Genomic DNA, 57,671 nt, shown 5'->3' with positions numbered 1-57,671 from the left:
TAGGTAACGCGAATCTATTTTTACTCAATCCGAAGGGGATTTTATTTGGACAAAATGCTCGTTTAGACTTGGGTGGTTCTTTTTTGGCGACTACGGCTGATAGTTTTGTCTTTGACAATAACTTTGAATTTAGCGCCAGTAACCCTCAAGCACCACCACAACTAACGATAAATATTCCCATTGGATTGCGCTTTCGGGATAATCCAGGAACAATTGGTGTTCAAGGGCCAGGTAATAATCTCCAGTTCAATCCAGAATTTTTAGAATTCAGCAGAAACTCAACTCCTCCAGGTTTAGCAGTGCAACCCGGTAAAACCCTTGCTCTTGTAGGGGGTGATGTCAATTTAGAAGGAGGAAATCTGCTAGCAGATGGCGGCAGAATTGAAGTTGGGAGTGTTGATAGTTCCAGTTTCGTCAGTATCACTCCTGTAGAGAAAGGCTGGCAATTAGGATATACAAATGTACCAGCTTTCCGGGATATTTCTCTGACCAAAAAAGCCTCAATAGATAGTAGTAGTGAGGCGGGTGCTGGCGAGATCCAAGTACAAGGAAGAAATATCAAACTGACCGATGGATCTGGTATTTTTGCTTTTACAGGTTCTCAGCCCGGAGGGAACGTCAGCGTTAATGCTGCTGACACCTTAGAGGTCAGTGGAATCTCAACCAATGATTCAGTTCCCAGTACTATATACACTGCTGTTTCGCCTGGTGGTAGTGGTACTGGTAGCAATTTAACTATTCAAGCCAAGAGGTTAATCTCGCAGGGTGGCTCACAAATAGGTGCTGATACCTATGGTTCAGGAGCAGCTGGTAGTGTATTTATCAAAGCTGCTGAATCTGTAGAAATTAAAGGCAAGCTATCAGTAGCAGGTTTTACTGTACCCACTGCTATTGGTACGATTGTGCAGTTTGGTAGTACAGGTTCAGGTTCAAACTTAACTCTAGAAACGCGCCAGTTAAAAATTACAGATGGGGGACAGCTAGTTACAGGTACAATCGGCGCGGGGAAAGCAGCGACATTAGATATCACAGCTTCCGAATCCACAGAAATTAGCGGAGAAGGTAGCGCGATATCTAGTGTAGTTATTGGTAGCGACACAACAGGTGATGGCGGTACTGTGATCCTGAAAACTCCGAAATTAACTATTCGAGATCAAGCAAAAATCATTGTCGATGGTCAAGGTAGTGGAAATGCAGGTGAAGTCAGAGTGACATCTGATACTATTCGTCTGGAAAACCAAGGAAGTATAACAGCACAAGCCACTTCCGGGAATGGCGGAGATATCTATCTGGATGTCCAAGACTATTTGCAGATGGGTGGTGAAAGTGTGATTTCTACGGAAGCTATTAATGGTAATGGTGGCAATATTTACATTAATACTCTGACCAAAAATCGGGGTTTTATAGTTGCTCAACCCTTCGGTAACAATGACATTATCGCGAATGCTGATCAAGGTCAGGGAGGAAAAATTATCATTAATTCTAATGGTATTTTTGGGCTATTTGTACGCACTCGTGAAGATTGGCAGAGGTTACGTCCTCAAGATTTAGACCCAAGAAAGCAACCGACCAGCGATATCACAGCTATTTCCCGACAAAATGCAAGCTTGAATGGTACTGTGCAGCTTAACACCATAGATGTTGATCCCAGTCAAGCATTAGTCGAATTACCAAATAATTTACCAGACCCCAGAGATCAAATCGCCCAAAATCCTTGCCAAAGAGGTATAGGTAGTGAATTTATCATCACAGGAAGGGGTGGTTTTGCTCCTGGACCGAATGAAGGTTTCAGTAGCGACAATGTCCGCGTTGATTTAGTGAAGCCAACTGACAACAGCAGTAATTCCCGCAGATCAACTGTTAAGCAGCAAACTATCCAAACCAAACAAATTATCCCCGCTCAAGGATGGGTATTTAACAACAAAGGTGAAGTAGTTCTTACAGCTTATGATCCCACAGCCTACAATTATCAACGCAGTTCTCATACTGCTGCGGTTTGTGCTGCTGGTTTTTAAGGCTTTTTAAGAGTAGTAGATTTCCTAGTTCAATCACTGTTTAATAAACAACAGAGAAGATCAAGTACCATAAATCCCAGGATACCTAAATATGCGATCGCTCTTCTTCCTCATCTTATCCCTAGTGACTTGGGGCTATCTTGCACCCATACATAAAGCTATAGCCCAACTCACCCCAGATACCAGCTTGGGTGGCGAAAGTTCTATTGTGAATCCTAATGTTGTTGATGGAATAGATCGCATTGATAGGGGTGCAATTCGCAATTCAAATCTATTTCACAGTTTTCAAGATTTCAACGTTGATGCAGGTAGAGGTGTTTATTTTTCCAATCCTGCTGGTATCACCAATATTCTCACAAGAGTTACAGGTGGTAATCGCTCAAATATTCTTGGTACGCTTGGTGTTTTAGGTAACGCTAATCTATTTTTAATTAACCCAAGAGGAATTTCTTTTGGCCCGAATGCAAGTCTAGACCTGCGTGGTGGTTCATTTTTTGGCACTACAGGCGATAGTGTATTATTTGACAACTTTGAATTCAGTGCCAGCAATCCGCAACCAGTTCCACAGCTAACTATTAATATTCCCATTGGTTTGAGATTTCGGGATAATCCTGGCAATATCACTAATAATGTCAACACTTTGGGTTTTGGAGTGCAATCAGGAAAGACGTTGGCATTAGTAGGTGGTAACGTCAGCTTAGATGGGGGAATTGTGTATGCACCAGGAGCAAAAGTTGAACTAGGAGGATTATCACAAGCAGGAACCGTCGGGTTGAATCCTGATGGTAGCTTGAGTTTTCCTAGCGGAGTAGCAAAAGCCGATGTCTCATTGCAAAACTTGGCTACAGTCTATGTAGTTGGTGGAGGCGGAGGTAGTATTAATGTTAATGCTCGCAATTTAGATATCTCCGGGGGTGGAGATATTGTTGCTGGAATTGAATCAGGTTTGGGAACACCTTCAGCTCAAGCTGGCGATATTGTCGTTAATGCGTCAGGAGGAGTGAAAATTGAGGGAGATAGTAACTTTAGTAGTCGCATCAGAAATATAGTATTTCCTTCAGGACAAGGTAACGCAGGAAATGTAATTATTAATGCCAATAGTTTAGAAGGAACTGGTAGATTTGTGATCGGTTCTTTTAGTTTTGGAGGAGGTAATGCAGGAAAAGTAACTATTACAGCAACAGATAAAGTATCCTTGCAAGGATTAGAGGGGGAAGGTAGCGGAATCGGTAGTAGTGTTGATCCCTTCTCTACAGGTAGTGCTAATGATATTGAAATTAATACGCGATCGCTATCTTTATCCAACTTTGCGGGATTAGCTACCTCCACAGCTGGACAAGGAAATGCAGGAAATATCCGCATCAAAGCTTCTGAGTCTGTTTCCGTTAGTGGTGACTCTATTCTGCAAGCTGCGACCTATGCATCTGGTAATGCAGGAAAAATAATTATTGATGCTCCGAATGCAAATGTTTCCTTTGATAATAGCTCAGTCACGACTTCTGTTTTTGGCAATTCAAACATATTTGGAGTTGATCTAGTTGGTACTGGCCAAGGAGGCGATATTGACATTACTGCGCGATCGCTTTCCCTAGACAATGGCTCGCAATTATTTACTAATACTTCTGGCTCTACAGGAGAAAAGGGCCCCCCAAATGCAGGGAATATTAACTTGAACATTTCTGAATCTCTAAATGTTCGAGGAACTTCTCGACTGCGTTCCCAAACAGAGGGAGAGGGTAAAGCAGGTAATATCCAAGTGAAGACGGGTTCACTGTTGTTGACTCAAGGAAGTCAATTGAATTCCAGTACTTATGGCAAGGGAGATGCTGGTTTTATAAACATTAATGTTATCAAAGATGCAATTTTTGATGGAGTTGCAAGCAACGGACAGCCTAGTGGCGTTGCAAGTGAAGCAGTAGACCCAGGTGAAGGTAATGGGGGTACTATCGAAATCAGTGCCAACAACCTCTTTCTCAAAAACGGCGCTCGAATTAGCACCAGTACCTTCGGACGAGGAAATGCAGGTACTATCAAAATCACGGCTCGCGATACACTCTCAGTTGATGGAGTTGGAAGCAATAATGTTTCTACTCAAATTGCTAGTCGTGTTCAAGGTTCTGAATCAACTGGGAATCGCAAAGGTGGCGATATCTCGATTAATGCAGGATCACTTTCTTTGACAAATGGTGGTCAAATTCTTGCTAACACTTCTAGCAAGGGAGATGCTGGTTTTATAAACATTAATGTTACCAAAGATGCCATTCTCGATGGAGTGGGAAGTAATCAACTACCTAGTGCCATTGCTAGTGAAGTAGATACAAATGGTAATGGTAATGGCGGTAGTATCGACCTGAGTGCAAACAACATTTTTCTCAAAAATGGCGCTCGAATTAGCGCCAGTACTTTTGGACAAGGAAATGCAGGTGCGATCAAAATCAATGCTCGCGATACACTCTCAATTGATGGAGTTGGCAGTAATAATTTTTCTACTGCTATTTCCAGTTTTGTGAGTGGTGTAGTACCTGAATCAGCTGTGAATCGCAAAGGTGGTAACATCTCGATTAATGCAGGATCACTTTCTTTGACAAATGGTGGTCAAATCATTGCTAGTACTTTTAGTAAGGGAGATGCTGGGAACATCACCATTAATATTATTAAAGATGCCATTCTCGATGGAGTTGGAACTAACAGAGATCCCAGTGCTATTGCTAGTGAAGTAGATACAAATGGTAATGGTAATGGCGGTAGTATTGACCTGAGTGCAAACAACCTCTTTCTCAAAAATGGCGCTCGCATTAGCGCCAGTACCTTTGGACAAGGAAATGCAGGTGCAATCAAAATCAATGCTCGCGATACACTCTCAATTGATGGAGTTGGCAGTAATAATTTTTCTACTGCTATTTCCAGTCTGGTTGGAGGTATAGTACCTGAATCAGCTGGCGATCGCAAAGGTGGTAACATTTCGATTAATGCAGGATCACTCTTTGTGACAAATCGCGCTCTGATCAATAACAGCACTTCTGGTAAAGGTGATGCAGGCGATATATCAATACAAGTTGATGGGTCTATCAAACTTACGAACTCCAGCCAGATCAGAAGCAATGTAGAAGCAGGTGGTGAAGGACTTGGAGGTGATATTCAAATTGATGCCAAATCCCTCACCCTCACTAATGGTAGTGAGATCGGTGCTGTTGTTTTTCGCGAAGCCAACGGTTTACAGCCTGGAAAAGGAAAATCAGGAAACATCGTCATCAATGCGACAGATTTTACTGATATTTCTGGCATCGGTTCTACAGGATTTTCCAGTGGCATATTTACCAGCGCTGAAAGAGGAACAACAGCAACTCAGCCTCAAGCAGCAGGTAATATTACTATTACCACAGGTAACTTTAGGATTGCAGATGGCGCAGTAGTAGATGCATCAACATCTAATGATGGTAGTGGGGGTAGCATCACTATTAAAGCCAAGAACTTTACTGCTACTGGTGGTGGACAAGTACTGACAACTGCTCGCGGTAATGGCGATGCTGGAAATATTACGCTCAAGGTTGCTGACAATCTAACTATTAGTGGTAGTGACCCCAACTTTAATCAACGAATTGAACAAGCTAAAAAATTTGCTGCACCGAATGACACAATAGATGACATAGTAAATAACCAAGGCGCACAAAGCGGTATCTTTGCGAACACCGCCCCAGGTTCCACAGGCAAAGGTGGTAGCATTTTCATTGACCCTAAACAAGTCACAGTCAAAGATGGTGGTATCATTTCTGCAACGAGTTCGGGTACGGGAGAGGCAGGTAACATACAGCTCAAAGCTGGTAATCTTACCCTAGATAGGGGAACAATCACGGCTGAAAGCGGTAGCGCTACAGGCGGTAACATCACCCTAGATATTAAAGATGTCTTGTTATTACGCCGTAACAGTTTGATCTCTGCCACTGCTGGTAGAAATCAGGGTGCTGGTAATGGCGGTAATATCAATATTAATACTGGCTTGCTCGTAGCTTTACCGCAGGAAAATAGTGATATCAGAGCGGACGCCTTCAAGGGTAACGGAGGTAACATTAATATCCAAGCTGATGCTGTCTTTGGTATTCAACCGCGTCAGTTCTCTACACCCCTCAGCGATATTACAGCCAGTTCGGAATCCGGTATTTCTGGCAATGTAAATCTCAATACATTAGATATTGACCCGACTCAAGGATTAAGTGAATTACCAGAAAATACTACAGATCCTAGTAGCCAAATAGCTCAAAATCCCTGTCAAAAAGGTTCTGGTAGTGCATTCATTGTTACCGGACGCGGTGGTATACCATCTAGTCCTAGCGACAGCTTCAACAGTGACAATGTGCGCGTTGATTTGCTACAGCCGATTACCAATAACAATAATCCTCAAAATCTAACTAATAATCCACCAAAGATTCAAACCGCAACTAAGGAAATTATCCCGGCTCAAGGATGGATCTTCAACGAAAAGGGCGAAGTGGTGCTTACAGCCTATGACCCCACAACTTCTAGTCCTCAGCGCAGTAGTAAAGCCACTGCGTCTTGTCCTGCACCGTTTTGAATCAGTTATCAGTTATCAGTTATCAGTTATCAACTGCTAGCTGTGAACTTTTAACTAATTCCTACCTATTAAATAGCAACTTACAACTCACAATACACAATACTATTGAGAATATAAGATGAAACCAAACGGAAAGAAATTTAATCGTCATTTAATTAGTCAAATTAAGAGAATTTATCATAAGCGATCGCTATTTCTGGCAATTTTGCTGTTTATCTTTGCATCTACTGCACCACCAGTGATTGCTAAGGTTTCGCAATCAACCCAAATTGTGCAAACTCAAACCAATACACAACAACTAGTTAACCAAGCAACCCAGTTATACCGTTCTGGTCAGTTCCAAGAAGCAGCAGCTGTGTGGGAAAAAGCAGTATCTGCTTTTTCTAGCCAAAAAGATAATTTAAATCAAGTAATGGCTTTGAGCAATCTCTCATTGACTTATCAACAATTCGGACAGTGGGAAAAAGCCATCAAAGCTAGTCGAGACAGTTTAGCAATACTGCAAACCCAGCCTCCAAGTCAGGACAAACAGAAAATTTTGGCGCAAGCTTTAGATATTCAAGGCTATTTGCAAAGAGACATTGGACAATCAACACAAAGCCTTGAAAGTTGGCAAGAAGCAGCAAAGATTTATAGTCAAATCAAGGAACCTGCAAAATTAGCACAAAACAAAATTAACCAAACTCAAGTTATGCAAGATTTGGGTCTTTTTCCCCGTGCTTGCAAAACTTTATTGGAAGTTTTAAATCCAGAGATTGGAGTTAGCAGTTGTCAAGATTTTAATCAATTATCGTCAGAAGAGTTAACAGAAAAAATCCAAAAAGTTACAAATAAATCTTCTTCTGAAACCACAATGATCGCTTTGAGAAGCCTGGGTGAATTACTACGTTTTATTGGTCAGCCAGAACAGTCTCAAATCGTTTTAGCAACTAGTTTAAATTTAGCTGATAAATTAAACTCTCCTCAAGAGCAAGCAGCCACTTATCTCAGTATTGGTAACACAACCAAAACTTTAGCGGAAAATGAAAGAGTACGCCGCATCAGAGAAAATTACTACCAAGAAGCTATAAATGCTTATACCAAAGCAGCAAAGCTGACGACATCACCAGCTACACGGCAAAAAGCACAACTCAATCAACTTAGCCTCTTATTAAAACAGGCAAAATCTAATCCAGAAAAATACAAAGAGGCTGAAGCTTTTTGGTTATCCCTCAATCTTCAAAATGTTCAATTTTCTCCTAGTCGGACAGGAGTTTATGAGCAAATTAACTATGCTCAAAGTTTAGCAGAACTCATCCAACCCGAAAATTTTCAGCAAAAGCAAGATTCACAACTGCCAAGTTTTAACCAAATCGATCAAATTTTAGAGCAAGCAACCACCCAAGCTAAAAAATTAGGAGACAAACCAGCTGAAGCCTATGCGATTGGAAATCGCGGTGCGTTGTATGAACAAAGAGGTAGTCAAGAAGATTTATCTCAAGCAGAAAACTATACCAGACAAGCTTTGAGTATAGTTTCGAGTCTTGAATCACCGCATATATCCTATCAATATTTTTGGCAATTAGGCAGGATACACAGAAAGCAAGGAAATCTCCAAGATGCGATCGCAGCTTCAACTAAAGCTTATAATGCTCTACAATCATTACGTAGTGACTTAGTAGCAGTTAATCCAGAAGTACAGTTTTCTTTTCGAGCTAGTGTAGAACCCGTTTATCGCCAACTCGTCGAACTAGAATTAGAATATGCTCAATCCTTGAAAAAAGCTGGAAAAGAAGAAGAAAGACAGAAACGATTAACTCAAGCCAGAGATGTATTAGAATCTCTACAATTGGCTGAACTGAATAACTTTTTCCGTGAAGCTTGTGTAGAAGCAAATCGTACACAAATCGATGAGATAGATCCTAGCGCCGCAGTTATTTATCCCATTGTTTTGTCAAATCAACAAAAGCCTGATCAGGACAGCTTAGAAGTAATTCTCAGCCTACCAAATCCATCTCAAAGTAATAAAGCTCAAAGCAAAACATCTCAAAGTGAGCGAATTCTACGTCTTTATAGTAGCCAAATTAAAACACAAGAATTAGAAGAAACCATAGAACAAATACAGGCTTTTCTAAAAAATCCTGATACTAAGCTTGAAGAATCTTTGCCTTTGTATCAACAAGTATACGACTGGCTGATTCGACCTCTACAGCAAGACTTGGAAAACAGCAAAGTTCAAACATTAGTGTTTGTTTTGGATGAAAAATTAAGAAATATTCCCATGTCTGTACTGCACGATGGCAAACAATATTTATTAGAAAAATATGCCATTGCCTTAACTCCTGGTTTGCAGCTAATTAATCCAAAACCACTAGCAGAAATTAATATCAAAGCTATCACAGCAGGAATAAGCAAAGAACATCAAGGTTTTAAAGAATTAGCTGAAGTACCATTAGAACTAAAACAAATCGAAAAATTAGGAATTGCAACTAAACCACTCCTGAACGAAAAATTTACGATCAAAGAGATTCAAAACCGAATTCTCAATTCAGATGTTTCGATTGTTCATTTAGCAACTCATGCTCAATTTAGTTCGATCGCTGACGAGACTTTTATCTTATTTTGGGATCAACGCTTGAATGTTAAACAGTTAGGTAATCTACTGCGAAATAACGCCTTAATTTCCCGTAGCCCAATAGAATTATTAGTTCTTAGTGCTTGTGAAACAGCAATCGGTGATCAACGTGCTGCTTTGGGACTAGCAGGAGTAGCAGTACGGTCTGGTGCGCGTAGTACAATGGCAAGCTTATGGTCAGTGGAAGATAAAAGCACAGCTAAACTCATGGGTGAGTTGTATAGTCAGTTAGAAAATGCCAAGACCACTAAAATCAACAAAGCGCAAGCACTTAAAGCAGCACAAATAGCACTTCTCAACGACAAGCAATACAGCAATCCCCACTTCTGGGCGCCATTTGTGGTTGTAGGTAACTGGCAATAAGTTTGTAGTGAGGACTTTAGTCCTCAAAATCACTGCTAGAGCAATCTTATTTTGGACATGTAGAGACGTTGCACTGCAACGTCTCTACAGGATTTAAATTCAAAAATCCCCCAGCTTTACGAAAAACGAAGCTGGGGGATGTTCTAGGATGGTCTATAATATTTAACGAAACTAGCTAAAGTTTATAAGCTGACATCAGAAGGTATGAGTAGTCCATTTATTTGGACAATCACTCCATTTGTAGTAGTTGTGGCAGGGTGGTTAACTTTAGCATTATTTACTTTAATTTCACCATCAGCGTCTTCGGTGATCTTGAGTTCAGTGCCTTCTAGAGTTTTGAGTACTCCGGTTTTGATTTGCTCTGGAGTAATTTCACCGACAATCACGTGATATTTCAAAACTTTCTCACGGTTGTTGCTATATTTGGTGAAGACGTTGCTATCTAAGGCATTGAATGCATTATCAGTCGGAGCAAAAATTGTGAAGTAACCTGGCTGTTTCAGCTGGTCAAAAAGTTTGGCTTCTTTCAATTCATAAACTAGATTGGCATATTTACCATCCTTAGCAAGAGTATCAGCAATGGTACTGTTGGAGTTGCGATAAGGATAGTTCCGATAAGCAGAAGGTTGCAAAAAGGCAAAACCATAGAATCTTCTAGCTAAAACTGGAGAACTAATCATGGTTGTGACACCAATAATCCCCATCACCCAAGCCAATCGGACAAACCATTTTTTGCCACTTAAGGCATGAATTTTTTGAGGAAACATAAGACTTACCTGGTAACTCTAAGTTTTACGCTAATACTACAAGAGTTGAATGCTAGTTTACGGAAAAATTATATAATTTTAGACTAAAAATTGGAATATCGATATCATGATAACAATAAGTATAAAATAAGTAAATTTTCATCATATACTGATATCTATTTTTCGGATTAAAAGCCTGATTTCGCTAGCTCTGTTAATTTTATTGTACTGATGCATGAATCAAACAGTCAGTGAAATAAAATACTTTGTGTCTCAATATTAATTTTGTTCTCAGCGATCGCACCTATTGCCTTGATACTGATCAAATCGCCAACATCAGCGTTTTAGCAGTACCGTGAGAACTCTGAGCAAACGAACATACTTGCAGCGTTATTCCACCCCAATGCGATAATGGAACACGGCGATGTTCATATCGCACCCATCGGGATCTTGCTAAGTGTTGCTTCCCTCTCAGGTCGCGCATACTCGCTCGTTTCCCGTATACTGAGAGGTTTTATGAGAGAAAGCAGCAACAAGCAAATACGTATTTGGGCTATGCTGTGTCATCTCTCAGCTTTATTGTGGATACCATTAATTTTTTTAGTCTTTATTGGCATACCTATATATCTTCCATTACTCAATCTTCTTGGCCCGTTGATAGTTTGGCAATGGAAAAAATCACAAGACCCGTGGATAGACTTTCAAGGCAAAGAATCTTTAAACTTTCAGCTTTCAATCACAGTTTATACATTAATTGTAATTATAATTTCTCTATTTCTAGTGTTTACAACTTGTGGGATTGCACTCACAAATAATGTAGCTTCTAAACAATTAGAAACAACTCTAAATACTTTATTAACTGTTTTAATCATACTCATATCAATACTATTATTAACACAATTATGTTTAGTTATTTTTGCCTCTGTAAAAGCCTACAAAGGTCAACACTATCGCTATCCTTTTACAATTAGATTCTTGAGAAATTGAGTAATATCATGTCCGTTTGAACACTTATTGCTACTCAGACTTCACTACAACCCACTGCGTTACAGGTGTCATCGGCTTCCATCCCAAAAATCCGCCAATGGGAGCAACCCTTTGAACTGCGACGCGCATCAACTCCCCACCAATTTGATTGTGCCATTGCAGCAATTTTTGTTCACTTTCGATGGTGACAGCATTAGCAACCAAGCGTCCACCGGAACGTAAAGCTTGCCAACATACTTCAAACAAGCCTGGTGCTGTTGCACCACCACCGATAAAAATAGCGTCGGGTTGGGGTAAATCTTTTAATGCAGTGGGGACTTTACCGTGGATAATTTGTAAATTCGGTGTACCAAGGGCAGTAGCATTGTCAGCAATATATTGTAATCGAGTGGGATTTTGTTCAATCGCGATCGCTCGACACCGAGCATGAGTCCGCATCCATTCAATACCAATTGAACCACACCCTGCACCCACATCCCACAATAATTGTCCCGGTACAGGAGCCAAAGCCGCGAGGGTAATCGCCCGTACTTCACGCTTGGTGAGTTGTCCATCATGATGGTAGACATCATCTGGTAAGCCTGCTAAACGAGATAACCCTACAACCCCAGGATCAGCAATACACTCGACAGCAATAGTATTTAAATCAGCTACTTCTGTATTTATCCATGAGGCGGCTGTCCCTTCAATGATGCGTTCTTGGGAACCACCCATGCGTTCTAGGACTGTGATTTTACTATCACTAAATCCGCGTTTTGTCAACATATCAGCTACAATTACCGGGGTTTGTTTTCCTTCACTCAAAATCAACAATCGCGCCCCAGGGTAAATTATAGTTTGGAGTAGAGCCGGAGGACGAGCGTTGAGGCTTAATGTCTCTACTTCCGTAAGTGACCATCCTAGTCTGGCACAGGCAAGGCTGAAAGATGAAGGCGCAGGAATAATAGTCATCTCAGTCATCGGTATGCTGCGTCTGAGGGTGACACCAATACCAAAGCACATGGGATCACCACTGGCTAAAACACAGACAGATTGACCGCGACGACGAAGAATTTCTTCTACAGATATGCTGATGGGTGATGACCAAATGATTTTTTCGCGTTGATCATCGGCTGGTAGCATAGCCAAATGACGACTTCCACCAACTATTACCTCTGCATTTTGCAGTATAGAATGAGCGATCGCACTCAATCCTGATAAACCATCTTCACCAATTCCTACCACAGATAGCCATTTTTGCACGTCACTCATTCGATTTGAGATTTTGGATTTTGGATTTTGGAATTGACTCCACAGCCTCTGTAAATGATATTTAGATCGTCCGATATAATATACCAGGTAATGCTATCTGCGATCGCTTGTCTATCCGGCTTATGACTCACGAGGTAATCTGAAAGCAGGATAAATGTTCCCCAATCCCCAATCCCCAATCCCCAATCCCCAATCCCCAATCCCCAATCCCCAAAACGGCATTTTTGATTGCGAAACATTAAGGAATATTGCAATTCCGTGAAATCCTAAGATACACAGAGAAATGAGCCAAAAGTCCGTGATACGATGCTTTCGGTAAATGTGAAGATCGGGAGTAGACCTTTGACACTACGGGTTGCTGTTGTTGGGTCAGGCCCAGCTGGCTCATCTGCCGCAGAAACTTTGGCAAAAGCTGGGATCGAAACCTACCTGTTCGAGCGCAAGCTAGATAATGCCAAGCCCTGTGGCGGTGCAATTCCTCTGTGCATGGTCAGCGAATTTGACCTGCCCCAGGATATTATTGATCGCCAGGTGCGGAAGATGAAAATGATTTCACCCTCCAATCGCGAGGTTGATATCAATTTAGTAAAACAAGATGAATATATAGGAATGTGCCGTCGCGAGGTGCTGGATGGTTATCTGCGAAATCGTGCGGCAAAATTAGGCGCAAATTTAATAAATGCCACCGTTCATAAACTAGATATTCCGACAAACAACACTGACCCCTATACCATCCATTATGTAGACCATACAGAAGGTGGCGCCCAAGGCATAGCCAAAACCCTCAAAGTTGATTTAATTATTGGGGCGGATGGCGCAAACTCCCGTATTGCCAAAGAAATGGACGCAGGGGATTACAATTATGCGATCGCTTTCCAAGAGCGGATTCGCCTCCCCCAAGAGCAAATGGTCTATTACAATGACCTAGCAGAAATGTACGTCGGTGACGACGTTTCTACCGACTTCTACGCTTGGGTTTTCCCCAAATACGACCACGTAGCCGTCGGTACTGGCACAATGCACGTTAACAAAGCCAGCATCAAACAATTGCAAGCTGGTATTCGCGCCCGTGCTGCCCATAAGCTCGTAGGTGGTCAAATCATCAAAGTCGAAGCACACCCCATCCCTGAACATCCCCGTCCCCGTCGCGTTGTTGGTCGGATCGCGTTGGTTGGAGATGCAGCAGGTTATGTGACCAAATCCTCTGGAGAAGGTATTTACTTTGCTGCCAAATCTGGACGCATGTGTGCTGAAACCATTGTCGAAGTGTCCAACGGCGGCGCTCGTATCCCCACCGAAGCTGACCTCAAGGTCTACTTAAAGCGTTGGGATAAAAAATATGGACTCACCTACAAAGTCCTAGACCTGTTGCAAACCGTATTCTACCGTTCCGATGCCACCCGCGAGGCATTTGTAGAAATGTGTGCTGACCTTGATGTACAAAAGCTAACTTTTGATAGCTATCTGTACAAAACCGTCGTACCAGCTAATCCCATTACCCAACTAAAAATTACTGCCAAGACCATTGGTAGCTTAATTCGCGGTAATGCCCTTGCTCCCTAATCGCAGATAATTGAGATATAAGGGTTATTGAAAAGAGAACACACAAGACGCACCTGATTTGGGGTAATTTCTCCGCTTTGGGTGCGTCTAGTTTTTTTTAGCAGCAAAATGCACATGGTATTAAAATTTTCTCCTAATGAAGTAAAATTGACTTCACTAGCTTTAGGGGAAATTTTAGATGATCCGAACAGCAATTTGCAGTATCTTTTTAGGGACTTTTACCCTGAGCAGTGGAGTAATGGCCATTTCTACGCCAAGCCAAACTGATATAGCAAAACGCTGGGTGCATTCTCAACTACCAAATCATAGTATTAAACTCACAGCATCTACTATTGACACTGCTGTTATAGAACAGTCAGTTTTTCAGCAAATTAATGATTATCGTACCTCTCAAGGTCTACCAACTTTGACTCGTAACGTTGCGATCGATGAGCAGGCTAGGACTCATAGTCGAAACATGGCTAACGGTACAGTCCCATTCAGTCATAATGGATTTGAACAGCGAATTCAAAGTACTGGTATTGCCTACAGTGCAGCAGCAGAAAATATTGCTTATAACCAGGGTTACAGTGATCCTGCTACACAAGCCGTAAAATCCTGGCTTGGTAGTCCAGGGCATCTCGCTAATATCAAAGGTAATTACAATCTGACTGGTATTGGTGTGGCGAGCAATAGCCAAGGCAAAATTTACTTTACACAAATTTTCCTCCGCGCACGATAGTACTTGTCAACTTGAAATTCATGGATAACAAAGTTTGTAGTAAGGACTTTAGTCCTTATTTTTTTGAAGATAATGTGTCTTGACCTAATTAATTATTTAAGGTTAATATTATTGTAAGTCATTGATTTCTCAGACTAAAACTATGTTTACCAAGCAGCTTTCTCTACAACTAACTTCTAGCCTTCCACTAGGGCTAGGGCTGCTACTATGCCTTAGAAGCAAATAAATTTCATAAATTTTACAAAAGAAGAGAACAGGGAACAGAGAGTTAAGAGTTATTTGTTTACTGTAAAAAGTTTGTAGGGTGTGATAGGCGCGTATTGTAATATCATTTTTCACGAAAAATATGATAGTAAGCGTGTAACGCACCATATTATCGGCGGTGCGTGGTAGCGAAGCCATAATGCACTCGACTAAAGATTTACTATTAGTTCAAGATAGAGCGAATCGAATTCGTTATCAATTTTTCGGACACAATTTTAACCATTTTGTATCCGCTCAATAAATCGGGGCGGACTACCAGTTCGGGAACGATTTTACGCCATTTGAGGCTTGTCACTGAGCGATTTACCCCGGATTATTGAGCGCTTACATTTTAACCAACAATCAACAACTAAAAATCAACAAATTAGGAGATTCTTATGCAACTAAATCTAGCACTAGAGGCATTACTACGACTATCTGTGGGTTGTCAGGTTTGGACAAAGTGGCAACCTGATAGCCCTATTTTTTCTGCAAAATCTTTCGCCACAACGCCTCATAAAAATGATCAACAACAAAGGAAAAAACGAAAGTGTTAAACAATCCTGCAACAAAATATCGCCCATTTGCCCCGATTAATTTGAGCGAACGCACCTGGCCAAATCAAACAATTACTCATCCGCCAATTTGGTTGAGTACTGATTTAAGAGATGGCAACCAGGCGTTAATTGAACCGATGAATATTCACCGTAAGTTACGCCTGTTTCAGCTTTTAGTCAGCATTGGTTGCAAAGAAATAGAAATCGCTTTTCCTTCCGCTTCCCAAACTGAATTTGATTTTGTACGATACTTGATAGAACAGGAATTAATTCCTGATGACGTAACTATCCAAGTTTTAACACCAGCTAGAGAAGAATTAATTCGTCGTACCTTTGCAGCTTTAAAAGGAGCAAAACGTGCGATCGTACATTTATATAATGCAGTTTCTCCTGTTTTTCGCCGCATCGTTTTTGGTTTAGATCGCCAGGGAACAATCAATTTAGCAGTTAATGCAGCTAAATTGTTTCCAGAATTAGCAGCCGAACAACCAGATATAAACTGGCAATTTCAATATTCACCCGAAATCTTTACAGCCACAGAATTAGATTTTGCTCAAGAAATCTGCAATGCAGTTTTAGATGTCTGGCAACCCACACCACAACACAAAGCTATCATCAATTTACCCGCAAGTGTCGAAGTTGCCACACCCAATATCTTTGCAGATCAAGTAGAGTGGATGCACCGCAACTTAACTCGCAGAGATAGCGTAATTATCAGTGTCCATCCCCATAACGATCGCGGTTGTGCAGTCGCAGCCGCAGAACTTGCCCAAATGGCAGGTGCTGAAAGGGTTGAGGGCTGTTTGTTTGGTAATGGTGAACGCACTGGAAATTTAGATTTAGTCACCTTGGCAATGAATCTCTACACTCAAGGCATCTATCCAGGGTTAGATTTTTCCAGCATTAACGAAGTTGCCAGAATCATCGAAGATTGCACCCAATTACCCATTCATCCCCGTCATCCCTACGTCGGCGATTTGGTATTCACTGCTTTTTCCGGTTCCCATCAAGACGCCATTAAGAAAGGCTTTGCTGTACAGAAATCAGATACTGTATGGGAAGTTCCTTATTTACCCATCGATCCAACAGATGTGGGACGCACCTATGAATCTGTGGTGCGGGTGAACAGTCAATCAGGTAAAGGTGGAATCGCCTTCTTGCTGGAACGGGATTATGATTTAACATTACCTCGCCGCTTGCAGATCGAGTTTAGCCAAATTGTCCAAAAAGCAATGGATGCTTCTGGTAAGGAAATGTCCTCTACTGATATTTGGGAATTATTTGAGCAAGAATATTTGCAAGTTTGTACGCCACTGAAATACATGACTCATCACTTATCTGAAACTGATGATTACAGTGCAGTGCAGAACATTGCAGTTCGATTGCAACAGGATGAGAAAATGATTACAGTTCAAGGTCAAGGGAATGGGCCAATTGACGCTTTTGTCAATGCTTTGGGTTTAAATATACAAATTCACCATTATGAAGAGCGATCGCGCAATGGTGGAAGTAATGCAGATGCGATCGCCTGTGTTGAAATCGCAGGTGATTTCATTCAGGGTTCATTGCACGGTGTAGGTATTCATGCCAATATCGTCACGGCTTCGATCTTGGCAATACTGAGTGCAGTGAATCGCGCCTTGCAACGTGTGAATGTAGTGTAGCTTTGATTGTAATTTGCGATCGCACATCAGTAAAATAATCTTGCAACTCCAAATACATCAAATCCCCGATTTCTGCGAAGTCGGGGATCTTTCTCTTTTAAGGTAACGCTGGCTCAATCTTTATTTTGTGTAATTTTGTTCACTGTTTGAGCGATCGCTTTAGCATCTTTACCATCAAAAGTTTGCTCGTCGCCATTGTTCCAGGTAATAAAACAGACAAATCGCCAAGACATTTGAATATGAATATCGCAAAATCGAATTTGACGAGCGTGAGTTAAATTTAATAAGCCTCTTGTGGGTGTTTGACAAAGAATGGTTTGTGGCATCATATTTAATAAGACCTTACTGATAAAGGTTGGGTAAGAGAGGCGTTGTCTACTTGCAGGTGGAAGCGCCTCTCTTATTTGTATATTAATACGACTGGCTATTATTTTCAATACCTTTTTAAATATTTTTACATATTATTGCAATATTATTTATGTCACTGCATATACTGAATGTGTCGCGTGAGCAGAGACGCAAAATTTCTCGTCTCTACTTGACAAATAAAAACAACAAATCATACTCTAGAATTTTTACCCTCACCCTAAATCCCTCTCCCAAGGTTGGGAGAGGGACTTTGAAATTTGCACCCTTCTCCCAACGATGAAAAAGGGACTTTGAAATTTGCTCCTCTTCTCCCAACATGGGAGAAGGGGTTGGGGGATGAGGGCAATATTATGGTAAGCCTAAGAGGAAGATAATAATTAGTTCTTGACTGGGAATAATCAATATGTAAAAAAGTTATTTGAGAACTTATGGTCAGGCACGATAATGAGGGCAAACTAGACAAATGGCAAGTCCCGATAACTGTGAAACGCAGAATGATAGAAATTGCCCGTCAGTTTCGCAAAGAACCAACACCCAGTGAAGCTATCCTTTGGCAAGCTTTGCGAAACCGGAAATTAGAAGGTCGTAAATTTCGTCGCCAGCAACCTATAGGATGTTTTATCGTCGATTTTTTCTGTGCCGATGAGCGTTTAATAATTGAAGTAGATGGTTTAATTCATCAATCTCAACAAGTTTTAGACCAACAGCGTCAAGAATTGCTGGAATCTTTGGGATTGCGATTTTTACGACTGAGTAGCGAACTGGTGGAAACAAATTTGCCGGTTGCTTTAGATAATATACGCCAAGCATTGATTTTGCCCTCATCCCCCTACCCCTTCTCCCAACATGGGAGAAGGGGAGAAAATATATCTTCTACAGGCGAAGGGAAACTTCCAGACTAGACCTCAAACTTGCCTTCATCCCCTACCCCTTCTCCCAATTTTGGGAGAAGGGGAGCCAATTTTAAAGTCCCTCTCCCAACTTTGAGAGAGGGATTTAGGGTGAGGGTAAAGATTCATGCAAGAGGTTTACTGAGAACTTAGATCATTCTCTGATCTCTACAAGTCTTAAGGTGAGTATCTGCACAATGGGAATAAGGTTTTCCGGAAAATAATTATGAATATTTCTAGAAGTTTTAGGATTGAGTTTTTGATTAGGACTATCTTGCTTCTACAAATTTATGCAAATTTCTACAAAGTTTTGCAATTTGGAAACAATTATCACGAACAAATTGCTAAACTTCTTTGATTAAAAAACAAGTTATAACTATGACTATTGCCGTAAATCCAAAATTCACTGCTGTCCTACGTGGTAATTGTACAGACGCGATTAATCGCGTCTCTAGCTAACTGCTAAAAACGTGGGATTTTTATTGGGAGTAAGTATGAAGAGTGACATGGCGATCGCACAACTGAGCCGTTATAAAGAATATGGGGAATCTGTTCTCCAAAGTCTGGAGTTAGTCTCACAAAACCCGCCTCCCCAGGAAAGCTGGTTTCCTCAAAGTATACATGAAAACATTCAAAGTTTAAAAGAATCAGCCCAAAGAGTTGTAGAAATAGCCTCTTCACCTGTAAAAATCGGCGTTATGGGTGAATTCAGTAGTGGCAAAACTTTACTAATTGGTAGTCTCATTGGCTACGCTGATGCTTTACCTGTCAGTGAAACCCCCACGACAGGGAACGTCACCGCCATTCATTTGCGTCAACAACCAGACTTACAAACTACCCAAATTGGTAAATACACCGTTCAGTATCTCTCCGATGAGGGTGTGAAAGAGTGTCTGCGGTTTATGCTCCAGGAAGTAGAAACACGAGCCAAAGCAGCAGAAATATCCCTAGAATTGCTGACAAGCTTAAAAAACCTGCACCCCACCACCATTGTTGATAGCAACGGAATCTTGAGATGGTGCGAACAAGCTTGGAATCAGACGCAAAGTTTAGAACTGCGATCGCTACTGCGCGAAATAGTAGTATATATGCGTACCTACAATACTTACGGCAAATTTATTGGCGGTAAAAGCTACCAAATAGATCAGAATACCGCCAAAAAAGGGCTGAGGTTATCTGAACCACCGATGAATATCTTAGAACTCAACTTTGATCAACTGCCACCACCACCGCAACCGTGGACAAATTTCGCTCAACCATCAGCCGTAGATTTACAGAGAAGCTTTTCTTTAATTCGCCGCATCGATGTCACCGTTGAAGTATCCAAAGAAATCTGGGATTTATCTGCACTCCAAGGAACCAATGAATTTGTTTTATTAGACTTTCCCGGATTAGGTTCAGCAGACTCCGGGGTACGGGATACCTTTTTGTCACTGCGCGAACTCAGAGACGTGCAAACTCTGCTGCTACTACTCAACGGTAGATATCCAGGTGGTGCGATCGCCTCCAAAATTCGGACAATGTTAGAACGCGACAAAGGACACGATTTAAGAGATAGAATTATAGTTGGTGTCGGACGCTTCAATCAACTTCCCCTGACCCAAACTGACGAACGCGCTCTTGACGAACTCGTAGACGAACCATTACTTTCCGAAGCCAATATATTAGAAAACCTGGGCATTCTCCAACTTACCATTGCCAGTGCCAGCAACTTAACCACAGAGAAAAAAAATATAGTTTTACTCTCCCAACTTCACGGTTTAGCCAAACTTGCAGAACTTTCTTCCCTCATCCAAGTTTCCTCTCCAGAATTTCTGCCAGAATTAGACATCCCCAACAAACTCTCCGAAGTTGAACTACGAGAAAAATGGCAACAACTCAGTAAAATGCTACCACCATCCAGCACCCTGCAAAAACAACTCAGTGACTTTGCAGAAGACGGAGGAATCAGCAGACTACGCGCATTACTCAAAGACCACGTCGCCCAAAACGGTTTAAAACAACTTGTCGAAGATACCCAAAGAACCGTCAAAGCATTGCAAAAAGAGCAAGATAACCTCAAAACCCTCCTCGAACAAGTACCCGCGTATATCCCCGTCGAAGAAAACCCGAAATTTATCGAACTGCGCCAAGGAATCGAAAACCTCGTAACTATTTACAGACAATTTCAAGAAGAACTAGAAAAACAACCAATATTAAAAAACCGCGATGGCGTCGCCGTCAGTGATATCGTCAAAGACGAATTAACAAATAAAATCTTCTTTGAATGGAGCGAATGGACACTACTATTTGATCGAACCAAAAATGGCACAATTTCCCTCACCAAAACCGACAGCTTTTTTGGTGACGAAGAAGTAGAAGACACCATCCCCACCAAAAGCGATGATTTCTACTCTGCATTCGTCCAAACCATTCAAGAAATGCAAACCTTCGCCCATGACCGCACCACAGAAGCAGTCATCGACTTCTTCAAAAAACTATCAATCGAAGTTGCTGACGAACGTAACACAGTTAACTCCGTCCTCTCGCCAGATATTGAACAATACATCCAAAACAACTTTGGGAAAAATCAACTCCGGCTATTTCGTAACTTCTTACGCGCAGTTGATCCAGCAAATAAATGGCAAAGATTAATTATCGATCACAGTGGATTAGCTAATAATAATCATGCCATCAACGCCGATGCTTTATTTCCCCTAGCGCGCCAAGATGACAAACATCCCAACGGACAAATCCTAGACTGGAGTCCCGATAAACAATTTCCCACTCCTCCCAGACCATTTAATCATCAAATAGCCGTTTTGCGACTGCGAGACGAAATCACCGCCAGCGCCGGTCTACATCTAGTTCAATACGTCAGTCAACTAACCAAACAAGTCAAATTTTCCTTTTCCAGAGCCTTAAAAGAAATAGTCGATAGCTTACAAGAACTACTAAAATCCAAACACGAACCATTACTACGATATATCGCCGACGCAGACAAAGATAAATCTAAATCTGTTCCACCTTGGCTAGAAACCCTTTCCCAAGTAGCAATAATTTCTAATTCAAGTGAATTGTAACATTTGGAATTATGGGGAAGAAACGAACCACAAAGGACACAAAGGACACAAAGGAAGAAGAAATACAAGGTATTACTCTTCTTCCTTTCTTCCTTCGCGTACTTTGTGTCCTACCCTGCGGGTAGACACGAAGTGGCTTCTGTTCCCCGAAGGGGTTCCCGTAGGGTAAGTAGCCGCTGACGCGTCTATGTGGTTCGTTAAATAAAATCTCTGTGTGCTTATGATTAATGTTAAGGGAATTTATAAATAATGCCAATTAAAATAGAACTTTTTAATCGTTACCAATTACGTACACATCCCAACGATCCATCTTTATTACTATTACCCGCAATTGAAATTAAACCTGTTCCTAATCCCCATTTTCCTCATATTTTCCGCATTAATATATTTATTGCTGGGGTACCAGAAGACTTGGCGATCGCCATGCAATCGGCTTATAAAAGTGTAAACTTTGGTACGCACAAGCTTTTACAGCTGAATACTCCCCAGCGATTAAGACAAAGCGATTGTCGCTGGAATGAACCTTTACCAACAGGTGTTAATTGTAATTTGCAAGTCATTATCGAGTATTTTGAATCAGGAGCAACGGGTGATCCGCTTTTGTCTATTAGCAAACAAACGACTGCTGAGTGCAATATCTGGACTTATCCCATCAAAGATTACTCAATTAAAAATCCACTCATGTCTTTTACCGATTCAGTCTTAAACTCTTTTAAAAATACAGCACCCCAAACTTTACCGGATGAAGAAGTAAAGTTACCTGCTGAAGTACCAGTGAAGCAAGGGGAAAATCAATCGGAAATTACTTACCCTGGTTGGTTTGCGATTGATTTTGGCACATCTAATTCGACAGTGACGCTGTATGATCCCAAGGTGATTGTGACACCCCATAGTTTACCTAGTGAACAAGAAGCGAGGTTGCGCGATCGCCTATCGACATGGTTAACTCAACGTCCTGTAGATAACATAGCAGGTATTGGTCAGGATGCTTGGGCGCAGGAATGGCAAAGATTTTTAATTGAAGTGAGTAAGAATATCCAGGTTGATAGTAATGTCAATTTACGCAATTTAAATGGCGAGCAATTTTTAGAAGCGATTCGGCAAATTGAAATTGCTTTGAGTAAGCGTTTACCTTGGTTTCGTCGGGTTGCTAGTAAACATTTAAATCAAATTTATCATGAAGTGTTTCGCGTTCCACCTCTGGAATGGCAAAGTTTGATCTCGGTAGAGTTAGATAAAGATCGACGTTTGAGTGAAATTGCTAGCGAGTTGGAAGTTATTGGCTTAGAACCATTTTTACCAACTAATGATCCGCTCAAAGTCAAAGTTAGTTTGGGTGAACAAGCTAAACAACACCGTCTGGATGCGATTAGACAAGGTGAGGGAATTGATAGCAGATTTTTGCATTCACCAAAACGTTATTTTGGACAAGAACGTTCTTTTCAAATTACTCTTAATGATCAAGAAGATTCTATTCCTGTTAATAAGCTTTTGCAAGCAGCTTATGCTCAATTAATCGAGTTAACTGAAAAATATCGCCAGCGTTCAGGCAAATGTTCCCAAGGTAAATTTTACCGCACGGTGGTGACATACCCCACGATTGCTTCGCCCTTTGTCCGCCGGGAAATTGAACAGTTGGTGAAACAGCTAGATATTGAAGATGTGCAAATGGCTTATGATGAAGCTGTTTCTGTGGCGATCTTTTTCCTGTGGCGAGAATTTGGTGGCGATTTAAATTTAGGAATCGAATCTTTCAAAACTCGCTGTCGTCGGGATGGGGACAAATGGTGGCAAAATGTGATGGTGTTGGATATTGGTGGTGGAACTACCGATTTAGCCTTGATTCGTCTTTCTTTGGAAGAAATCAATCCTTTTGAACCGGGAGAAGATCGGGGCGACGGCGGACGCTACTATAAACTTACACCGAAGTTACTTGGTTCCTCTGGACATCTGCAACTGGGTGGTGAATTAATTACTCTGCGACTATTTTTATTATTGAAAGCAGCAGTAGCCGATTGTTTACTAACGGCAATTGTAGACGAAACCTTACCCAGAGATATTTTAAAAGTACAACCAGAAGAACTAAGCGATCGCTTCCTCCAAAATGGTAAATTCCAACCAGGTTCCCTACTCGCTTGCGTCGATAACGAAGTGCGCGAAGGTGAAGCTTACAAAGAAGCTCTAAATGACGCCGAAAAAGTCTTACCTACCCGGTGGAAAAACGCCCCATCCCGCGCCCAAACATTCTACACACTTTGGGAACACGCTGAAGTTGCCAAACTCACCCTCGGACAAAAACGTCAAACCCTCGATACACCAATATTCATCCTTGATGGGCAAAAAATCTCAGAATTGCTAATCCACAACGATATTACCTTACCTAGCAGCGTGAGCGATCGCTTAAGTGTTACCCTCACCGTCGAACAATTTGAACAAGCAGTCGCACCCGTAGTCAAAGAAGCAGTCGGTATCGCCCAAGGATTAATCGAAAACGCCTTTAAAAACAAATCCCTCAATCCCGGTAACTCCCTCGAAACAGTCGATTGGTTAATTCTCTCCGGGAAAACCTGCAACTTAGAAATCGTCGAACGCGAACTTTACCGAGTCTTCAGCAAATCCGACTACTTCCTCTGGAACGAAGAACGCGTCACCTTTGAACCAGAATACACCAAACTTGCCACATCTGCCGGCGCTTGCTTTGCCGAAAAACTCCGCCAACTCAGCTTCTCTCCCCAACAAGCCAAAGACCTACTCAAAAAAGGAGCCAACCAACTATATATAGATGTCAAAAACCTCTTTTACTTTCTTCCTTGTTCCTTCGTCCGCGAAGTCATCGGTGGTAGTCCCGATCCCATCTTTCACGCTGGACAAGAATTATATCAACTTCAAGCCACAGATGCGATCGCCAAATATCGCAGTCGTTGGATGGGAATGCAATTAACCAACAACATCAGACGTCAAGACTTCGAGAACATGAAACTCCAACTTTGGGGTAGCTACAACGGCGACATCCTGATGAAAAAATTGGGATTGAACGAAGAAGACTTCAAAAACAACATTCAAGTCCAATTTGAAATCAACCAAAAACTAGACATCGATTTATTATTATCACGAGGAAAACCCCATTATCTCATCCCCGTAAACATACCATGTCTCGATGCAGCCAAAGCGATCGCCACACAAACAATAATTTCCGATCACGGAGAAATCATTTGTGATATCGCCGTCAACGTCGCCGAATCAGCCAACGCCTTTAAAACAGATGCTCACACAGTACTATTTTCCAGCAATCAAAATCAAGAAATACAAATCTTTCGTTACAACGAAAGCGACACCCAAATCCAAGGAATAGGATTAATTGCAGAATTACCACCCTTTCCCGTCAGTGGGAAACACACATTTTACTTCCAATTCCGCAACCCCGAATCAAACACATGGGAACTCATCGGTGAACTTCCCCAACCAGAAATCAAATCCGAATATCCTTGTAAATATTACGTCACCCTCAACAAACAAGGTATCTTACGCATACACGCCTTTGAAGTACCCTACTGGACATCAACAAATCCCGAATGTTTGAAAATAGAGGGATGCGTTTATCGAGATTCCCTCCAAGCACAATCTAACAACGTCGAAACAGAACGCGATCCATTTTGCGGATTGCATTAAAAAACTCTTCCTTCTTCGTGTCCTTTGTGTCCTTTGTGGTTCGTTAAATAAATTCAGTGGGCGAGAAGCATAAATTCATTGCGACTTGCATTATAACATTTGTGAACGAACCACATAGACGCGTCAGCGGCTACCTACGGTAGGCGCGTTAGCGACTTCTGCAAGTAGCCACTCCGTGTCTACCCGCAGGGTAGGACGCGAAGGACGCAAAGAAAGAAGAGAGGGATTTTGCGTCAGTTTTGCAGAAATAATGGAGAGAACATGCAGCACCTCAGCAAATTATTGGAAATTGAGGATTCACAATTAGCTTGGGTACTGCGGTTAGGTTTACATGGACTGCGGACTCAATTACAAGAAGCACTCAAAGAAGATACAACAGATCCCGGTAACAGCGCTTGTCAGGAAGTTGTGCGCGAATTAGATCAACTTTTGCAACCACAGAAATTAGAGATCATTACTTCCCCCACTCCCCCCACCTGGGAAGATGTGTTGGAACCAATTCAGTTGGAAATTCCCAAAGAACAGAAACTGAAACACATTGGTGATGCTTTGCTGGCTGATCAAGAATTGTTGCAATATATTGGTGCGTACCAGTTTCACAGCAACAATGATCTTGATTTGTGGAACGAAATCCAACGCTTGCTGCTACGAGTCCCGGAAAAACTAGCCCATACTTGGCGGGAATGCATTTTAGCAGAAGTCAGTCAGCTAGGCGCTTTGGAAGAAAAGTTTGCTGTCCAACAGATTGGTTTTAGCCGCAATGAACCTGTTTACTCTGGTTTACAGGGAAGTGTTTATGCAACCGGCTTGTTTTTATCAGATCAGATTGATTTTGATCCACAGTTGCAAGTAGAAAAAAGAGGTGGGGGATTAGATGTATTAGCCGGGATTGTATCTGTTTGTCTCAATTTTATCGAAACAGATACGTGTTTACACCATGCTTTAAAAAGTGTAGACCGCTTTGGCGTTAGACCTTTGAGTTCAGAAGCAGAAAAATCTAAGTATGTGACAGCACTAGTAGATCGATTTGGGCGTGTCTCTAGTACTACCAATGCTGACCCCGCGATCGCACTCCGTGCCAGACTAGATTTAGATGAGGCGATTCATTCTTTAGTATACTTGCCACCGTGCGATCGCTTTTCTTGGTGGGGAAAACTCCAACAAGAAGCCCGTCGGACTCTCGATAGCGTCGTGGAAAAAGCCCGCGAAGCTGGTTATCAGGTACAAATCCGCCCACTGTGGGGAACCTACGCCGATATCTACACTTACTCAAAAGACGATTTACAACTAGACTTTGGTGGTGTCCCAGGAGAAGTGTCCGCCTGTCTGCGGGTGTATGCCAAAATTAACGATGAGGTAATTCCAGGACGCGTTTTGTTCCGTTCTTCATGACATTTGAATCACAATTTAATATTTACCGACTGTATGAAATTGGACTGATAACCTAATTAATATATGCCAGCTTTAAAGGGATGTTTTTAATCCTTTAACAAAAAAACTCATGCCGGTTAAGGTAGAGGTTCTAGTCAAAGTCGGTAATCTCATTGTTAAAGTCCGCGTCTTAGTAAAAAAAGGTGTCGGTGTCAGAGTCAAAGTTATCGTCAAAGACAAATCAAAAATTAATAACCACACCGAATCAAGTAAACTTGGAAAATGAAAATTTCTTTCTTGGTGTCTTAGTGTCTTGGTGGTGAAAAAATAATTATTGAAACACCAAGACACCAAGACACAAAGAAGAAATAGGAGTCCTGTGCCACTATATAAGTAAGATGAAGCACCTAATATCAGTGAGTGGTTAAAGGAGAACGGGTATAACGCTGTGCAAATCACATTTTTAGGGACGAGTTCCGGAGTACCAACGCGATCGCGTAATGTTTCCAGTGTTGCTCTCAGATTACCCCAAAGAGCAGAGTTGTGGCTATTTGACTGTGGCGAAGGTACTCAGCACCAACTTTTACGAAGTGAACTCAAAAGTAGTCAACTCTCCCGAATTTTTATTACTCACATGCACGGCGACCACATCTTTGGTTTAATGGGTCTGCTGGCTAGTTGTGGTTTAGCAGGTAATGTTGAACGCATTGATATATATGGTCCACCCGGATTGAATGAATATTTACAATCAGCTTTACGCTATTCTCATACACATTTTTCTTACCCTGTCAAGGTTCATGCTGTCCGTCCAGGGTTAATTTACGAAGATGACGAGTTTAGTGTCACCTGTAATTCTTTGCATCATCGGATTACGACCTTTGGCTACCGTGTCGCAGAAAAAGACCGAGCAGGACGCTTTGATATTGAAAAAGCCAAAGCTATGGGAATTCCCCCTGGACGCGTTTACGGTCAACTCAAACGTGGTGAAACCGTCACTCTACCCGATGGAAGGGTATTTCATGGCGCAGATTTTTGTGGTCCCACAGAAATTGGACGCAAAGTAGCCTACTGCACAGACACAATTTATTCTGAAAATGCAGTGGAATTAGCACAGGATGCAGATGTGTTAATTCATGAAGCAACTTTTTCTCACCAAGATGCTGAGATGGCTTTTCAACGTTTACATTCTACATCTACTATGGCAGCCCAAACAGCCTTAGCTGCGGGGGTGCATCGCTTAATCATGACTCATTTTAGCCCTCGTTATGCTCCTGGAAATGGCATAGAGTTAAAAGATTTACTTGAAGAAGCCCGTGCTATTTTTCCTAAAACAAGTATGGCTTATGATTTTATGAGTTATGAAGTACCTAGAAGACGAGAAGCAGAATTAACCTCAACCAGTGCATCTAAATCAAGTTAGAGTTACGTAGGATATATTACGCCTATGTAATGATTTGAATGTTTGCGAGACTAAGTACAAAATTGGATAAATTCATGGCGAAATTTTGACACCAAAACTCCGCGCCCCTCTGCGTTTACCTTTGTGTTTTAAATCGCTAACTGACCATCGCAGTGGTAATTAATCGCCACAACCATTAACCACCAAGTATAAATGACTTTACATAATCTTTAATTTTTTCTGATAAAAAATTAAAATTATTTAGGTAATTTAATTGTTGTGTTTGAGACTAAAAATACAAAGTGTAGGGATAAACTATATTGACTTAATTCGTTGCAGACGATTATTTAATAGTATTATTATACAAACTTACTCTATTATCAACTTTTCATTAAAGTAAATATTCAAAATTATATATGTTGTCATTTATCCACTAATAAGCATTGGCAAGCATCCGTGGTGATTGAAAGCCTCAGCTAAAAAAGATTTCAATCGTAAGGATTTCACCTTCCTAACTTCATTTAGATTCAAAATTCAGATTGGCTATCATTAAGTTTGTTAATATACCAGAGTTAACGTAAAAATAGTAACTTTAAAAGTATTTAGTTTACAGTAAAGACACATATTCAGCAAAAAATTTTACCAGAAGTAAAATTATCGAAAAATTTGTATAAAATCCCAAAAAGAATTACTTTATCCCCCGACAATTGCCGAATTATGAAATGGTAAAGATTGACCAAAAGGGTTGACGATTTCGGGATAATCACTTTAGGTTGATATCAACTAAAAATAGCGGTAATTATCAACCAACAATCGAGTCTCTTCTTTTTGCTTATTTATGCCTATTTACATGACTCTGAAATCAGAATTAAATACAATTGTTCATCAAGTGATAAGTTTTAATATCTGAAATGCGAATTTTACGGTTACTGTAATTAACTTGTATTGCTACAAATCAAAGTATAAATTATTGAGTAGGCGGCAATTACAAACAATAGCCTACTATTCAATCTTCTTAAATCAAGAATCAATGACTCTTGACTGGAAAAATAGTGTTGCAAAATAGAGGATTTTGATGGTGAATGACACTAGCTTGAATAGAGGAAAACTGGTTTTATTTTCCCAAAAAGACACGGCGGACATCAAACAAATCTCTACAATTTTGTTTCGTAGGCGCTTTTTAATTTTGGGAATTTCCTGTGTTGTGATATCGGTTGCAGGTATATTGGCTTTGAAAGCCAAACCTACATACCAAAGCTCTATGCAGTTACTTGTTAGTTCTGATATAGCTGAAGCTGAAACAGCAAGTAATATATCAACCAATACAAATAAAAATACAGGAGAATATACTTTTAAAGGTGTAGAATACAATCCTCAATTGGGTTTAATATTTAGCTCAAAGCTAATCCAAAAAGCTGTAAATTCATTGCATTCTGAGTATCCTGACCTCACAGTTGAAGATATCAAAGGTAAGCATAAAAATCCTCAAAAAAGACCTTTAGCAATCACTGTTATCGATGCGGGAGGAGGAACTAATCAAGTTTTTGGACAAGTATTTGAGCTTTCCTTTGAGAGCAATGATCCGATAAAAGCACAGAAAGTTCTACAAGCTCTGCAAAAGGTATACAAAGATTATGAGCTTCAACAACGAAAACAGCGCCTTGATCAAGCACTAAATTTTGTTAATGTTCGCCTCACTAAAATTAAGCAGGAAGTCAAGCAAGCAGAGGGAAATCTCGAAAAGTTTCGCAAAAAGTACAATTTGATTGATCCAGAGGTACAAGGTAAAATTCTCCTAGAAAACCTTGCAGAAATTAAAAAGCAATTACAAACCACTCGCGCTCAATTACAAGATGTCCAAGCGCGTCATAAAAATCTGCAAAAGGAAATAGCTTATTCGCCTCAAAATATACCTCTTCCCTCACCTGTGAGTCAGTCGAACAGCTATCAAAGCTTACTTGATGAAATTCAAAAAACAGAACTGTCTTTGAGTGAGGAACGCCAACGCTTTACAGATGACTCTCCCGTAGTCCAAAACTTGATTCAGCAGCACCAAAGTCAACTAGATTTATTGCAAAAAGAAATTGAGCGATCGCTATCTAATAAAGATTTAACCAAACAAGCAACTGATACTAAGTTGGAAAACTCAAGCAAGTGGGAAGTACTGAAGCGAGCATTAGCAGAAGAAAAACCTTCTCCAGAACAACCCCAATTAATCCCAGGATTGCTAGGAGAAATTGACCAAAAGCTCATGCAACAATTAATCGAGGTGCAAACAACTGCTGAGGGACTACGCGCTAATGAACAGAGTTTGACGGAATCAGAAAAGCAAGTTCGCTCAGAACTCAGCAAGTATCCCAGTCTCATCTCCGAGTACAACCGTTTGTTACCCGAAGTGCAAGCAACTCGCAAAAAGCTTGAGCAAATGACCGCAGCACAACAAGCTTTAGGATTAAGAATTGCTCAAACAGGCTCCGATTTGCAAGTCTTGGAAGAACCCCTACGCGGAACTGATTTAGGTAGCAACAGCTTATTATTTATTTTGGGAGGAATAATCCTTGCACCTTTAGTGAGTGTAGGAACAGCGATCATGCGGGAATTATCTGACGATGTTGTCTATTCTCCGCAAGAATTACAAAAACTGACACATCTGCGGTTACTAGCAACAGTTTCAAAACTCAGCAAACCTCGTCGTGACAAACAGCTTTTAAACTTAGCAAAAATCTGGCGTTCTCACACAGATCAAGACAAAGACACATCTCAGACCAAAACTCTACCTGTCTATGCTGCTTGGCCATCCCACGAAAGCTTAGATATCGCTTATCAAAACCTGCAAATCATCACATCTTCTGTGTCTTCTAAATCTGTGATGTTGACATCCGCACAACCAAAAGAAGGTAAGACAAGCATTGCTTTGGGACTGGCGGTAAGTGCTGCTCGTATGCATAAACGGGTACTATTGATTGATGCCAATCTGCGAGAACCGAGTCTGCACAAAACCTTGGAACTCTCCAACAATTGGGGACTATCTCTACTGTTGCTTGATGAAAGTAATACATCTGATCAAGATTATATTCAACCAGTTCATCCCCTAATTGATGTTTTAACAGCCGGTTCCCCAGTGGAAGATCCAGTCAAATTGCTCAGTTCGGGACGAATGAAAGAACTGCTTGAGTCGTTTGAGCAGACTTACGACTTAGTATTAATCGATGCTCCTGCGATTCTCAAGACAGTTGACGCCAGAATTTTAGCAACCTTGTGCGATCGCATCATCATGGTGTCACGCGTTGGTAAAGTTTCCCAAGCTGATTTAATTCAAGCAACAGACATTTTGAAAAACTTGAATTTAGTTGGTGTCATCGCTAATACTGCTCAGTAAAATAAGTTCGTAGTAAGGACTAAAGTCCTTACTACGAACCTTTTGTTATTTGCGCTGTTTTACTTAACTGATAACTGTTCAAACTTTGAGCGGAAGTTCGATTTGAAAAGTTGAACCTTGAGCAATTATACTCTTGACAGAAATTTGTCCTTGGTGAGCTTGCACAATTTGTTGAGCGATCGCCAATCCCAATCCAAAGCCACCAGTTTGACGAGAGCGAACCATATCTACGCGATAAAAACGATCAAAGATATAAGGTAAATCGCTAGCGGGAATCCCGATACCATTGTCTTTCACCTGAATCACCGCGCAGTGGAACTGGGTAAAAAGACGCAATTGTACTTCACCTTCTGCGGGAGTGTATTTGCAAGCGTTACTCAGGAGATTGATAATCGCTTGTTTGAGCAAATTCGGATCGGCGTGTAAGATCACAGACTGCTCTGGTAATTGGGTGCTGAAATTTAAACTTTGAGCAGCAGCTTGAGTGGTGAACTCCGTAGCAAGCGATCGCAACAGTTGAGTTAAATCAATCGATTTGAATGTAGTTTCCGCTAGTGAGCTATCATGGCGTGACAGAAACAACAGATTATTGATCAGCACACTCATAGACTTGGCTGTTTCTGCTATGTTTTGCAACCGTAGTCGTTGCTCCGAAGGATCTTCGGGTGGGATTAAAGCAACTTGAGCATTACTTAACATTGTTGCTATAGGTGTGCGTAGTTCATGGGAAGCATCCGCCGTAAATCGCTGTAATTGCTGATAAGCTCGGCGGGTTGGTCGCATTGCTAATCCCCCTAAAAACCAACCTGTAATTCCAATCAGAACAAAAGTGAATGGAACACCCAAAGCTAAAAACAAGCGAGCTTGATTTAAGCTATTGCGTAGTGAGTCCAAGCGAGCTGCTGCTTGAAAATAACCGATCAACTCTTTATTTTGCAAAACGGGAATAGTAACCTGGCGAACCCAAGTGATTGTAGTGTAGTCTATGTCTCCTGACAGTTGCAAAGTTTGAAATCCAGGTTCTGCGGTTAACTGTTTTGCACCCAATGAACCAATAGACTGCACGAGTTGTTTGTCAGCATTGTACCACCGGGCGTATAGCAGTCCATTATTTAATGATAGGTCTTTTTCTAGAGGAGTGCGATCGCCTTGATTTTGACCAAGGGTATACTGAGTTTTACTAGCAAAACTTTTACTTTGGGAAAATAATTCCTCATCAAAAAACCGCAACTGCTCCTCTACATTCAGACAGTAACCCACTCCAGCAAACGCAAACAGAATTCCACCCATCGATAGGGCGAACCAGTGAGCAAGATTACGACGACTACGATCAAACATTTTTGCAGCAATTTGGCGAAGGTATTGTTATGAATTCGGCGGATTCAACCGATAGCCTACCCGATGCACCGTTTCGAGCCAATCTCTAGCCCCAATGATTTGCAAACGTTGGCGCAAGCGACGTACCAAAGTTGTGACTGCGTTACTTTCGGGTTCTTCTCCGCAACTCCACAGAGCTTGCTCAATCTGATCATGAGATAAAATTTGGCGGGGATGACGCATCAAATATTCCATCAATTGGAACTCCCGGCTAGAAAGTTGAGTTGTGATTGCATCAAGCTCAATAGTCAAATTAGATACATGCAGATGCAAGCCACTTAAGCTGAGTATATCTCCTTGCCACATTGGCGATCGCCTTCCCAATGCCCGTACCCGCGCCAAAAATTCTAATACATCTACTGGTTTGACTAAGTAATCATCCGCACCCGCATCTAAACCCATCACTTTATCTGTAACCGTGTCTTTCGCAGTCAATATCAGTACTGGAGCGACTTTACCTGCTCGTCGATATGACTGACACAGTTCTACCCCACTCATCTTAGGTAACATCCAATCTAAAATCAATAAATCATAATCTTTTTGAAAAGCAAACCATTGTGCTGTTTCTCCATCTTCAATCGCATCTACAGTATGCCCTACTTTTAATAGTGCTGCTCGCAGTGGTTCCAATTGGGCTGGGTCGTCTTCAACCAGTAAAATCAACATCCCTGTTCAGCTTGCTGTAATTTTAACTTGCTAGTTTTAAGATAAGTAAGTCGGCACAAATAAAGACCCGATGTTCCTCGCGTCTGTACAATATCAAAAAATCGCCGTTGCTGAATCACAGAAATGAATTTATAATTCACGCTTATGTAGAGACGTAGCAATGCTACGTCTCTACAAGGATTTCGCATCGAACGACAAATATGTATACAAACATCATTCATGACGAAATTCAGCAACGCCAAAAAATCCGCCTACCATTGAATCACAGTCTCACACCTAATGCTTAAGCAGACTGCTTGATTTTATGAAGTCGTTTTTAGACGACTTGTGCTATTAGCTAAGGGTTTAAACCCTTAGTTTACCCGTACCTATTCCTTCCATGCGTCAACTTCAACTTTTTTCAGTATTACAAACATTAGGGTTTGTGTTTTGGTCATCATTACCGTTGATTGGACTGGTTTTTTGGGTGGGAAGCGGTTTGGTGGGAGATCGCATCCTCAATCGTACCTACAGTCATAAAAAATATCTGCAAGCAGATACGCAATTGACACGGCAGATTATGAAAAAGGTAGTGGCGATCGAAGTGGAAGTTATTCCAGCGCAAGGAATTTCGCTGGTGAATGTGAAAACAAATCACTCACCTCTCAAAACTATGAAGTTTGAGTTCTCAATCACCAATCCTAATCAGCTTGAAGCTAACATCAGTCGCGAGTTGGGTTTATCACGGGAACGAGTCAGCGAACTAATTCGCTATCAAGGACTGGAGAAATCAGTCGGTCTTCACCAAAAGTAAACAAGCCTAAAATCCTTACTAATGACAAATGACCAATAGACTTCTTGCAAAAATATTTTTACCCCACCCTAACCCTCCCCGTAAACGGGGAGGGAACTAAATCTTCCCCTCGTTCACGGGGGGATTGAGGGGGGTTAATTCGACTTTTGCAAGAGATCTAATGACCAATGACCAATGACCAATGACCAATGACCAAATTTCAAATCTTTTGTAATATTTCTCTATCAAACTACAAACTTTGACATTATTTTGTCACATTTATCCAGCAAACTATAAATAATAAAACTTTCAGCACTTTGATGAAACTTCTTGCAGAAGTTAGGGCAAGGGTTAAAAGAATTGAAAAATCCTTTTACCTTTACCCTTTTCCCAGCTCTAGCACTCATGTATTTTTGCAAGAGGTCTGATATTTTTCCTTCTGTATTCTGGCTTCTTATTCATTAGTCCTAAATCCTCAATAGCTTGCCATCAACCGCTATGGATACTTCTGAAGCTCCAGTTTCAACGCCCCAAACCCAGTCAGACAGTTCTGTAACCTCTGAGTCAGTACCTACCCGTTCTGGCAAACCCTGGTTCCGGACACTGATAATTTTGTTTTTCACCACTGGGGGTCTTATCCTTTGGCGGATGCTGGCTCCTGGTGGCGCACCGCAACCTTCTGTGGCTCAACAGCAGCAAGCACCACCGCCACGCCCCATTGAAACCATCACTCTGGCCACTGGAACTGCTACCAGGAATGTACAGCTTTTGGGACAAGTGGAAGCCACTCAACAATCCACACTGCGCGCTCAAACTGGTGGAATTGTAGAAAAAATTTTAGTGCAACCGGGCGATCGCGTCAAGACAGGAATGGTAATAGCCGTCTTAGATGACTCTGATCAGCAATTGGCGATCGCTCAAGCACGGGCGCAACTAGCACAGCAACGTAGCAATTTAGCACGTTTAGAAGTAGGTACTCGTCCAGAAATTATTGCTCAACGTCAAGCAGCCGTCACATCCGCCAAGGCACGAGAACAAGAAGCGCAGGATAATTTGAGGCGTACTAGTGACTTGGTAAAAGAAGGTGCATTGTCACAAAGATTACTAGTAGAAGCGCAAACAAGTTTAAATGACATCCAGGGAACAGTATTAGAAGCCCAAGCAGAACTAGCAGAAGCCAAAGCAGGGCCAATTCAAGAAGAAATCGCCGCTCAACGAGCCAACGTAGAAGCAGCCCAAGCGAACTTGGCACAAGTACAACTAGCACAACAACGGACTCGGATTGTGGCATCGGAATCAGGTGTAGTGCAGACACGGCATGTAAGTAATGGTGATTTGGTGCAAAGCTCTAATCAAATTGTCACCCTAGTAGCAGGCGATCGCTTTGACATTTTCCTAGAGTTACCAGAAGAATTAACTGGTCGAGTCACCCCTGGTATGGCAATTGAACTCACAGCTCGCGCCCTACCACAATGGAAACAACGAGCCACAATCACCGCCGTCGTTCCCTCTGCCGACAGTGCCTCCCGTCGTCAACGAGTACGTGTCCAAATTAACAAACCACCATCAGGATTATTACCAGGAATGGCGATCGCAGGCAACCTCAATATGCCTGCAAATCGCCCTAGCTTTGTCGTCTCACGAGACGCCTTAACCAGAAGGCAAAACGAATGGTTTGTCTTCACAGTCGCCGATGGCAAAGCCAAACAAATTCAGGTAGAAATGGTTGCTGACATGGGCAAAGACATGGCAATTTACCATTCATCCCTCCAACCCGGACAACGCATCGTCCTACGTGGCGGTGACGGCTTGCAAGATGGTGCGCCAGTGAAAATAGTTGATCGCAGTTAAAGGGAGTGTAGGGAGTAATGTAGAGACGCGATTCATCGCGTCTGGGAAGTGTGGGAAGAATTATTTAACAAGTCTTTTCCCCGATCCCCGATCCCCAATCCCCGATCCCCAATCCCCGATCCCCAATCCCCGATCCCCAATCCCCAATCCCCAATCCCACTATGAACTTCATCGAAACTTCTGTGCGTTGGCGACATGGTACTTTTGTCCTGTTTTGCTTACTATCAATATTGGGAGTATTTTCGCTGCTGAATCTGCCTTTAGAATTGCAACCAGGAGGCGATCGCCCGGAAATTACGATTACTACCACCTACCCAGGTGCAGGGCCGACGGAGGTCGAAGACCTGATTACGCGCCCAATTGAAGAGCAAATGGAAGAGGTGCTGGGTGTTCAAGAAATCACAAGTAATTCTCGATCTGGACGCAGTAGCATCACGCTAGAATTTACTCAGGATGCCGATGTGCAGGAGCGGATGATCGATGTGATCAACCGCTTGCAGCAGGTGGAAAGCTTACCTCCAGAAGCTCAAGAATCGAGTGTAGAATTGGTGGGCGGTAATAGTTCCCCGATGATGTGGATTCCTTTTGATACAAAGGAAGGATTTCAACCGGATGCTAACCGCTATCGAGATTTAGCCGAAGAAGTCGTAATTCCCCGGTTGCGACGGGTGGAGGGAACAGGACAATTTCTCGTAGTCGGTGGACAAGAGCGAGAAGTAGAAGTGAAGATTGACCCGAAAGCATTGTCAGATCGCAACCTCACCATTGGTAACGTGGTGGAGGTACTGCGGGAAAACAACCGCGATATCCGGGGTGGGCCGTTAATTTTAGGACGACGGGAATATCGAGTACGCACAGTCAGCCGTTCCCAAGATTTATCACAAATAGAAGGCTTTGTACTCCGACGTGATCAATCTGGTACAGTTTACTTGCGAGATGTCGCTCAGGTACAGATGGGGCGCAAACCGCAAGATAGTGCGTTGGTATTTAACGGTAAACCAGGGGTAGCAGTCGGTGTGATTCGGCAAATTGGGGCAAATGTTCCAGAGGTTGCTAAAGGTATTCGCGCCGAAATAGCTGCACTGCAAACAGAGTTTGACAAGCAAAATCAGGGAATTCGGTTTGTCTACAACTATGACGAGAGCCAATATATTAATCAATCGGTGTCTTTTGTCCAAGGCAATTTGGTGAGTGGAGCGCTGCTAGCTACCATTGTCCTAATTTTGTTCCTCGGTTCTATGCGTACCGTGGCGGTGGTAGCGATCACAATTCCAACTACACTGATTATGGTGTTTATCGTCATGTCTGCATTAGGACGGACATTGAACATTATCAGTTTGGCAGGATTGGCGTTTGCGGTGGGTATGGTTGTAGATAATGCGATCGTTGTGATTGAGAATGTCTTCACCCATATGCAGCAGGGTAAAAGTGCCATGCGGGCGGCGATTGAAGGTACACAAGAAGTTTGGAGCGCCATGCTTGGTTCTACCCTAACTAACGTTGTGGTGTTTGCACCGTTAATTATGGTGACGGGTGAAGCTGGACAACTTTATGCTGATATGGCGATCGCTCTTTCTGCTTCTTCTCTATTCTCCTTATTCGCCGCATTGACTTTAGTCCCAATGCTTTCGGGATTGTTCCTCAAACAATCGGAAGCAATGCAAATGATGGAGGGTGGCGAATATCGGGGTGGTAATTGGTTGGAGCGTTCGGTTGCTAAATGTTCAGCTGTATTTCGTCATTTTCAAGGCAAACTGGAAAACTTTCTCGCTTCTACAGTTAGTTGGTCACTGGGACGTAAGCGAATTGGTCGGAGATTATTAGTACTGTCGATTCCTGTTGCTTTACTTTTGATCAGTGTTGTGCTATTACCACCTGCGGATTACTTACCAGAAGGTAATCGCAACTTAGTTACCCTGCGGGCGGAACCTTTACCAGGAACCAGTATTCCCGAAGCGATTCGCCAATCTGAACCGATACAAGAATTTTTGCGATCGCAACCAGAAGTTGAGCGGATTATGTATGTTGATCGTCCCGGCGCACTGCGGGGGATAGCCACAATCTTAAAACCAGAATTTGCCACCACAAGCGGATTAGCTGAGATGGTAGATCGGTTGCGCGCCCAAAGCAGTAACTTTGCTGGATACCGCTTTATGGTACCAACTCGGATTTCTATTTTCCGTGATCCTGGTAAGGAGTTTGAAGTCGATATTGTCGGGGCTGATCTCAATCAGATCACCGAACTGGAGAAACAAATTACAGCCAAATTGCGGCAACTTTCGGGAGTGCAGAATGTACGTTCCAACTTTGTCACAGGAGCCGGAGAACTGCAAGTGATTCCCAATCGAGAACGCATTGCAGAAGTGGGACTCTCGGAAGCTGATATTGGTTCAATAGTAGAAGCAGCATTGGGTGGACGCATTGCTTCCGATTACATTGATGGCAAAGAAGAACTTGATGTTTCAGTGGAATTACAAAATACCTCCGTGGAAACACCAGAACAACTGCGACAATTGCCACTCTATGCTCAGGGGCGACAGGTACAACTGGGTGATGTCGCTGAAGTCAATGAAACGATTGGGCCGGATGTTATTAATCACGTCGATTTAGAGCGATCGATCAGCCTCACCGTCTCCCTCGCACCGGATGCACCGCTTGCTACTTTAGTAGAACGCACCGAAAAGGAAATTCTTGCTCCTTTGCGTGCGAATTTACCTACAGGTTATCGGTTAGAATTAGCAGGTTCCGCAGATCAGTTAGCAGCAACTGTGACTCAACTAGCAGCTGCGTTTGCATTTTCGATTTTGATTACATACTTGTTATTAGTAGCACTTTATCGCTCATTCCTTTACCCAGTAGTAATTATGGCTACTGTACCAATGGGGATGAGTGGTGCGCTCTTAAGCCTAGTCATTGCTAACCGTATTCCCGGAATGAATGTGGCGTTAGATATGATTACAGCCTTGGGATTTGTGATCCTCACAGGTGTGGTTGTCAACAACGCCATTCTGTTAGTCGATAGAGCCTTGCAACTTCAGGAAGCAGGCGAAGATTATGATGCATCACTCTATAACGCAACGAGCGATCGCCTACGGGCAATTTTCATGTCTGCGGGAACTAGTGTGTTAGGAATGTTACCCTTAGCAGTCCTACCAGGTCAGGGTTCAGAATTATACCAGGGATTAGGCATCGTCCTGACTGGTGGTTTAGCATTTTCCACTATTTTGACTCCCACAGTTGTACCTGCGCTCATGGGTTTACTACATGATTTCTCTGGACGCAGAACGCAATCATCTGTCACAAAAAATACTATTGAAGTCGGTAAAAGGTAATGGGGAAAGGGGATCGGGGAAAAGGAAGAGTGAGGAGTGTGGGGAGTAATGTAGAGACGCTTCAAACAGCGCGTCTGGGAGTGTGGGGATAATTATTTAACAAGTCTCTTCCCGATCCCCGATCCCCGATCCCTTCTTTCACTTACGGCTCTTTTTTCGCCACTTACTTCTGACTAGACGAATTTCTTCAAAGCTATAGCTATCGCCAAGATATTCTTTAATTGGGGTAAGGGCAATATCTCCTAAAATTTCTAACACTTGCAAGATTTTTTGCTGTTTTTCTGGCGGTACTAAATGATTTAAGTCTATGGGTTGATTTTTTTCGATTAAATCGCAGAGATGACTAAAAATTGTTGTTGAGCGCAGGTTACGTTTTGCGGCAATTTCTGAGATACTTAAACCTTGTTGATATAACAGCAAAGTCTGTAATTCTGTAGCAGAAAGCGAACTAGAAGCAGAGGGAAGGTTTTGTTTTTGTGCTGGATAATTGTTTTCTTGGCAATATGCGCGAATTTCGGCAATAAATTTATCACCATATTGACTCAATTTATGGCTACCTACCCCAGAAAGTTGGCTAAATGCATCTTTAGTTTGGGGTTTGACTTGAACCATTAATTTGAGAGTCGAATCAGGGAAAATCACATAAGGTGGAACAGACTGTTCATCTGCTAGTTGTTTCCGTAGCGATCGCAACCTCTGCAATAACATTTCTGATTCTACACTTTTAGCATTATCTTCAGTCCAAGTGATCTTTTGGGTGACGGTGACAGCAATCGAAACTGTACGCTGTCGTCGCATGACTTCCCAACTTAAGGCGTTAAGTTTTAAAACAGCGTAACCATCAGTACTTTGTTCTACTAAACCTTGATGTAACAAAGAACGTCCCAGCATTCGCCATTCTTCCAAACTTTTATCTTTACCGATACCGTAGGTAGAGAGTTTTTCGTGTTCGTATTGGGCAATTTTTTGGGTTTTCGCTCCCCGCAGCACATCTATAATATGACCCATGCCAAATTTTTCTTTGCAACGGGCGATACACGAGAGGAATTTCATCGCTTCCACTGTCCAATCTTGCATCGGTTTGGGATAGCGACAGTTATCACAATTATCACAATTTCCCGGAAAACGTTCGCCAAAATAACTAAGTTGGATTGTGCGACGACAGTCTGTACCTTCAGCGTAATCTATCATCTGTCGCAATTGTTGTTTAGCTATTAATTGTTCTTGTGGTTCACTTTTTTGATTGATGAGAAATTCGATAATTTTGACATCACCATAGCTGAGAAAAAGTATACAACGTGAAGTTTCCCCATCTCTACCCGCCCTACCTGATTCTTGATAGTAACTTTCTAAATTCCGGGGTATATCAAAGTGAATCACAAACCGCACATCTGGTTTATTGATACCCATACCAAAAGCGATAGTTGCTACCATGACTCGCACATCATCACGAATAAAGCGAGTTTGATTTTTACTTCGTTCTTCGTCTGTCAAACCAGCGTGGTAAGGTAGGGCAGAAATTTTATCATGTTGGAGTTTAAAGGTGATTTCATCAACTTTTTTGCGGGTTAAACAGTAAATAATTCCCGAACCTTGAGAATCGCGGATTAATTCTAGGAGTTCGGCGTAAGCATTCTTTTTTTTGGGACGAACTTCGTAGTAAAGATTTTGGCGGTTGAAGCTGGCGATGTGAATGCTGGGATCTTTTAACCCTAGTTGTTGGGTAATATCATGACGGACGCGATCAGTAGCAGTGGCTGTAAATGCCCAAGTTGGAACATCAGCGTAACGTTTTCGCAGTATAATTAATTGGCGATATTCTGGGCGAAAGTCGTGTCCCCACTCAGAAACGCAGTGTGCTTCATCAATAGCAAAGGCAGAAATACCGACTTCATGATGAATTAAATCTAGAAATGGGAGAAATCGATCGCTAACAAGGCGTTCTGGAGCGACGTAGAGTAATTTAACTTTACCTTGAAGGATGTATTGTTCACGCGATCGCGTCTGGTAAGAGTTCAGACTACTATTGAGAAATGTCGCTGCTACACCGTTTTTTCGCAGTGCTTCTACTTGATCTTGCATCAAAGCGATTAAAGGTGATACTACTACTGTCACACCTTTTTTAATCAGTGCAGGTAGTTGAAAACACAAAGACTTTCCGCCTCCTGTGGGCATAATAATCAGCAAATCCCGATTAGAAAGCGCATTTTCGATAATTTCTTTTTGTCCAGGGCGGAAATTATCATAACCAAAGTGGTATTTCAGCGTTTTTTCTAATTGAGGATAATCAGACATAGCGATCGCTTTTTCAGGACTTTGTCCGTGGTTAATTATTGAAGATATCAGGATTTTAACAATCTCCTGCCTGGAAGTCGCAATAATTCAGAGAAGCGATCGCTCTTCTTCCCCAAAATCCATCTATCACCAGTCAAGCAATTACAGTCCGTAGAAATCCTCATCTAGAATCTGCTCAACCGAAAAAGGACAAACTATTGGATACTCACTTTCCTCTGGTACACGAACTCCAAATATAGCTAGTTTACCTTCTTTGATTGCTAGCTTTCGACTATCTGGATAAGCTTTTTCTATTGCTTCAACCAAAAAACTTTTGAGAGAAGGAGTATCTGATAAATTATTGAGAACTCGTTGACGATGTTCAAGTACCGAACTATACCAGCTTCCTTTCATCATATCGGGTGCATCGTGTTGAACCATTAACTTGAGTAAATGCGCTAACAAAATAGTCAGATTGCTCTTGAGAGCATTTTTTTCCGCCTTACCCAAATCCACTAGCTCCTCAATTAAATGCTCAATGTCAAGCGACTCAAATTCACGATTCCGTAATTGTTGAATTGTTTGCTCTATCCAATATTGCAAATCGCGATCGTATAGGTTGTTAGACATTCTTCAGATTAACTCCGTTTTGTTTTTAGCAGAAAGCAGAAGAAGCGCCACACTGTACCTGTACTCATGCTACTTTCCTTCACAACCTTGGATACACTTGAACACATATTTTTCTGGCGAATTCTCATCTTCTACCATTTGCACTAGCTTGCTTTCACCAGCGCGATCGCCATTTGGCTTAAATTTTATTTCACCAGTCACTCCCTCATCATATGAAAATCCCTTTTTGAGTGTGGAGAGGAAGTCTTTTACTCCTTCGCGACTGGGATTATGTTTTAGTGCTTCAATTACAAGCTTTGTAGCATCATAAGCAGTAGCTGTTCGCCAAATTATTTTATCTTCACTATTTTCTGGCTGACACCAAAGTTTATAAGAGTCAGTAACAAATTTTTGGGATTCTTTAGAATTAATAGTATAGTGCCAAGGAATAGCAATTACTATCTTCCGTAATCTTTCTCCCACATCTTCTGTCAACAATTTTGGATTGTAGGTTGCATCTCCACCTAAATAATAAAATTTTTGAAATCCTGGCTTGTAGATTTTTATGGCTATATCTTGTAAATATTTACTACTTGCTGCAAACATAAATACAGAAACATTATTTGTATTAGAATCACTCAGAATTCTGGAACCCTTCAAACTATTGTCATCTAGATCATATTTTTTATGGATTTGTCCTTGATTATTTCCTACAGCCTTAGCGAACTCATCCCTCAGTGATCTACTGAATACACTACTACTATTAAATAAAATAGATGCTTTTTTCTGTTGAAGATTCCTCAACATATAATTTGATAGCGCCCTAGCTTCAGCCTGATTGTCGTGAGCAATACGAAAAAAATATTGGTTATTATCTGCAATATTAACTTTAGTACTAGTGGGAGAAATTGATACTAATTTATGATTACGATATATAGGAGCTGCTACTTCAGTAGCATCAGAAGATGAATGACCAATAACTCCTAAAATATCTTTGCTTATACCCAAAGTCTGTGCTATTATTTCAGTTGATTTCAGATCATTATCTTTTTCATTAGCAATAATTACTCTAAGTTTTTTCCCGTTTATATTTTCTGATTCATGATTAAATTCTTCTTGAGCCTGAGCAACACCACGCAAGGTTTCTAAAGCGCGATCTGCCGAATTTTCTATCGGGACTACTACAGCAATTGTATATGCTTGATCATTTCCAATCAGAGCATTATTTTTGTAAATCAAGGTTTCTGGATCTGCACATTCATTTGAGCCTGTTGTTTTATACTCATCTCTTAATTTGTTAAAATTATCATAAGCTTCATTATATTGTTTTTCTTTCATTTTTAATGAAGCAAGATTTTGAATTTTTATATAATCTGAAACTTTATTATATTGAGAAAAAATTTTATCTCCAACACTAATTCTGTTTTTGACCTCATCAGATATGGGTTCAGGTGTATTGGTAGTTTGAATAGGAGGAGAAGGAGGAGAATTTTCTGGGGTTCCTTGTAATACATATTTGAGATAAGCACCAGAAAAGACAACTATAACTCCTGCCATAAATGCTAATAGCTTGATAAGTAATGGTGGCTTATTATTATTTTCGGACATAGAAAATTAATTTTTAAATAATGGTTATTTTATTATTTACATTCCAATTTCACTTATTGATTACTGACTGATTATTAAATAGTAAAACTTCACATTGGCTTTAGATTTATTGAATAATTGATATCCTGATGTTATTTCCCTATTTTCTTCAAGCTAGGAACCCTATTCATGGAAATTTTTTCTTTCTTATAAAAAGTCTTTTCATAGATTATTTTGTCAAGTTTAGCGTTAAGAGCGAGGTACTCCCAGATACGGGATAACAAGCATTAATAAAAAACTCAAACCAGTCGAAAAAACTGTCATCGCTAAGATAATTAATTTTTCTGTCAAACCACCAAACAACAGTAGAATTACTACAAATGCTGTTATGACTAGTATGCTCAGAAAATTAAGAGTTTTGCCAGATAAAAAATTAAAACTACCACGACATTCAGCAAACATTAAACCAACAATAAATAATATCCATAAACCAGTAACAATCCACTGTGCAAAAATGAAAGATGCTAAAGGAGATGTTAACAACCCGTATGTAAAACCAATGAAGGTTCCTCCTAATAGTAATTCTTGAGTTTGTGATGGAGTTTTATTTGGAGTCGGATCTAAATATGGATCTTTATTATCTGGTGGAACAATAGGTTGAATTGTTAGATGATTACCTAAATTAGATGGTTGTTTATTCGCTTCATTTCTTTCTTGATTTTCTGAGTCATTGTGTTTGCTACTATTTTTATGATCTGGTGATAAAAGTAGTTCTAACCATTCTTGTACTGTTTGAGAACGATCCTCATAATATCTTTCCATCCCTTTAAGAATAGCTTGATTTACTTGATTACTAATATTTAGATTCCATTTATTTGGAGGCTCCAATTGATCTTTTTTTGTCCCAACTCTTGTTTCTGCATCTATAGGATTTTTCCCTGTTAACATAAAGTACAAAGTTGCCGCAAGTCCGTGTACGTCAGAATGATAACCTTGCTTTCCATCGTCTTTATATTGCTCAATCGGTGTATAGCCTACTGAACGAAATGATGTTAAAGGTCTTTGTTCTTGGGGTATAAAATTACGAGCAATTCCAAAATCAATTAGTACAGCACCTCTTCCATCTGCCCGGATGATTATATTGTGGGGTTTCACATCACGATGCAGCAGATTTTGATTATGAACTATTGTCAGTGCGCCTCCAATTTGCTGAATGTATATAATTGCTTCTTTTTCTCGAAGAATACCCTTTCTACGCACAAATTCATCTAAATTTTCACCATCAATGTATTCCATAACTATGCACGGTAATTCTTGATGATGATCTATTTTGATAATCTTGACAATATGAGGATGATCGCATTTAGCTAGCGCTACAGCTTCATTATAAAAATAGTGTTTACACTTGCGAAAATCTGGATGACTTTGCATCTTTTCATTGAGGGTTTTTATAACGACTTCCTTACCTCCTCTGTCTTCGGCTAGATAAGTAATTCCAAAACCACCATTGCCTAGAGTCTGTTTTAGTATGTATATATACCCATCTGTTACTAACTCAATTGTGCTGCCTTTATCTAACCATTGACCAAACTTCCAGTGACTCATAATACTCCCATTGTTTGGATTATGTTTATCGAATGCTCGAATTGTGTCATCATCTGGAATAGTGGGTGGAACCTCTTTTGAATTATGATTTTGCTTTTGATTCATAATGCGGACTTCAAGTATTGTAAAGATATCCAGCTAGCAGTTTAAGTATTTAATTGCTTGTGCGATCGCAAATAGACTATCTTTTGCTAAGTCATTACTCACATTCTTCTCAAAATAGCGATCGCCCTAAAAACCAGATTCCAAAATCCTGGTTTTTTCATAGTAATTGTCAATATTCTTCAATATAACGCTTCTTGATGACATTCAATCCAGTTGTCAACCGTAAATTTATGTAAGGCAAAATAATCACTTACACCTTATATATTTGTCCTCTATTGAGAATCGTTATACATGAGAGTTGCAATGAAAACCTATATAGTGCGATCGCTCCCAATACGGTTCGGACAAGATAAATAGATTCACATTTAAACCCTGTAGAGACGTTGCACTGCAACGTCTCTACATGCCCAAATTATGACGAAAAATTCTTAACCGAACCGTATGCGATCGCTCTTCGGGTTCTACTTTCAAACCAGTCAAGCAATCAGCTTGACTTGCAAACTATAGCCTCGCCCTTGCTCAGTTTTCAGAAACTTTGGTTCTCCAGAATCTGGCTCAACTTTGCGTCGAATTGCCCAAACAAGGCGAGTAACATCATTACTGGTATGACCAAAAGATTCTCCCCAAATAGCCTGTATTAATTCCTGATATTCACACACCACTGGCTGATGCTCATGATCCTGATTACGCTGCGCCATGTAATGAATGAGATTGCGTTCTTTTCGACTGAGAACAATTTCCTCTGTTTTCCCACCATCCACTAAAAAAAGTTTCTGTTCATTGAGACTGTACTCTAAGTGGGCAGGTGGTTGAAACTGGAAATATCTACCAGTTTGATCACTGTCTCGGAATGTCAACCTCCAAAAGATAGGTTCGTCTCCATCTACAAACTTGCCGAGAATCAAGATTACATCTCCGTTGTTTAGCTGTAATCTACTATGCTGGCGCACATCTATTTTGGTATCAGTATTCCACCGTTGCAAAAAGGTTCCATTTGCACTGGACTCATCCTCTACCCACCAAACATTTGCTTCACGCTGTAGCACACAATGTTGGCGCGAGATAGTCTTTTCGGGATTAGGTAGTACAATATCATTACCATTAGTTCTACCTATGGTAAGTCTTTCCTGCTCTAGCTTGATGGTGTACTGTTTGCCATTTGGCTCTTGAACATCAAGAAAGTGGCATTCTGAAAATAACATCGATCAAATACCTCCTCTTGCCATTGACCTCAATTGTAAAAATTTAGTGAGGTTGCTGTCACAGACTATTATTTTGGTGTGGCGTGTTAGGAGGCAACTGATAAGCTATGTCAAATTACTCTAATGTCAATCCAAGATAGCTTGAATTTTTCTTGAAAATTGATTCCCTGGCTTACCCCTTTTTTTGTACCTCATCCAAAGCTTAGTTTTGTATGAAGTCTATTGTGTAGATTCCAGTCTTGATCAATGATCAATAAGATGTCGTAATGGAAGAGCGATATAGCGTGCAAACATCCGCCAATCCCTGGATTTATTCGGCTCCCTTCTTTCAAGGTTTGCCCTCAACTATTGTCGAGGTAGCTCTAATTCATCTTGTAACCCGTACTCACCCAGCTAATCAGGTGATTTTGCTGGAAAATGACTGGGGAGGTTCTGTTTATTTTATTATTGAGGGATGGGTAAAAATTCGTACTTATAATCTCGAAGGTAAAGAAGTAACGCTGAATATTATCGGCAAGGGAGAGTTATTTGGTGAAATGGCAGCACTCGATGAAGTGCCTCGTTCTACAGATGTAATTACTTTAACTAGTACCGTGATTGGCAGTATGCCTGCCCAAGATTTTGTGAAGTTACTTCAAACAGAACCCTTAGCAGGAGTCAGGTTAGCCCAATTAATGGCACGACGCCTACGACAAGTAAATCGGCGGCTGCGGTTGCGGGAATCTGACAGTCAGTCCCGTGTAGCAGACACATTGTTGTTTTTGGCAGAGGGACAGGGGAAAAAAGGCCAAACAGGAACCGAAATTCCGAATTTACCTCACCGCGAATTAAGTAGTTTGAGCGGACTGGCACGAGAAACTGTAACAAGAGTATTGACCAAGTTAGAAAAAAAAGGCTTGATTAAACGAGAGCAGGAAGTGATTTGTATTCCTGACTTGTCAGCTCTAGAGAAAATGATAGTGTAAAGTTCGTGGTTAATGGCTAATAGTTAATCGCAATGAACAATTAGTAATTAGCAACAATCTATATGACCAATGACCAATGACCAATGACCAATGACCAATGACTAATGACCAAAAAATCCCTAGATCAACAAGATAATTTAAGACAACCGCAATTAAAGCTAGATGCGCCTTTACGAATGATGGAAACGGCGTTTTTAGCCAGTACTGCTAGCTTAATTTGGTTTATTAATTTCTATTTTCCATTAGGCCCATTATTACGGATATTTTTTCCAGTACCGATCGCTCTAGTCTATCTACGTTGGGGCAAAAGAGCCTCATGGATGGGAGCTGTAACTTCTGGGTTACTGCTGTCAGTATTAATGGGACCAGTCCGCAGCATGTTATTTGTTATGCCCTTTGCCTTTATGGGAGTACTTTTAGGGGCTGCTTGGTATCGTCGTGTTCCTTGGATTGTTTCTATCAGCTTAGGTGCTGTATTGGGTACTATTGGGGTGTTTTTCCGGTTGTGGTTGCTGTCTGTGTTGTCAGGGGAAGACCTTTGGATTTATGTCATTAACCAAGTCACAGAAATTGTAGAGTGGATCTTCCTGAAGCTAGCGATTCTATCATCTCCCAGTACATCTTTGATCAATTTGGGAGCGATCGCCTTAATTATCTTAAACAATTTTATTTATCTGTTTCTCGTCCACATCGCAGCTTGGCTATTACTAGATCGTCTGGGGAATCCCATTCCCCGTCCTCCCCATTGGGTACAAGTTTTGATGGATTACGAATAATAGTCATAGCAGGGAACAGGGAAAGGGAGACAAGGAGGACAAAACAAGTCAAAAGTCAAAAGTCAAAAGTCAAAATTAAGAACTTGTTGCCCAATGCCCAATGCCCAATAACCAATGACTAATGACCTTATTCGTATTTATACCGAAATAGAACAGGGTAAGGAATGGATTGAGCGATACCGTGGTTGTTCGCCCTTCTTTGGCTGTGTATTAGGTTTTACCGAAACTGGTTTAATTCCGGGTATTTCTGCGGCTGGTCTGACAAGTGAGGATCGTAAATATACAGCCATTGCTGATGCTGAATTTCTTTACTACGGTGCAGAACACAAACCTCAGTATCCTTTACCACCTTTAACTGCTGGAGCGTCACCTGTGTTCATTTCTAGGGCTGTGGTAGAGGCGTTGCATATTCCAGTTTATTTATTTAATGCTGGTTTACCCTACCCTCCTAATGTCCCAGCTATTGATTTAGGGGGTAGCACTGCTAGATGTTTAAGTAATGGTAATGCTTTGGAATTGGCAACAGTACAACGTTTATTAGAGGTGGGACTGCTTTGGGGCGATCGCCTAGCTGCCAAAGTTCAAAAAGGCTACGTGGTTTTGGGTGAATGTGTAGTGGGTGGAACCACAACAGCTTTAGCTATTTTACTCGGTTTAGGTATAGACGCAGCCGGAAAAGTCAACAGTAGTCACCCTACTTGTAACCACACGCAAAAATTGACAGTGGTGCAGGCGGGACTTGAAAAGATGAAGCACAGAAGGGGAGATGAGGAGAGTGGGGGGAGTAATGTAGAGACGCGCCATGGCGCGTCTGGGAGTGTGGCGAGTGAGGGAAGACAACAGATAAAAATTGCTCCCATGTCCCCCATGTCTCCCATGTCCCCCATGTCCCCCATGTCTCAAGTCGATCCCCTGGAATTAGTTGCAGCAGTGGGCGATCCAATGCAGGTAAGTTTGGCAGGAATGGCGATCGCTCTAAGTCGCAGTTGTGGCGTTTTACTGGCTGGGGGAACACAAATGCTGGCGGTGTACGCGCTGATGAGAGCGATCACTAAAACTTACGCCTTACCCTGGCGATCGCAACAAGTAGTAGTTGGTACAACTCGCTGGGTAGCAGAAGATCCCACAGGAAGCACTGTTGAATTAGCTCAACTGATTAACCTCAGTGGTTGTCCTGTGTCTTTACTTGCGACTCAATTAAATTTTACTCATTCTCACTATACCCAACTCCAAGCCTATGAGCAGGGTTTTGTTAAAGAAGGTATGGGAGCTGGTGGTGCAGCTATTGCGGCTCATTTATACCAAAACTGGCAACAAAATCAGCTTTTAGCAGCAATTGAAACTCAAATTGAGCGAATGCTCTCAATCAATAGTGATTAGTCTTTGTCATTTATCCAAGATTAATGGCCAATGAGCAATGACTAATGACTAAATTAATGAATTCTCTTTAGTAATAATTGCTCTTCCAAAGCAGCAATTCGATTGTATGCTGCTGTTAATTGTGCTGTCAGTCTTTGAATTTGAATTTCTGGTGCAATATGCCGATCTCCTCCCTGAAGATTAGAGTCTGGATAAACCCCGTCTGCTATGACATCCTTATGTTCCATCTCTAGATTAAAGCTTATATGTCCTGTTAAAGGAAAGCGATTAGCGTCGCTATTTTCTAAAACAGACCCTTGATCGTCATTTTTTGCATCTAGGCGACAAACCGATAAAGCTTGAGATACTTTATTATCAAGCTGCTCTATTACTTGGTATAGGGTATCTAGCTTATAACTTAGAGATAGCACCTGCTTCTGTAATGGCTCCATTTAATATGCTCATACGCTTATTTTTCTCTATGGTATTCAATAAGGTAGCAACGTTAAACATACTTATGATTTTTTTAAGCTTCCATATTATTTTTTTCAATAAAATATTTAACTAATCATTTAGCAATAAATCTCAATACATTTAGAAAATTCAACTAAACATGAGTATTGAGAAAGATTAATATTGGGCAGTTTGAACAAGAATATTCACTCTTGAGGTTGATGGTACTAGCTTTTGGCAGCATCACAAAAAAAGTAGGTAAGATGTATGATGATAGATTGACAAACTGTCTACCCAGCTAGCAATGGCTGAGGTTGAAACAATCAATAAAATTCTCAAGTCTCAAATTAATGGATAGAAGGTCGTTTTTACAAGGTGGTACGACATTAGCACTGGCGCAGATGTTGATTGGGTGTAGTGGAAACAAACAAACAACCTTGAATGTTCAGTTGTTGAAAGGTTCGATTCCTGGTCAGGTGGTTGATCAGTTTCGCCGCAATTTACAAAAGGGAGTAAACTTAAATTTTGCCCCCGTAGAGCAGCTACAGAGTTTATTTGAGGAATTACAAAGTTGGTACAATCAATCTCAGGCAACTCCTAAGCAGGGATTGAATTTTAATCTTCCCCTTGGTTCATCACAAAAACCTCAGATTGCTGACTTGGTGACATTAGGAGATTATTGGCTAAAAGCATCAATTGAAAAGAAACTAATTCAACCACTAGAAATCGAACAGCTAAAACAATGGAATTTCTTACCGCAACGCTGGAAAGAATTAGTCACACGCAACGATCAAGGCTTTCAGGACGCTAAAGGAAAAGTATGGGCTGCTCCCTATCGTTGGGGTAGCACAGTCATAGCTTATCGTCGTGATAAATTTCAAAAATTGGGTTGGACTCCAACAGACTGGAGTGATTTATGGCGGAATGAACTACACAATCGCATTTCCTTACTTGATCTAGATCGAGAAGTGATTGGTTTAGTCTTAAAGAAGTTGGGAAAATCTTACAATACAGAAAATTTAGAGGCAATTCCTAGCTTAGAGGCAGAATTAAAGGCTTTAAATCAACAAGTCAAATTTTACGATTCTACAAAATATTTAGAACCGCTCATTCTTGGTGATACTTGGTTAGCAGTAGGTTGGTCTGATGATGTTTTACCAGTAATTACCCGCTATCCACAACTTGCTGTAGTGACTCCTCTATCTGGAACAGCATTATGGACGGATGTATGGGTAAAACCTGTAGGTGTTAAGCAAGAAGACTTAGTTAATCAATGGATTAATTTTTGCTGGGAACCAAACGTTGCTGAACAGATTTTGATTCTTACCAAAACCAATTCACCAATTTCTGTAAAAGTTAAACCCTCTAGTATCCAAGAACAATTACGAAATTTCTTATTAAATCAAGATGATATTCTCGTTAAAAGTGAGTTTTTGCTACCTTTACCTCTCGCAGTAGCTAATCAATATAAATCATTATTTGCGAAAATCAAGAGCTATAGTAATCAGATTTGATTAATTAACTTACTCGTGATGACGGGGAACGGGGAACGGGGAATGCTATATCTAAAAAGAGTTTCCTAACCCAAAGTTGCTTTGAGAATTTATTTCTATCCTACACAAGGATGGATTTATTTTAAAATTACATGTATAGCTTGCTAAACGTTCCTGTTGATAATTAAAAATGCGGATGTTATAACCATAAGTTCTAGCAATATCTCCCAAAGCATTTACAAAATCGTAACGCTCAAGATAATCTAGCAAACTCCATATTTGTTGGTTCACAATCACATCTACTCGTGCAGGTTGATGATTATTGAATGGATAAGCAATCCAGTTATCCAGAAGTTTATTTTCGGAAGTTTCTTTAATCCACCATAAACTCGGAACACTTAACTGTCCTTGATCAATCGTATTTGCTGTAATCCCAGAACCTTGAGGATTAGTCAACAAATCTAATTCTAAAGGTGCATTAGAAGGCTTGGGAATTGATGGAATTTCTGCTAGTAATGGTTGGTTAAATAGGCAAGAAATTGTAGTTAGCCAGGTTCCTAAGAGTAGAGCAAACTTGTGCATAAATCTATTGATTGTTGCTCATCTTAACGTTGGAAATTACAAAAAAAAGGGAACAGGGAACAGGGAAAGAAAAAAAACTTCAGTTGTGGGTTTAAAGCTCACTTGGAAAAAAGATGTATTTCGAGACGCGCAGCGCAAGAAATACGGCGTCCTTGTTTCAATCCCACGGCTTAAGCTGTGGGAACACTGTTAAGAGTTAAGAGTTAAGAGTTAAGAGTTCCCTCTGAAATATTGATACCAAATTTCTCGTATATAGTCAAAAATCACACTATTTAATAATATAAAAGAGATGATTTTGAGGGTTTCAGCCCTCAAAATAGAATTTGAACTTACCATCGCGGACTAGGGACTTTGGAACAAAGCTTGAAAGCGTTCATCAGAACGAATATTGTCAAAATCTGCGTGATTTTTGATGATTTCTAAGTATTCTGGACAGAGGTTAATTGCTTGCTCCAATTTGAAAATTGCGACTGGAATATTATCCTTTTGAGCATAACAACGAGCTTTATTATACCAAATCACAGGGTCTTTTGGTTGCAATTTTGCAGCTTGATCGTAGCTAGCGATCGCATCATCATAATTTTCGAGATTTTCCCAAGCTATACCTTTGTTTAACCAAGCTTTGTAGTAATTAGGTTGAATAGACAAGGCGCGATCAAAGCTCTTGAGAGCTTTTTGATAATTTTTCCATTCATTCAAAGTTACGCCTCTGTTAAACCAAGCCATCACGTTATCAACGTTAAATTCGATGGCGCGATCGTAACTATTGAGAGCCTCTTCATAGCGTTTCAGTTCTCTTTGAGCGTTACCTTTGTTGTTCCAGGCCCAATAGGCGTCTGGTTGTAACTTCAAACATTGGTTAAAGCTGACAATTGCTTGTTGGTACTGCTGTAAGTCGCACAAAGTCAGACCGCGATTGTGCCAAACAGTGGCAGCATTGGGGTTAAACTCAATCGCACGATCAAAGCTGTTGAGTGCTTCTTGGTGTCGTTCTAGCTTTCCTAAAGCAATAGCTCGATTATGCCAAACCCAACAATCATTGGTGCGTAACTTCAGCATCTCGTCAAAACAAGCGATCGCATCTTCGTGACGACCCAATGAACCCAACGCAAAACCCTTTTGAAACCAAGCTTCTGGATAATCTGGCTTACATTTGAGTGCGTTGTCGAGAATGGCGATCGCTACTTCAAATTCTTGAGCCTTATTGCGTCGCAGTCCTTGCTGGAAAAAAAACTCTGCTTCCACATTGAGAGTCGGCTTAAACGAGTTTGGCATCATACCCTAGAATGATCTTTTCTTTGATTTTTTAAAAACAATAACATAACTTAATACCTAAATTTGTTATTGATTGTGAATCCAAAGAAAAAAATCAGTCTTTAGGAAGTTGCTTAAATTATTAAATTAAGGGGTTTATGTCAGTAAATTTTAGAAAGATTCGTTTTTCGCAATACATTCAGTGTTACATGTTTGCCTCAAGCAAGCTGTATAATAAACACCTCAAACTCTCAGAATAAAAATACCCCTACACCCTTTAATGAATAACAGAACCACGGGTTACACCTAGCTGATTTTGCAACTTCAACTCGCGCCAAAGTTGGGAACCTGTGATTTCACCCTTCAGTAATTGTTGATAATGTTGTATTGTTCGAGTCACATACTCAGCAGACTCATTCATAAATTCAATCCGGAAGTTACATAAGCCCAACTCTATTAAACGCTGTACATACTCTGCGCCTGTTTGGGCTGTACCATTAAATACCGTATTACGACAACCAGCATCAGCATGAAGGATGTGTTCTGTACCAATGCGATCCCGCAGTTTCACTTCATGTTTTTCACACGGTCGCCCACAATTACGAAAATCTGTCCCGGTAGATAAAAAGGCACAAAATACACAATGTTCCATGTGAAACATTGGCATATGCTGGTGAATTGTTACTTCAAACCAATCAGGGGGACTACTTTTAACTAAATCTTCCAGTTGATTGATATTTAAGTCGTAGGAAGCAGTCAGGCGTTCTAAATTAAAGTGGTTTTTTAATAAATCTGCCGTGAGAGGATTAGCAACGTTGAAAGAAAAATCTCCGATACAGCGATCGCGAGCAAAAAATTCGAGGTGGTCATAATTCCGCACCAAATAACCATCCGCCTCACAAGAACGTACTTGTTGCAAAATCCAATTTTCTCCAGGCTTGGTAATTCGGGGTGGTGCAACCCAAATACTAGGATTAGCAGAAGGTAAACAAGTAATATCTCCCCCTTGTCCCCCGTGTCCCCTCTCCCTCCCCTGGCGTACTATCTCCACCGCTTCACAATACTTACGGGGATCTTCAAATTCACAGTAGATAGTACTAACATCTGCTGCTAGTGCTGCTTGTAGTTGCTGAAAATTGCGTACTAACACAATTAAGCTAGGAGTTGAGGAAGCACTAAAGCGAGAAAGGCCAGAAGCAGGAAGTAAATCTGAAAGAGAAGCACTTGAATTGATTTGCCAAAGCTTGGGTTTTCTTCGCAGTTTCTCCAATTGGGTGACTATTTCTCGTCGCATCCGATTTAACTCACTCACGGGTAGCATCAATTCACCAGTGAGGTTATTTGTCAAGTCGCCCAAACAAAAAGGAGTATTACCGAGGCGACCGAATTGTTCTTGTAAACGTTGTTTAGTTAGGGGTTTAGTGTGTGCAGCTACTAGTGGTGTTGTGGATTCTACCTGAGCAACGTGACCAAATTCATCATGAGCGATCGCAACTAAATTTTGTCCAACTTCTCCATGCACTTCAATATTAATCGGGCGCTGAAACTGCGGTACATCCCCCGCAAAACTCTGTCGTAATTGCTTATCAAGTTCCGGATCACTAGTTTTCCAAACCTTATCGCCTACATGCACTCGTCGCCAATTCACATCCCGTCGCCCGAAGGTTAAGAGGGTTTCTTTTCCCTTTTGTTCTACTGCATAGATGCGTCCGCCTTCTTCTTTTACCTCTGGATGACCGCAGTCAAAGACAACACCATCCCCTGGTTTCACAGGTGCTTCTAACTTGAGGCTCACTTTTTCATTATTAACGCGGATTACCTCTCCCAAATAAACCCCCCGCTTTTTGCCAAAACGGGCATGAACCAATTCTTGATTGTTAATTCCACGGAACCATCCAGTATAAATTCCCCGCGAAAAAGCCATCTCCAAATTGTAGCGTTCCTCCGAAGACACCGAGTAATTCTCTGTACTCCCATGTCCCATGCCCCATGCCCCATGCCCAATGCCCAATGCCCCATGCCCCCCATGTCCCCTTGTCTCCTCTTCCTCTTGCGACTCCACCATCACCCGATCCAATGCTTGCCGATAAACACGAGTCACATTAGCAACATACTCTGGAGACTTCAATCGTCCTTCAATCTTGAGACATGCTACACCCGAATTTACTAAATCAGGCAAAACCTCTAACCCTGCCAAATCTTGGGGACTAAGGAGATATTTTCGATCTCCTAAATTCATAACTTCCCCATCTGCAATTAATTCATAAGGCATTCGACAAGCTTGGGCGCATTCACCCCGGTTAGCAGAACGTCCCCCTAATGCTTCACTCGTCAAACATTGTCCAGAGTAAGCTACACATAAAGCACCATGAACAAAGACTTCTAGAGGTAGCGAAGTGCCTCTGTATGCTAACTGGCTTTGAATTTTATTGATTTCGTGGAGAGAACATTCACGGGCAAGCACAACTAAATTACACCCTAGTGATTCCGCAAATTCCACACCAGCAGTACTCGTGATGCTCATTTGAGTAGAGGCATGAATAGGAAAATCAGGTGAGAGGTGACGAATGAGACGACAAATACCGATATCTTGGACGATGACTGCATCTACACCCGCCGTAATAATCGAGCGAATATATTGTTGTGCTTCTCTCAGTTCTTGGGGAAAAATCAGTGTATTGAGAGTGACATAACCTTTGACACCACGACTATGCAGGTACTCCATTAATTCTGGTAAGTCAGCCTCAGTAAAGTTTTCCGCCCGCATCCGCGCATTGAACCGATCCAAACCGAAATAAATTGCATCTGCACCATTTTCAACAGCAGCTTCTGCACATTCCCAATTACCAGCAGGGGCGAGAAGTTCGGGAAGTTGGAGTTTGGGTAAGGTAGTTTCGGAAGTTTGTAGGCGATCGGCTTTCATCTTTAACTAAGGCAAGATAGGGGATACCTTAGTGATTTTATCGTTGCCAGGGGGCTTGTACCATCAAGGAATGATTGATCAATCAGAAATTCTCAGCTTTAATGTCACTTCACCAGCAGCTGGTTCTGTCCACAATCTTCTTGTTCCGTTTTGATCGGTTGCTACTATGCTTCCTTCTATCTTGGATTGCTTATTAATCAAGACAGTGGCATAGTACACCGTATTTTGCACCTTTGTATTGTAAGTAATCTGATTAGGTTGGGTTAACCGTGCCGCAGGAGTACAGGCAGCTAATTCCTTACGGTTTTTGCTATCGTATATATTCATCAATAATTTTTGTGGTGAAGTGTTTTTTGTGCGAAAAACTCTCACCGTTTTGCCATTATTGGTATTAAAAAGCAAAGTTGTATCGCTTTTGTCTTGTTTATCGCAACTTGTTGCTTTTGTGTTTGTTTGTGCTAATACTTTTGTGTTAAGTGCTTTTTCTACTTGTCCTTCCAATACAGTAGATTTATAGTTAAATCCAGCTTCTGCTGATGCAGATATAGAGAACACTCCCAGAACAGCTAGAAAAATATATATAGATTTTTTCGCTAACATAAATAATTTTACCTAGTTTCAGGTATTTTATTATTACATTTATCATAAGTATTCACAGGAAATTAGAAAATTAATCTTAAGTTTGTCAGCTATAGCATTCTTGACACTCCCCTGCCTAAAGGCGAGGGGATTCTAGGCTCATCCTAGTTACTTGCTCTACCAAGTTTTCACCAAATAGAGTAGAGGTTACTAGTCCCCTAGCGTTACTTTGGGATTGCCCATCCCTAGCTTGTCTTGCAAGATTTAAAATGTTAATCGCTGCATTTTCATCCCTATGCAAACTACATCCACAACTACAAACATGGGTACGAGGGGAGCATCCCAATTTTGCAAAAAGAGAGTGAAAAGACCAATTTATTCGCGATTATCTCTCGCGAATAAATGGGGGGCTGTACATCAACACAAGAATTCGAGAGAATTATTTGTGTTCAATCCCAAGATCAAGGCCAATGA

38 protein-coding genes and 1 pseudogene (1 of these 39 running past the window's edge) are annotated in these 57,671 nt (G+C 41.1%); 22 read left to right on the top strand and 17 right to left on the bottom strand.

The window, feature by feature from the left end; translation table 11 throughout:
* The 3 genes from ACE1AT_RS07315 to ACE1AT_RS07305 all read left to right on the top strand — a co-directional run.
* Positions 1-2,015: the 3' portion of a filamentous hemagglutinin N-terminal domain-containing protein gene (locus ACE1AT_RS07315; protein ID WP_374866803.1), read on the top strand. The gene continues 280 nt to the left of window position 1, outside the view; only the last 2,015 of its 2,295 coding nucleotides appear in the window; its start codon lies off the left edge, out of view; the stop codon is at positions 2,013-2,015.
* A gap of 91 nt (positions 2,016-2,106) precedes the next feature.
* Positions 2,107-6,585, top strand: coding sequence for a filamentous hemagglutinin N-terminal domain-containing protein (locus ACE1AT_RS07310; RefSeq protein ID WP_374866785.1), 4,479 nt, complete (start codon positions 2,107-2,109; stop codon positions 6,583-6,585).
* Between the two features lie 118 nt (positions 6,586-6,703).
* Complete coding sequence (locus tag ACE1AT_RS07305; RefSeq protein WP_374866783.1) at positions 6,704-9,562, top strand: CHAT domain-containing protein; 2,859 nt, start codon at positions 6,704-6,706, stop codon at positions 9,560-9,562.
* A 182-nt stretch (positions 9,563-9,744) separates the two neighbouring features.
* Here the strand turns inward: ACE1AT_RS07305 and ACE1AT_RS07300 are convergent, their stop codons facing one another.
* Complete coding sequence (locus tag ACE1AT_RS07300) at positions 9,745-10,329, bottom strand: fasciclin domain-containing protein (RefSeq protein WP_374866781.1); 585 nt, start codon at positions 10,327-10,329, stop codon at positions 9,745-9,747.
* A gap of 495 nt (positions 10,330-10,824) precedes the next feature.
* On the opposite strand from ACE1AT_RS07300, the gene ACE1AT_RS07295 reads away from it, so the two are divergent.
* A complete protein-coding gene (locus tag ACE1AT_RS07295; RefSeq protein WP_374866779.1) occupies positions 10,825-11,295 on the top strand; it encodes a DUF4870 domain-containing protein in 471 nt (156 codons plus the stop codon).
* A 30-nt stretch (positions 11,296-11,325) separates the two neighbouring features.
* Here the strand turns inward: ACE1AT_RS07295 and cbiE are convergent, their stop codons facing one another.
* Positions 11,326-12,546: a precorrin-6y C5,15-methyltransferase (decarboxylating) subunit CbiE gene (gene cbiE, locus ACE1AT_RS07290; protein WP_374866777.1), complete on the bottom strand. Its 1,221-nt coding sequence runs from the start codon at positions 12,544-12,546 to the stop codon at positions 11,326-11,328.
* Positions 12,543-12,785 (bottom strand): hypothetical protein, encoded by a 243-nt coding sequence (locus tag ACE1AT_RS07285; protein WP_374866775.1) that lies wholly within the window; start codon positions 12,783-12,785, stop codon positions 12,543-12,545. Before ACE1AT_RS07285 ends, cbiE begins: the two co-directional genes overlap by 4 nt.
* Positions 12,786-12,888: 103 nt before the next feature.
* Between ACE1AT_RS07285 and chlP the strand changes: the two genes are divergently transcribed.
* The 4 genes from chlP (at position 12,889) to leuA (ending at position 17,294) form a co-directional block, all read left to right on the top strand.
* On the top strand, positions 12,889-14,109 hold the full coding sequence (gene chlP, locus ACE1AT_RS07280) for a geranylgeranyl reductase (RefSeq protein ID WP_026720266.1): 1,221 nt from the start codon (positions 12,889-12,891) through the stop codon (positions 14,107-14,109).
* Between the two features lie 178 nt (positions 14,110-14,287).
* A complete protein-coding gene (locus ACE1AT_RS07275; RefSeq protein WP_374866773.1) occupies positions 14,288-14,830 on the top strand; it encodes a CAP domain-containing protein in 543 nt (180 codons plus the stop codon).
* 641 nt (positions 14,831-15,471) lie between these two features.
* Complete coding sequence (locus ACE1AT_RS07270) at positions 15,472-15,630, top strand: hypothetical protein (RefSeq protein WP_374866771.1); 159 nt, start codon at positions 15,472-15,474, stop codon at positions 15,628-15,630.
* Positions 15,624-17,294, top strand: coding sequence for a 2-isopropylmalate synthase (gene leuA, locus ACE1AT_RS07265; RefSeq protein ID WP_374866769.1), 1,671 nt, complete (start codon positions 15,624-15,626; stop codon positions 17,292-17,294). Before ACE1AT_RS07270 ends, leuA begins: the two co-directional genes overlap by 7 nt.
* Before the next feature lie 113 nt (positions 17,295-17,407).
* On the opposite strand, the gene ACE1AT_RS07260 is transcribed toward leuA, so the two are convergent.
* Positions 17,408-17,620, bottom strand: a complete 213-nt coding sequence (locus ACE1AT_RS07260) for a hypothetical protein (RefSeq protein ID WP_374866801.1) — start codon at positions 17,618-17,620, stop codon at positions 17,408-17,410.
* 471 nt (positions 17,621-18,091) lie between these two features.
* Here ACE1AT_RS07260 and ACE1AT_RS07255 point away from each other — a divergent pair, with 471 nt between their 5' ends.
* The 7 genes from ACE1AT_RS07255 (at position 18,092) to ACE1AT_RS07225 (ending at position 31,433) form a co-directional block, all read left to right on the top strand.
* Positions 18,092-18,565, top strand: coding sequence for an endonuclease domain-containing protein (locus ACE1AT_RS07255; protein WP_374866767.1), 474 nt, complete (start codon positions 18,092-18,094; stop codon positions 18,563-18,565).
* Between the two features lie 482 nt (positions 18,566-19,047).
* Positions 19,048-21,615, top strand: coding sequence for a dynamin family protein (locus tag ACE1AT_RS07250; protein WP_374866765.1), 2,568 nt, complete (start codon positions 19,048-19,050; stop codon positions 21,613-21,615).
* Between the two features lie 249 nt (positions 21,616-21,864).
* Entirely contained in the window at positions 21,865-25,284 is a 3,420-nt protein-coding gene (locus ACE1AT_RS07245; protein ID WP_374866763.1) for a molecular chaperone, read from the top strand.
* Positions 25,285-25,545: 261 nt separating this feature from the next.
* The gene (locus tag ACE1AT_RS07240) at positions 25,546-26,676 is read left to right on the top strand and encodes a hypothetical protein (RefSeq protein ID WP_374866761.1); all 1,131 of its coding nucleotides are present in this window, start codon (positions 25,546-25,548) and stop codon (positions 26,674-26,676) included.
* 109 nt (positions 26,677-26,785) lie between these two features.
* Complete coding sequence (locus tag ACE1AT_RS07235; protein ID WP_374866759.1) at positions 26,786-26,941, top strand: hypothetical protein; 156 nt, start codon at positions 26,786-26,788, stop codon at positions 26,939-26,941.
* 162 nt (positions 26,942-27,103) lie between these two features.
* Positions 27,104-28,075, top strand: coding sequence for a ribonuclease Z (locus tag ACE1AT_RS07230; RefSeq protein ID WP_374866757.1), 972 nt, complete (start codon positions 27,104-27,106; stop codon positions 28,073-28,075).
* Between the two features lie 1,054 nt (positions 28,076-29,129).
* Positions 29,130-31,433: a GumC family protein gene (locus ACE1AT_RS07225; RefSeq protein ID WP_374866755.1), complete on the top strand. Its 2,304-nt coding sequence runs from the start codon at positions 29,130-29,132 to the stop codon at positions 31,431-31,433.
* A 78-nt stretch (positions 31,434-31,511) separates the two neighbouring features.
* Here ACE1AT_RS07225 and ACE1AT_RS07220 read toward each other — a convergent pair whose 3' ends face one another.
* Positions 31,512-32,771 carry a sensor histidine kinase gene (locus ACE1AT_RS07220; RefSeq protein ID WP_374866753.1) on the bottom strand — a complete coding sequence of 420 codons (1,260 nt, stop codon included), beginning with the start codon at positions 32,769-32,771 and terminating at the stop codon, positions 31,512-31,514.
* A gap of 27 nt (positions 32,772-32,798) precedes the next feature.
* Complete coding sequence (locus ACE1AT_RS07215; protein ID WP_374866751.1) at positions 32,799-33,476, bottom strand: response regulator transcription factor; 678 nt, start codon at positions 33,474-33,476, stop codon at positions 32,799-32,801.
* 379 nt (positions 33,477-33,855) lie between these two features.
* On the opposite strand from ACE1AT_RS07215, the gene ACE1AT_RS07210 reads away from it, so the two are divergent.
* From ACE1AT_RS07210 to ACE1AT_RS07200, 3 genes are all read left to right on the top strand, one after another.
* Positions 33,856-34,269 (top strand): hypothetical protein, encoded by a 414-nt coding sequence (locus tag ACE1AT_RS07210; RefSeq protein WP_374866749.1) that lies wholly within the window; start codon positions 33,856-33,858, stop codon positions 34,267-34,269.
* Positions 34,270-34,746: 477 nt separating this feature from the next.
* Positions 34,747-36,099 carry an efflux RND transporter periplasmic adaptor subunit gene (locus tag ACE1AT_RS07205; RefSeq protein ID WP_374866747.1) on the top strand — a complete coding sequence of 451 codons (1,353 nt, stop codon included), beginning with the start codon at positions 34,747-34,749 and terminating at the stop codon, positions 36,097-36,099.
* Positions 36,100-36,260: 161 nt separating this feature from the next.
* Positions 36,261-39,431 (top strand): efflux RND transporter permease subunit, encoded by a 3,171-nt coding sequence (locus tag ACE1AT_RS07200; RefSeq protein ID WP_374866745.1) that lies wholly within the window; start codon positions 36,261-36,263, stop codon positions 39,429-39,431.
* Positions 39,432-39,569: 138 nt separating this feature from the next.
* Here ACE1AT_RS07200 and recQ read toward each other — a convergent pair whose 3' ends face one another.
* From recQ to ACE1AT_RS07175, 5 genes are all read right to left on the bottom strand, one after another.
* On the bottom strand, positions 39,570-41,726 hold the full coding sequence (gene recQ / locus ACE1AT_RS07195; RefSeq protein ID WP_374866743.1) for a DNA helicase RecQ: 2,157 nt from the start codon (positions 41,724-41,726) through the stop codon (positions 39,570-39,572).
* 141 nt (positions 41,727-41,867) lie between these two features.
* Positions 41,868-42,335: a DUF29 domain-containing protein gene (locus ACE1AT_RS07190; protein ID WP_374866741.1), complete on the bottom strand. Its 468-nt coding sequence runs from the start codon at positions 42,333-42,335 to the stop codon at positions 41,868-41,870.
* A 69-nt stretch (positions 42,336-42,404) separates the two neighbouring features.
* Positions 42,405-43,922, bottom strand: coding sequence for an ABC transporter substrate-binding protein (locus ACE1AT_RS07185; protein WP_374866740.1), 1,518 nt, complete (start codon positions 43,920-43,922; stop codon positions 42,405-42,407).
* A gap of 228 nt (positions 43,923-44,150) precedes the next feature.
* A complete protein-coding gene (locus ACE1AT_RS07180; RefSeq protein WP_374866738.1) occupies positions 44,151-45,611 on the bottom strand; it encodes a protein kinase in 1,461 nt (486 codons plus the stop codon).
* A gap of 476 nt (positions 45,612-46,087) precedes the next feature.
* Positions 46,088-46,813 carry an FHA domain-containing protein gene (locus tag ACE1AT_RS07175; RefSeq protein ID WP_374866736.1) on the bottom strand — a complete coding sequence of 242 codons (726 nt, stop codon included), beginning with the start codon at positions 46,811-46,813 and terminating at the stop codon, positions 46,088-46,090.
* A gap of 266 nt (positions 46,814-47,079) precedes the next feature.
* Between ACE1AT_RS07175 and ACE1AT_RS07170 the strand changes: the two genes are divergently transcribed.
* The 3 genes from ACE1AT_RS07170 to ACE1AT_RS07160 all read left to right on the top strand — a co-directional run bounded on the left by ACE1AT_RS07170 (position 47,080) and on the right by ACE1AT_RS07160 (position 49,934).
* Entirely contained in the window at positions 47,080-47,778 is a 699-nt protein-coding gene (locus tag ACE1AT_RS07170; protein WP_374866734.1) for a Crp/Fnr family transcriptional regulator, read from the top strand.
* Positions 47,779-47,882: 104 nt separating this feature from the next.
* On the top strand, positions 47,883-48,554 hold the full coding sequence (locus ACE1AT_RS07165; protein ID WP_374866732.1) for a DUF2232 domain-containing protein: 672 nt from the start codon (positions 47,883-47,885) through the stop codon (positions 48,552-48,554).
* Between the two features lie 114 nt (positions 48,555-48,668).
* The gene (locus ACE1AT_RS07160) at positions 48,669-49,934 is read left to right on the top strand and encodes a nicotinate-nucleotide--dimethylbenzimidazole phosphoribosyltransferase (protein WP_374866731.1); all 1,266 of its coding nucleotides are present in this window, start codon (positions 48,669-48,671) and stop codon (positions 49,932-49,934) included.
* 53 nt (positions 49,935-49,987) lie between these two features.
* Here ACE1AT_RS07160 and ACE1AT_RS07155 read toward each other — a convergent pair whose 3' ends face one another.
* On the bottom strand, positions 49,988-50,365 hold the full coding sequence (locus ACE1AT_RS07155) for a hypothetical protein (RefSeq protein ID WP_374866729.1): 378 nt from the start codon (positions 50,363-50,365) through the stop codon (positions 49,988-49,990).
* Positions 50,366-50,716: 351 nt separating this feature from the next.
* On the opposite strand from ACE1AT_RS07155, the gene ACE1AT_RS07150 reads away from it, so the two are divergent.
* Complete coding sequence (locus ACE1AT_RS07150; RefSeq protein WP_374866727.1) at positions 50,717-51,880, top strand: extracellular solute-binding protein; 1,164 nt, start codon at positions 50,717-50,719, stop codon at positions 51,878-51,880.
* A gap of 51 nt (positions 51,881-51,931) precedes the next feature.
* On the opposite strand, the gene ACE1AT_RS07145 is transcribed toward ACE1AT_RS07150, so the two are convergent.
* The 5 genes and pseudogenes from ACE1AT_RS07145 to ACE1AT_RS07125 form a co-directional block, all read right to left on the bottom strand.
* Entirely contained in the window at positions 51,932-52,441 is a 510-nt protein-coding gene (locus ACE1AT_RS07145; RefSeq protein ID WP_374866726.1) for a hypothetical protein, read from the bottom strand.
* Positions 52,442-52,783: 342 nt separating this feature from the next.
* A complete protein-coding gene (locus tag ACE1AT_RS07140) occupies positions 52,784-53,716 on the bottom strand; it encodes a tetratricopeptide repeat protein (RefSeq protein WP_374866799.1) in 933 nt (310 codons plus the stop codon).
* A 256-nt stretch (positions 53,717-53,972) separates the two neighbouring features.
* Positions 53,973-56,618, bottom strand: a complete 2,646-nt coding sequence (locus ACE1AT_RS07135) for a DUF3656 domain-containing protein (protein ID WP_374866724.1) — start codon at positions 56,616-56,618, stop codon at positions 53,973-53,975.
* Positions 56,619-56,696: 78 nt separating this feature from the next.
* Positions 56,697-57,218, bottom strand: a complete 522-nt coding sequence (locus ACE1AT_RS07130; RefSeq protein WP_374866722.1) for a hypothetical protein — start codon at positions 57,216-57,218, stop codon at positions 56,697-56,699.
* A 115-nt stretch (positions 57,219-57,333) separates the two neighbouring features.
* Positions 57,334-57,546: pseudogene (locus tag ACE1AT_RS07125) on the bottom strand (zinc ribbon domain-containing protein); the annotation flags it as partial.
* Between the last annotated feature and the right edge of the window lie 125 nt (positions 57,547-57,671).

This window comes from Pelatocladus sp. BLCC-F211 (assembly GCF_041928655.1).
In the GTDB taxonomy this organism is placed as follows: domain Bacteria; phylum Cyanobacteriota; class Cyanobacteriia; order Cyanobacteriales; family Nostocaceae; genus Pelatocladus.
Note: the sequence above shows the minus strand (reverse complement) of the source record. Positions and strands in the feature narration are given on the sequence as shown.

Bases quoted from the DNA above. Each gene is read 5' to 3' on its own strand.
- ACE1AT_RS07275 (WP_374866773.1), top strand. From the start codon at position 14,288: ATGATCCGAACAGCAATTTGCAGTATCTTTTTAGGGACTTTTACCCTG.
- ACE1AT_RS07150 (WP_374866727.1), top strand. From the start codon at position 50,717: ATGGATAGAAGGTCGTTTTTACAAGGTGGTACGACATTAGCACTGGCG.
- ACE1AT_RS07210 (WP_374866749.1), top strand. From the start codon at position 33,856: ATGCGTCAACTTCAACTTTTTTCAGTATTACAAACATTAGGGTTTGTG.
- ACE1AT_RS07220 (WP_374866753.1), bottom strand. From the start codon at position 32,771: ATGTTTGATCGTAGTCGTCGTAATCTTGCTCACTGGTTCGCCCTATCG.
- ACE1AT_RS07250 (WP_374866765.1), top strand. From the start codon at position 19,048: ATGAAGAGTGACATGGCGATCGCACAACTGAGCCGTTATAAAGAATAT.
- ACE1AT_RS07205 (WP_374866747.1), top strand. From the start codon at position 34,747: ATGGATACTTCTGAAGCTCCAGTTTCAACGCCCCAAACCCAGTCAGAC.
- ACE1AT_RS07190 (WP_374866741.1), bottom strand. From the start codon at position 42,335: ATGTCTAACAACCTATACGATCGCGATTTGCAATATTGGATAGAGCAA.
- ACE1AT_RS07180 (WP_374866738.1), bottom strand. From the start codon at position 45,611: ATGAATCAAAAGCAAAATCATAATTCAAAAGAGGTTCCACCCACTATT.
- ACE1AT_RS07185 (WP_374866740.1), bottom strand. From the start codon at position 43,922: ATGTCCGAAAATAATAATAAGCCACCATTACTTATCAAGCTATTAGCA.
- ACE1AT_RS07165 (WP_374866732.1), top strand. From the start codon at position 47,883: ATGACCAAAAAATCCCTAGATCAACAAGATAATTTAAGACAACCGCAA.
- ACE1AT_RS07130 (WP_374866722.1), bottom strand. From the start codon at position 57,218: ATGTTAGCGAAAAAATCTATATATATTTTTCTAGCTGTTCTGGGAGTG.
- ACE1AT_RS07160 (WP_374866731.1), top strand. From the start codon at position 48,669: ATGACTAATGACCTTATTCGTATTTATACCGAAATAGAACAGGGTAAG.
- ACE1AT_RS07140 (WP_374866799.1), bottom strand. From the start codon at position 53,716: ATGCCAAACTCGTTTAAGCCGACTCTCAATGTGGAAGCAGAGTTTTTT.
- ACE1AT_RS07235 (WP_374866759.1), top strand. From the start codon at position 26,786: ATGCCGGTTAAGGTAGAGGTTCTAGTCAAAGTCGGTAATCTCATTGTT.
- ACE1AT_RS07300 (WP_374866781.1), bottom strand. From the start codon at position 10,329: ATGTTTCCTCAAAAAATTCATGCCTTAAGTGGCAAAAAATGGTTTGTC.
- ACE1AT_RS07255 (WP_374866767.1), top strand. From the start codon at position 18,092: ATGGTCAGGCACGATAATGAGGGCAAACTAGACAAATGGCAAGTCCCG.
- ACE1AT_RS07245 (WP_374866763.1), top strand. From the start codon at position 21,865: ATGCCAATTAAAATAGAACTTTTTAATCGTTACCAATTACGTACACAT.
- recQ (WP_374866743.1), bottom strand. From the start codon at position 41,726: ATGTCTGATTATCCTCAATTAGAAAAAACGCTGAAATACCACTTTGGT.
- ACE1AT_RS07260 (WP_374866801.1), bottom strand. From the start codon at position 17,620: ATGCCACAAACCATTCTTTGTCAAACACCCACAAGAGGCTTATTAAAT.
- ACE1AT_RS07305 (WP_374866783.1), top strand. From the start codon at position 6,704: ATGAAACCAAACGGAAAGAAATTTAATCGTCATTTAATTAGTCAAATT.
- ACE1AT_RS07145 (WP_374866726.1), bottom strand. From the start codon at position 52,441: ATGCACAAGTTTGCTCTACTCTTAGGAACCTGGCTAACTACAATTTCT.
- ACE1AT_RS07215 (WP_374866751.1), bottom strand. From the start codon at position 33,476: ATGTTGATTTTACTGGTTGAAGACGACCCAGCCCAATTGGAACCACTG.
- ACE1AT_RS07310 (WP_374866785.1), top strand. From the start codon at position 2,107: ATGCGATCGCTCTTCTTCCTCATCTTATCCCTAGTGACTTGGGGCTAT.
- cbiE (WP_374866777.1), bottom strand. From the start codon at position 12,546: ATGAGTGACGTGCAAAAATGGCTATCTGTGGTAGGAATTGGTGAAGAT.
- ACE1AT_RS07155 (WP_374866729.1), bottom strand. From the start codon at position 50,365: ATGGAGCCATTACAGAAGCAGGTGCTATCTCTAAGTTATAAGCTAGAT.
- ACE1AT_RS07175 (WP_374866736.1), bottom strand. From the start codon at position 46,813: ATGTTATTTTCAGAATGCCACTTTCTTGATGTTCAAGAGCCAAATGGC.
- ACE1AT_RS07270 (WP_374866771.1), top strand. From the start codon at position 15,472: ATGCAACTAAATCTAGCACTAGAGGCATTACTACGACTATCTGTGGGT.
- ACE1AT_RS07225 (WP_374866755.1), top strand. From the start codon at position 29,130: ATGGTGAATGACACTAGCTTGAATAGAGGAAAACTGGTTTTATTTTCC.
- ACE1AT_RS07285 (WP_374866775.1), bottom strand. From the start codon at position 12,785: ATGTTTCGCAATCAAAAATGCCGTTTTGGGGATTGGGGATTGGGGATT.
- ACE1AT_RS07200 (WP_374866745.1), top strand. From the start codon at position 36,261: ATGAACTTCATCGAAACTTCTGTGCGTTGGCGACATGGTACTTTTGTC.
- ACE1AT_RS07295 (WP_374866779.1), top strand. From the start codon at position 10,825: ATGAGAGAAAGCAGCAACAAGCAAATACGTATTTGGGCTATGCTGTGT.
- ACE1AT_RS07240 (WP_374866761.1), top strand. From the start codon at position 25,546: ATGCAGCACCTCAGCAAATTATTGGAAATTGAGGATTCACAATTAGCT.
- ACE1AT_RS07135 (WP_374866724.1), bottom strand. From the start codon at position 56,618: ATGAAAGCCGATCGCCTACAAACTTCCGAAACTACCTTACCCAAACTC.
- ACE1AT_RS07170 (WP_374866734.1), top strand. From the start codon at position 47,080: ATGGAAGAGCGATATAGCGTGCAAACATCCGCCAATCCCTGGATTTAT.